The following is a 57,671-nucleotide window of genomic DNA, read 5'->3' as shown; positions in this document are numbered from 1 at the left end:
CGATGGCCTGTTCTTTGTTCGCCCACGCGCCGAGCCAGCTGTTTTCTGCGCCTTGTTCTACGGTTGCGACATCGCCAAGACGAATCGGCGCGCCGTTCTGGTAGGCGATGATCAGCTGGCGATACTCTTCGGCGGATTGCATCTGGTCGTTCGCGGAAAGCGTGACCGCACGGGAAGGGCCGTCGAGGCTACCTTTTGCCGAGTTAACGTTAGCGCCGGTAATAGCGGTGCGCACGGTTTCGCTGGTCAGGCCGAGGGCGGCAATCGCCTGAGCGTTAAGTTTGACACGAACAGCCGGACGCTGGCCGCCGGAAAGCGTCACCAGGCCGACACCGGAAATCTGCGAGATTTTCTGCGCGACGCGGGTTTCCACCATATCTTCCACTTGCGTCATTGGCATGGCGGTTGAGGTGACGGCGAGCGTCATGATTGGTGGATCTGCCGGGTTCACTTTGCTGTAAACCGGCGGGTTAGGCAGATCGCTCGGCAACAAGTTGGTCGCAGCGTTAATCGCGGCCTGCACTTCCTGCTCGGCGACATCCAGCGGTAATGTTAGCTGGAACTGTAAGGTGATAACTGACGCACCGCCGGAACTTTGCGACGACATCTGTTTCAGGCCAGACATCTGCCCAAACTGGCGTTCAAGCGGCGCGGTAACGGCAGAGGTCATGACATCCGGGCTCGCACCTGGGTAGAGCGTGACTACCTGAATGGTCGGATAGTCCACTTCCGGCAGCGCCGAAACGGGCAGGGCTCTATAACCGATAATCCCAGCGAGTAAGATCGCCACCATCAGCAGCGTGGTGGCGACAGGACGCATAATAAACAGGCGCGACGGGCCGCCTGTGCTGCTCGGGGGTAACACCTGCATCAGGAGCGTGCTCCTTTTTTCGCGTATTCGCGGCTGGTGGCTTTCTCTTCCGGAGTGGTGGCGCTCTGGGCTTCCACTACTTCCACTTTCGCCCCTTCGGTCAGGCGATCAATGCCGTCTGTCACTACGCGGTCGCCCGCAGAAATACCTGCGCGGATCACCACTTTCTGACTGTCCTGAATGCCCGGCGTCACCAGATGTTTGCTGACCTTGTTTTCGCTATTCAGCACCCAGACAAAATGGCCTTCGTTGCCCATTTGCAGAGCGGCGGTGGGGATCACCACGGCGTTTTGTTCGGTGTCGACTAACATACGCGCGTTAACAAACTGATTGGGAAACAGCGCATCATCCTGATTATTAAAGCGTGCTTTCACTTTAATCGTACCGGTAGTGGCATCGATTTGGTTATCGAGGCTTAACAGCGTGCCTTCACTTAATTTCTTCGAGTTGGTGCGATCCCAGGCTTCTACCACCAGCGGTTTTCCGGTTTTTTGCGCCTGTACTACGGTAGCGATATCGCTTTCCGGCAGGGTAAAGAGCAAATCGATAGGATGCGTCTGGGTGATCACCACAATCCCGGTGGTATCACCACTGGAGATTTGGTTACCAACATCAACCTGCTTGAGACCAACGCGACCATCAACTGGCGCGGTGATGCGGCTCCAGTCGAGTTGCAGCTGTGCGCTGGCGACGCTTGCTTCATCAGCCTTAATGGTGCCTTCGGTTTCACTGACCAGCGCTTGTTGGGCATCCAGTTCCTGACGAGATACGAGATTGGTTTTTACCAGTTGTTGATAACGCGCCAGGTCACGGCGGGCGTTGGCAAGCGTGGCTTTATCTTTTGCCAGTTGGCCCTGGGCTTGTGCTAATGCAACTTTGAACTGGCTGGGGTCAATTTCTGCCAATAAATCGCCTGCTTTGACCTGCTGGCCTTCCTGGAAATGCAACGCCATCAGTTGACCGTCCACGCGGCTGCGCACCGTAACAGTATTAGCGGCGGTAATGGTGCCAAGCCCGGTGAGGTAACGCGGAACTGCCTGTTCTACGGCGGTCGCCGCCTGAACCGGGGCTAATGGGCCGGAACGCATACCACGGCGACCACCCGCTGGCGATTGCTGCGCTTGTTTCGTCGCCCCTGGGGCTGCACTCTGGGAGTCATTGCGGCCTTGCCAGAACCAGAATGCAGCGATGGCGGCGATAACCACCACGATTACGATTACCCAACGGGATTTATAACTACCTTTCATCGTTAAGAGTTTCTCTTCCTGAAACGTTTCGCGGAATGATACTAGTGTAGCCAGCCAATAAGGGAGAAAAATGGAGGAATTATGAAACACTATCGGGAATCGTCTGAATGGCGGGCACATTTGCGAGCACGCATCCAGTAATAACACATGAAACTATTTTATCTACGCGTTAGCGATAGACTACGTGCATGGCGAAAGGAGGTAAGCCGATGATTTCAGCGGGACGCTGAAACGGGAAAGCCCCTCCCGAGGAAGGGGCCTTAAATAAGGAAAGGGTCATGATGAAGTGGATCATCATCGTGGTGCTCTTAGTGATTAGCTACCCAGCATACTAAGACTACCAGGGCGGGGGAAACCCCGCTCTACCCTCACTCCTGAAAGTATGCCTTCACGATAAGATTGTCAATCTGCAGGCTTTGCAGTCTGCGATCCTGCCAGCAAATATTCTTTGCGAGACGTTACGCAATAATCACACTGGAAACTATTTTATCCGCAAGTCAGCGATAGACTGCATACAGGGCGAAAGGAGGTAAGTCGACGATTTCAGCGGGACGCTGAAACGGGAAAGCCCCTCCCGAGGAAGGGGCCTTAAATAAGGAAAGGGTCATGATGAAGCTACTCATCATCGTGGTGCTCTTAGTCATAAGCTTCCCCGCTTACTAAGACTACCAGGGCGGGGGAAACCCCGCTCTACCCTCACTCCTGAAATTATGCCTTCACGATAAGATTGTCAATCTGCAGGCTTTGCAGTCTGCGATCCTGCCAGCAAATATTCTTTGCGAGTCGTTACGCAATAATCACAGAGGAAACTATTTTGTTCACGCGTTAGCGATAGACTGCATTCAGGGCGAAAGGAGGTAAGCCGACGATTTCAGCGGGACGCTGAAACGGGAAACCCTCTCCCGGAGAAGAGGGCTTTTAATAAGGAAAGGGTTATGATGAAGCACGTCATCATACTGGTGATACTCTTAGTGATTAGCTTCCAGGCTTACTAAGAACACCAGGGGGAGGGGGAAACCTCTCCCTAACCCTCACTCCTGAAATTATGTCACTCCGCCCTTAGTGTCAATCGACGGCTCTCCGTTCTTGCGAGGCGAATAGCAAAATTTTCTGCGCCGCCGGGCCTAATTCTGAAAGTTGCTTTGCCTGCTCATATTTCATTGTTGCAGTCGGTATGATACCGGACCTCAATAATTCTCTAAGAAAGGATTTCTTATGAGCGAACAAATCACGTTTGCCACCAGCGATTTTGCCAGTAACCCGGAACCACGTTGCCCCTGCATTTTGCTGCTGGATGTTTCTGGTTCTATGAACGGTAGACCCATTAATGAACTTAACGCCGGATTGGTTACCTTTCGCGATGAGCTGCTTGCCGATTCGCTGGCCTTAAAAAGAGTGGAACTCGGTATTGTGACGTTCGGCCCGGTGCATGTGGAACAACCCTTTACCAGCGCCGCTAATTTTTTCCCGCCCATCCTGTTTGCCCAGGGCGATACACCAATGGGGGCCGCCATTACCAAAGCCCTGGATATGGTTGAGGAGCGCAAACGTGAGTATCGCGCCAATGGTATTTCCTATTATCGCCCGTGGATTTTCCTGATCACCGATGGCGCTCCAACCGATGAGTGGCAGGCTGCCGCCAACAAAGTGTTTCAGGGGGAAGAAGATAAGAAGTTTGCCTTCTTTTCCATCGGTGTTCAGGGGGCGGATATGAAGACTTTGGCACAAATCAGCGTTCGTCAGCCTTTGCCACTGCAGGGATTACAATTCCGTGAACTGTTTAGCTGGTTATCCAGTTCGCTGCGTTCGGTTTCCCACTCCACGCCGGGAACGGAAGTTGTGCTGGAAGCGCCAAAAGGCTGGACGTCAGTGTGAGCTGGCGTCTGGTCTATGCATCAACCGTTGGAACGTCGCACATCAGCGCGGACTTGCCTTGCCAGGATGCCTGCCAGATGCAGGTTGCCTGGTTAAATGACCAGCAGCCATTATTGTCGGTATTTGTCGCTGATGGCGCAGGCAGTGTCTCGCAGGGTGGCGAAGGCGCGATGCTCGCCGTCAATGAAGCGATGGCTTATATGTCGCAAAAAGTGCAGGGCGGGGAATTGGGGCTTAATGATGTCCTCGCCACGGATATTGTGCTGACCATTCGTCAGCGACTTTTTGCCGAGGCAGAGGCAAAAGAATTAGAGGTTCGCGATTTTGCCTGCACATTTCTGGGACTGATTTCATCGCCTGACGGCACCTTGATTATGCAGATTGGCGATGGCGGCATGGTGGTAGATTTGGGGCACGGTCTGCAACTGCCGCTCACGCCGATGGTGGGTGAATATGCCAACATGACGCACTTCATTACCGATGAAGATGCGGTTTCCAGACTGGAAACTTTCACCAGCACTGAGCGTGCGCACAAAGTTGCAGCATTTACGGATGGTATCCAGCGGCTGGCGTTAAATATGCTGGATAATTCTCCCCATGTGCCTTTCTTTACCCCGTTTTTCAATGGGCTGGCGTCAGCAACGCAGGAACAACTCGATTTATTACCTGAATTGTTAAAGCAGTTTTTGTCCGGCCCGGCGGTAAACGAGCGTACCGATGATGATAAAACGTTGGCACTGGCGCTGTGGACAGAATGAACATCGCATGGCGGTTGAAGACAACAGTTCAACCGCCAGTTTAAGCAATTAATATAATGGCTGGTTAGCGAACTAATTTTGCTCTTAGCTCGTCGGCTTCTTCTTTTGGATAGGTGACCAATAAAGGATCAATGGTATAACCGCCGTAAATTTTATCCCCGCGCGTATACATCCAGTCTGAAATATCTTCTTTCTTGATTTTCCACTCCTGACCATATTCTACGTTTGTAACAATACCAGGGTCATTGCTTATTACGCCAATAAACATGCCGTTAGAATAAGTGACATCCGTAAGCCAGAAATGCTCTGTTCTTCCGTGATCGGTTATCGGGGCTTTGACCGCGAAAGTATCGGCATCTTTTTTATTCATAACCTCGATGAATTTATCAGTTTCTTTCCGCGCATGTTGAATGGCGTCAGACATCGCTTGTTTATCATAACCTCCCGTCACTAACGTATCCGAAACTTCACTAAAGCCCGCGGTAGTAAAAAATAGCAGACTCAACATAAGTAATATCTTTTTCATTTTTTCTCCAGAATCTCTGTGTAGTAAAAGTTAGCAAAACCTGTGGAAGTTAATCATTATCAGGTTGGAATTGAATTGTATCCTGATGAAATTACATTATCATTTTTATTCTTGAGTGGACTCTTCCCATATAGAAATAATTATAATGGGCAGTGTTATTATTCATTGAAATATAATATGACTGCCCTTGAAACATTATGAAGAAAAATATAAAAGTATTTACATCGACAGATGAATTGACCACTCTCGGGCGTGAACTGGGCAAAGGTGGTGAAGGTGCGGTTTATGATATCGAGGAGTTTGTCGATAGCGTCGCCAAGATTTATCACACGCCGCCACCCGCCTTAAAACAGGACAAACTTGCCTTTATGGCTGCGACAGCTGACGCACAGTTGCTGAATTATGTCGCCTGGCCGCAGGCAACGCTTCACGGTGGACGAGGCGGAAAGGTTATCGGTTTTATGATGCCAAAAGTTTCTGGTAAAGAACCGATTCATATGATCTATAGCCCGGCACATCGTCGTCAACGTTACCCTCATTGTGCGTGGGATTTTCTACTCTATGTTGCACGCAATATTGCTTCATCTTTTGCTACGGTTCACGAGCACGGGCACGTCGTGGGTGACGTAAACCAGAACAGCTTTATGGTAGGCCGTGACAGCAAAGTGGTGTTGATTGATAGCGACTCCTTTCAGATTAACGCCAATGGCACACTGCATTTATGCGAAGTCGGCGTGTCGCATTTTACGCCGCCAGAGCTACAAACCTTGCCATCATTTGTCGGCTTTGAACGCACCGCGAATCACGATAATTTTGGCCTTGCGTTGCTGATTTTTCATGTCTTGTTTGGTGGGCGGCATCCTTATTCCGGTGTACCGCTTATCTCTGATGCGGGTAATGCACTGGAGACGGATATTGCCCATTTCCGTTATGCCTACGCGTCAGATAATCAGCGACGTGGTTTAAAACCGCCGCCACGATCTATTCCGCTGTCGATGTTACCGGGTGATGTTGAAGCCATGTTTCAGCAGGCATTCACGGAAAGTGGCGTGGCAACCGGGCGTCCGACGGCAAAAGCGTGGGTAGCGGCACTTGATTTACTACGCCAACAGTTAAAGAAATGTACCGTTTCGGCAATGCATGTTTACCCCGGTCATTTGACTGACTGCCCGTGGTGTGCGCTGGATAATCAAGGCGTTATCTATTTTATTGATCTCGGCGAAGAGGTCATTACCACCAGCGGTGATTTTGTGCTGGCGAAAGTCTGGGCGATGGTGATGGCGTCAGTAGCACCGCCAGCATTGCAATTGCCATTACCCGATCATTTCCAGGCTGCTGGCAGGCCGCTTCCTTTAGGCCTGTTACGGCGCGAATACATCATTCTGATTGAGATCGCACTGTCAGCGTTATCGCTGTTGCTTTGCGGCCTTCAGGCAGAACCGCGTTATATCATTTTGGTTCCTGTGCTGGCGGCTATCTGGATTATTGGCAGTCTGACAAGCAAAGCTTATAAAGCAGAAATCCAGCAACGCCGTGAGGCATTTAATCGCGCGAAAATGGACTATGACCATTTAGTCAGCCAGATCCAACAGTTGGGCGGGCTGGAAGGTTTTATCGCCAAACGGGCGATGCTCGAAAAAATGAAGGACGAAATTCTCGGGTTACCGGAAGAAGAGAAACGCGCTCTGGCAGCACTTCAGGACACCGCAAGGGAACGGCAGAAGCAGAAGTTTCTGGAGGGATTTTTTATTGATGTTGCCTCTATTCCCGGCGTTGGCCCTGCGCGTAAAGCGGCGTTACGGTCCTTTGGTATTGAAACGGCGGCAGACGTTACCCGACGGAGCGTTAAGCAAGTGAAAGGTTTTGGTGATCATCTGACCCAGGCGGTTATCGACTGGAAAGCGAGTTGCGAACGCCGTTTTGTTTTCAGGCCGAACGAAGCGGTAACGCCTGCAGACAGACAAGCGGTAATGGCAAAAATGGCCGCCAAACGACATCGGCTGGAATCGGCGCTGACTGTCGGTGCGACAGAGTTGCAGCGATTCCGCCTTCATGCTCCAGCACGGACCATGCCGTTGATGGAACCGTTACGTCAGGCGGCAGAAAAACTGGCTCAGGCGCAGGCTGATTTAAGCCGTTGCTGAGCCAGTTTTCAATTAACGAAACACCACTTCCGCCCAGCGTGCCAGCCCGGCGGTGACGGAGCCAAAGTCATCGCCACCTGCAATCGGAATGCCCGGCAACTGTTCTGTCAGCGCTTTTTTAATCAGCGGTGAACGGGCGCTACCGCCGGTCAGATAGATAACATCCGGTTTTTCTTGGGCGTTATCCAGCGCCAGTTGCACCTGTTCCAGAATCCGCGCCAGTGGCTGGTTGAGGGCGCTTTCCAGCCCTTGCTGGCTAATCAGCGTAGCCAGTTCATCGCTGATAAACGGCAGTGAGGCGCGGGTTTCCGCTACGCTTGAAAGCGCAATTTTGCTCTCTTCTGCGCTACGTACCAGGCGATAGCTTAAACGCTGACGCCAGACTTTCTGTAACAGGGCCACTTTTTCCGGTTCGCGGGCATCGCGTACCAGATCGTTAAGCAGACGACCGTTGGCACTACTGTAGAAATCACTTTGCGCAGGTACGTCGTTGATGGCAACCGCATTCCACCACGGCAGAATCGGCAGGGCGATGCCTTTTTCGGTTTCGCCACCCATGCCCAGTAACGGCATCAGGTTTTTAAACGCCAGTGCGATATCCAGATCGTTACCGCCAATACGGCAACCACTGTGACCCAGCAGGCTGGCTTCACGATCGAGACGCGAACGCCACTGCGGCCCCATCAGCAGCAATGAACAGTCAGTCGTACCACCGCCGATATCCACCACCAGCACCCGTTTTTCTTCCTGCAAGGTGGCTTCGTAATCCAGCCCAGCCGCGACCGGCTCGTACTGGAATACCACATCCTTAAACCCGGCACGCTTCGCCGCGCGTTCCAGAATCCCCTGCGCCTGGGTGTTTGCTTCATCGCCGCCCAGCCCCTGGAAGTTGATAGGGCGACCAATCACCGCCTGAGTAATCGCTTCTGGCAGCTGTGCCTGCGCCTGCTGGCGAATGTGCAACATCATTGCGCAGACCAGATCCTCAAACAGCGCTACCTGCTGCGGTTTTAAGCCGCTGGCACCGAGGAACGATTTTGGTGATTTCACAAACCACACTTCTTCTGGATCATCAATGTACTGTGCCAGTGAGGAAAGACCGAACTGCACGCTTTTCGCCGTAACATCGATATCTTCTTCGCGGTTATAACGAATCGCCCGACGCAACAGCGCCTGCGTTTCATCGTCGTCTGCCGAAACATCATGATGGCGGTACAGCCATTCGCTTACCGCTTCACGCGTTGGCGCGCAAAGCATTGAAGGCAGCAGCGTGCTGTCGTTTTCCATTTTCAGTAATTGCGGCTTACCGTCGCGCATGACCGCCACTGAACAGTTTGCTGTACCGTAATCAAAACCAATAAACACGAAATAATCCCCATGCCGGTGAAGAAGGGGCGTGACTTTAGCGAAATGTTGCCGTCGCGACAACCGGAATATGAAAGCAAAGCGTAGCGTCTGAATAACGTTTATGCTGAAAGCGGATTAACAAGGAGATGCGATGTATACCTTGAACTGGCAGCCGCCGTATGACTGGTCGTGGATGTTGGGATTTCTCGCCGCCCGTGCGGTGAACGGTGTGGAAACGGTCGCTGACGATTATTATGCCCGTAGTCTGGCGGTGGGCGAATGTCGCGGCGTGGTGACTGCTATTCCGGATATAGCCCGCCATACTCTGCACATAAATTTAAGTGCAGGTTTAGAACCTGTTGCCGCAGAGTGTCTGGCGAAAATGAGCCGCCTGTTTGATCTGCAATGTAACCCGCAGATTGTTAACGGTGCGTTGGGCAAGTTAGGCGCGGCGCGGCCCGGATTGCGTTTACCTGGTTGTGTTGATGCTTTTGAGCAGGGCGTGCGGGCGATTTTAGGCCAACTGGTGAGCGTGGCGATGGCGGCAAAATTGACCGCCAGAGTGGCACAGCTTTATGGCGAACGGCTGGATGATTTTCCGGATTATGTCTGCTTCCCCACGCCTCAGCGGCTGGCAGCAGCCGACCCGCAGGCATTAAAAGCGTTAGGTATGCCGTTGAAACGGGCAGAGGCACTGATTCATCTGGCAAATGCGGCGCTGGAGGGCACCTTATCAATGACAATTCCGGGCGATGTGGAGCAGGCGATGAAAATGCTGCAAACTTTTCCGGGTATCGGGCGCTGGACGGCGAATTATTTCGCCTTACGTGGCTGGCAGGCGAAAGATGTTTTCCTGCCGGATGATTATCTGATTAAACAGCGATTTCCGGGAATGACACCGGCACAAATCCGCCGTTATGCCGAACGCTGGAAGCCCTGGCGTTCTTATGCGCTGTTGCATATCTGGTATACGGAAGGCTGGCAACCAGACGGAACGGACGAATTGTAGGCCTGATACGCCGCATCAGGCGATGGGGAAGCACGCCTTAGTTAATCGCGAAATAACTGCTATTCACCAGCAAATCCAGCGGTTGGGCATCGGCAATCACATCGCCATAAATCAGATCGACGCCGATGCCAGAAAGCGTATCCATCACCAGGGGTAAAACTACTGGCCCGGCGATGGTCTTCATCCCGAGCCGCTGAGCGTGCCCCTGAATGATCGTAATCAGCATCTCATCCATCAAATTTCCCTGCACGTTGGCGCATAACTCACCATCAAGTAGCAGGTAATCTGCCATATTTGCTTTCAGCGAGTTGAAGATTTGCAGATCGCGGCCCACCTGACTGAATACGATCCGACATCCCGCCAGCCGCAGTTTTTGCACGCTTTCTGCGTGATCTAAAATCGCGTCTGCCGGAATAATCAGATGTAATAACCGTGGTGGTAGAGGGCTATTTTCCAGCTGCTCAATTAGTTCATTCACCAGCGTGGCGCTACTCAAACCGGCAACGGAAAGGGGGAGGGCGATACTTAAGCCTTTACTGGCAATAGCTTTTGCGGCCTGCTGGAAAAAATCGTGGAATACCCGTCGGTCAAGAGCATGGCTAAGTGCCGGATCGCTGAAGCTACGACGAAATGTTTGTTCATCAATAATCTCGCCTTCGCAACTCCAGAGCTTAAGTGAAATCAGCCACAAATTACGTGCTTCCGGGATCCGCGGCGAAGCGACACCGTGGGCGATCATCATCAACTGATTTTCTTTAATCATCCGCCACTGTTCATCAAGCGATATCGCCGCCCGTTCGCTATGTGTGGCAGCTTGCTGCGGTTCGTAAATCGTCACCCGGCCCCGTCCACCATTTTTGGAGGCATAACAGGCGATATCAGCCTGCGACATCACTTCAGCTGCCTGATGATTGTTGTCATCAATCAAGGTAATCCCGGCACTGGCACCTACCCGATGTACTCGTCCTTCCCAGATAAAGTGATAGTCATTAACGGCGCTGATAATGCGTGTAGCGATAAAACGCGCACTTTCGACATTACAGTCTGGCAGCAGCAGACCAAATTCATCGCCACCGAGTCGCGCCAGCACGTCGCTGGAGCGCAGCATACTCAGCATCAATGACGCCAGTTCGCGCAACAAAGCGTCGCCAGCGGCGTGCCCGGCGCTGTCATTCACCGCTTTAAAGCGATCAAGATCGATAAACACCAGTGCATGTCGCTGATGTGTATTGTTTACCGTTTGCAGCAGGATACGCAGTTGCTTCTCAAAACTGGCGCGATTGGCGAGATGCGTCAGTGCATCATGGGAGGCGCTGTAGCTCAGCTGGCGCAGCATTTTGCGTGATTCGGTGACGTCCTGAATCACCAGAACCGAGCCTATATTGCTGCCGTCCAGAGTACTTAACGGCGTAATACTATAATGCACGTCGTAGCTGCCGCCGCTCCGACAGTGCAACACCACATCTTGTTCAATCGCGGAACGTGAGGTGTCGGCACTGTAAATGTTCTCCATTAATGGTCCGTTGTCGCCAAAAGTAATATGCAACACCGTCAGGAGCGGAACACCTAATGCTTCTTCCTGCGTCCAGCCGCTCATCTTCTCCGCCACCGGATTCATAAAGGTAATTTTCATCGCCATATCAATACAGACCACGGCTTCACCGATGGAGTCCAGCGTAATGTGCAGGCGCTCTTTTTCCTGAAACAATGCCTCGTTAAGCTGTTTCACTTCGGTCATATCCATATTAATGCCGAGCAGGCGTTCGACTTCGCCTTCTTTATTCAGTACCCGGTTAGCGAGGGCGCGGATATGGCGAATGCCGTCTTTCACGGTAATGCGAAATTCCAGTTTAAAGGGAGAGCGTGATTGCAATGAATCGCGAATCACTTTTTCGGCGTGCTGGCGATCTTCCGGCAGCACGCACTCGTACCACACCTGCCAGTTCGGTTTGATATGCGGAGGAATTTCATACAGCTCGAACATCCGCTTATCCCAGCTAAAAATATTCGGCTTTAGCTCCCACTCCCAGATGCCAATCCCGCCCGCTTCGTTAGCCAGCGTGATGCGCTCCATCAGTTGCTGATTCACCTGTTCGGTGCGTTTTAGCTCGTTAATGTCTTCAATCTGAGCGATAAAATAGAGCGGCGTGCCATCCGTGTGGCGTACCAGTGAGACGGCAAGCAACGCCCAGACAACATCGCCATTGCGGTTGTAGTAGCGTTTTTCCATTGAATAGGTGTTTATTTCACCGCTGATCAGCTTTTCAACCTGTTGCAGATCTTTATTGAGATCCTCCGGCCAGGTCAGTTGCTGAAAGGTGAGTCCGCGCAGTTCTTCCTGACTGTAACCGAGAAACTGGCAGAGTGCTTTGTTGGATTGCAGCCATTGCCCTTCGGTGCCCACTAATGCCATGCCGATGGCGGAATATTCCATCGCGTTACGAAAACGGGTTTCGCTTTCGGAAATGTGTTTGCGTTCCGCACGAAAGGCATACATCACCATGGTCATGATGTTGGCGGGCAGCAGGATCAGCAAAAACGGTAGCCACGGCATATGGCTCATCAGGTATGTACGCGGCGTAGCAAGCAGGGAGGGATCAGCGGCCATCATCAGTGACACCATCATCACCGTGGTAAGGAAGATCAAAAAGGCTTCCATTCGTGGCAGGCGCACGGCGCTCCACATCAACAGCACAATAATGAAAGTAAAAGGCCACGGCAGATACAGCATCGAAAGCCAGCTTAACGTCAGTGTGATGGCTAACGTGAGCAGCGACTCAAAAAGCAACCGTGGGTTGCGATGGCGCAGCAGATAGTGTGGTTTAAATAACAACCCCAGCGGCACCAGTGCCAGTGCGCCGATGGATTCTGAAAGTACCCATATCAAAAATGCCCTGAGAGGATCGTCTCCGGGCGTCAGCAGGACAACCAGAACACCCCCCAACAGAGGCGGAACAATGGCGCTGCCGAGTGCCAGACGCAGCCAGTCAGCCAGATTTTGCAATGGGTTATACCACGGCAGCAATTTACGCAGTAGCACTGCCCCGACCACGGCTTCAACAATATTGATGGTCGTCCAGGTCATGTTCAGCGAGCTGGTGGAAAAAAGCAGGATGGATGCGGCGATATTTCCCAGCGAGCAGCTCAGCGCAATCCCCGGCCACATGCGCCCGGCATGGCGATAAAACGCCACCATCATGATGGACGTCGGGAACCACAATGGGGCGAGTTGGGTGCCAAACTGCGAAAGCTCAAGCGAGAAAAGGGTAAAGATAAACGAGACTAAACCTAAACTGACCAGGTGAAGCAGCGGGTGGGGCAGGGCAATTAATACATGCTGTGATTGTTTGCTCATTACCGCTTTATCCGCAAGACCAGGTCGCCAGTATTCGTTTCTGTGTTTATGCTAGTACAAAAGTTTTACATTTTATATGCGAATTGCTCATAAAGTGACGTAAAGGCGGATAATTTGCGCAACTTCGTATAACAATTTTTACCTTGCATTAAAACTGAACAACGTAATTTGCCACCGGGAATTATTCGTCAACAATTACTCTGAGCGCGCGGCAACGCTATTCGACTGGTATCAGGCGGATGAAATCCCTATAATTGCCGCGTTTGGCGCTTCGTCGCCCCCTTCCTAACATCCAGGTTAATCAGGTCGCTAAATATATGACTGATCAGTCTCATCAGTGCGTCATTATCGGTATCGCTGGCGCATCGGCTTCCGGCAAGAGTCTTATTGCCAGTACCCTTTATCGTGAATTACGTGAGCAAGTCGGTGATGAACACATCGGCGTAATTCCCGAAGACTGCTATTACAAAGATCAAAGCCATCTGTCGATGGAAGAACGCGTTAAGACCAACTACGACCATCCCAGCGCGATGGATCACAGCCTGCTGCTTGAGCATTTACAAGCATTGAAACGCGGCTCGGCCATTGACCTGCCGGTTTACAGCTATGTTGAACATACGCGTATGAAAGAAACGGTGACGGTTGAGCCGAAGAAAGTCATCATTCTCGAAGGCATTTTGCTGCTGACGGATGCGCGTTTGCGTGATGAACTTAACTTCTCAATTTTCGTTGATACCCCGCTGGATATCTGCCTGATGCGCCGCATCAAGCGTGACGTTAACGAGCGTGGGCGTTCAATGGATTCAGTGATGGCGCAATATCAAAAAACCGTGCGCCCGATGTTCCTGCAATTCATTGAGCCTTCTAAACAATATGCGGACATTATCGTGCCGCGCGGCGGGAAAAACCGCATCGCCATCGATATATTGAAAGCGAAAATAAGTCAGTTCTTTGAATAAGCTTGATAAATTGTGTACCGTTCAGTGATAACCTGGTATGCCCTTGACGTAATTGGCGTTAAGGGAGTGATGCACGAAAGGAGAAAATGCCATGCGTCTGTGTGACCGAGATATTGAAGCCTGGCTTGATGAAGGCCGTTTGTCGATCAACCCACGTCCGCCAGTGGAGCGTATTAATGGCGCGACGGTGGATGTGCGCCTGGGCAATAAATTTCGTACCTTCCGTGGTCACACGGCAGCGTTTATCGATCTGAGCGGTCCCAAAGATGAAGTGAGCGCCGCGCTTGACCGCGTGATGAGCGATGAGATCGTACTCGATGAAAGCGAGGCGTTTTATCTTCACCCAGGAGAGCTGGCGCTGGCGGTGACGCTGGAGTCGGTGACGCTGCCAGCCGATCTGGTGGGATGGCTGGACGGTCGTTCCTCACTGGCGCGTCTGGGGCTTATGGTGCACGTCACCGCGCACCGTATCGATCCGGGCTGGTCTGGCTGTATTGTGCTGGAGTTCTACAACTCCGGTAAGCTGCCGCTGGCGCTGCGTCCGGGCATGTTAATTGGTGCGCTGAGCTTTGAGCCGCTTTCCGGCCCGGCGGCGCGACCTTACAACCGCCGTGAAGATGCGAAATATCGCAACCAGCAGGGCGCGGTAGCCAGCCGAATCGATAAAGACTAATTCAGGCCCATTGAGGATACCATGAGACGATTTCTGACGACGCTGATGATACTCCTGGTCGTGCTGGTGGCCGGGTTATCTGCGTTAGTGTTGCTGGTGAATCCGAATGATTTCCGCGACTATATGGTCAAGCAAGTTGCTGCACGTAGCGGTTATCAATTGCAGCTCGACGGGCCACTGCGTTGGCACGTCTGGCCGCAACTTAGTATCCTCTCCGGGCGAATGTCTCTCACCGCCCAGGGCGCGAGCCAGCCACTGGTTCGCGCAGACAACATGCGTCTGGACGTGGCGCTTTTACCACTGCTGAGTCATCAACTGAGCGTTAAGCAGGTGATGCTAAAAGGGGCAGTGATCCAACTGACGCCGCAGACGGAAGCGGTACGCAGTGAAGATGCCCCGGTTGCACCACGCGACAATACCTTGCCGGATCTGTCAGACGATCGCGGATGGTCGTTTGATATATCCAGTCTTAAGGTGGCGGACAGCGTGCTGGTGTTCCAGCATGAAGATGACGAGCAGGTGACAATCCGCAATATCCGCCTGCAAATGGAACAAGATCCCCAACATCGTGGCTCATTTGAGTTCTCCGGGCGGATTAATCGCGATCAGCGCGATCTCACGATATCCCTTAACGGTACGGTAGATGCTTCTGATTATCCGCATGATTTAACGGCGGCTATTGAACAAGTTAACTGGCAGTTGCAGGGTGCAGATTTACCAAAACAAGGTATTCAGGGGCAGGGGAGTTTCCAGGCCCAGTGGCAGGAGTCACATAAACGCCTTTCATTTAACCAAATTAGTTTGACCGCCAATGACAGTACGCTGAGCGGGCAAGCACAGGTCACGCTGACAGAGCAACCGGAATGGCAGCTGAGACTGCAATTTCCGCAACTGAATCTTGACAACCTCATCCCGCTTAATGAAACAGCGAACGGTGAAAACGGTACCGCGCAGCAAGGGCAGAGCCAATCAACGTTGCCGCGCCCGGTCATTTCTTCGCGTATTGATGAACCGGCCTATCAGGGACTGCAAGGCTTTACGGCTGATATTTTGTTGCAGGCCAGTAACGTGCGCTGGCGCGGAATGAATTTTACAGATGTTGCCACGCAAATGACCAACAAGTCGGGTCTGCTGGAAATTACTCAACTGCAGGGCAAACTTAACGGTGGACAGGTTTCACTGCCGGGCACGCTGGACGCGACATCAATAAATCCGCGGATAAACTTCCAGCCACGGCTGGAAAACGTTGAGATTGGTACCATTCTGAAGGCGTTTAACTATCCGATTTCGTTGACCGGAAAAATGTCACTGGCTGGTGATTTCTCCGGTGCTGACATAGATGCCGACGCATTCCGCCACAACTGGCAAGGACAGGCACATGTCGAAATGACCGACACGCGCATGGAAGGGATGAACTTCCAGCAGATGATTCAGCAAGCGGTAGAACGTAATGGTGGTGATGTGAAGGCCGCTGAAAACTTCGATAACGTAACGCGTCTTGACCGCTTTACCACCGATTTGACGTTGAAGGATGGCGTCGTGACGTTAAACGACATGCAAGGTCAATCGCCTGTGCTGGCGCTTACAGGGGAAGGTATGTTGAATCTGGCAGATCAAACCTGCGACACCCAGTTTGATATTCGGGTCGTGGGTGGCTGGAACGGGGAAAGCAAACTGATTGATTTCCTCAAAGAAACGCCAGTACCGCTGCGGGTTTATGGCAACTGGCAGCAACTCAATTACAGTCTGCAAGTGGATCAGTTACTGCGCAAACATCTACAGGACGAAGCGAAACGTCGCCTGAATGACTGGGCCGAGCGGAATAAAGATTCCCGCAATGGCAAAGATGTGAAGAAGTTGCTGGAGAAGATGTAGGTTACCAGGTGACCTGTCCTGTAGGCCTGATAAGACGCGTAAAGCGTCGCATCAGGCGTTCGTGGCGGCACCATTATATTCTGAATATGTAAGATCGAAGGCTGTTCCGTTCACTTGATGTTCCTCGTTACTATGGAACGCTCAAGCCGGTGAACGTGCCAGGGTGGCTCAATCGCCACCACCCTGGCAACCCGGGCTCCCGGCGATAAATCGCCGCTGGCGCGGTTCCCTCATCTTATTCCTTTCGGCTATCGGGTACGGGCGCGAGGTAACATCCCTGTAAAACGCGCCCTCAGCCCACATCCATGTGGGCTGCCCCGGCCTACAGGAAACGATTCGGCGATTTACAGCCGGACCCACACCCCCGCTGTGATGTCCATGTACCACAGACAACGCTTCATTGCTGAAGTTATAAGGCGTTACGCAGCATTGGGTAAAATGGCCGATACCATCACACCTCGTATTCCATCTCGCCATCCTTATGCAGCGGAATAATCTGCACCTTCTGCACGCGATGGCTTTCCACCTGCAACGTTTTAAGCAAATAATCCCCCACCTGAACTTCTTCGCCAGGTTTTGGAATACGCTGCAAATATTCCATCAATAGCCCGGCAATGGTGTGATATTCACGTTTTTCATCCAGCGGCAGCGGCACATATTGCACCAGATCCTCCAGCGGCATATGACCATTCGCCGTCCAGGAACCGTCCGCATTTTTCTGAATATCATGGCGGGCGTCGATCTCTTCCACTTCGTTCGGTAAGTTACCGGCAATGGTTTCAGTGACGTCACTTAATGTCACAATCCCTTCCACCGAGCCAAACTCATCCACTACAAAAGCAAAGTGCGTGCGGGCATTACGGAACTGCTCCAGGGCAGGTAACAACGGCAAGGTTTCCGGGAACACCAGCGGCTGGCGAATCAACACCCGCAGGTTGAGCGGTTCGCCGCGCAGAGACTGTTGTAGCAGGTCGATAACGTGAACAACACCGAGCAAATCTTCTGCGTCATCACCGTCGGTAACCACCACCCGCGTATGCTGATTTCGCTCCAGCAACTGGCGGATTTCTTCTTCCGGCGCGTTGAGATCGATATGCTCAATATCGTGGCGCGACGTCATAATGCTGCTGACGGTACGCTGATTAAGATTAAGTACCCGCTCAATCATCCGCCGTTCCTGCGGATTAAAGATCTGCTGGTTACCATGATCCACCAGCATGGACGCGGTTTCGGCGTCCAGTTCCGCATCTTCTTTTTGCCCGCTAAGCAGGCGCATTACCGCTTCGGTAGTCCGCTGGCGCAGTGTCTGGTTAGCGGAAAGAAAACGTCGACGGTTAAAGATAGCCAACTGATTGAGCGCCTCGATCATCACCGAGAAACCAATGGCAGCGTACAGGTAGCCTTTCGGAATGACGAAGCCGAAACCTTCTGCCACCAGGCTAAAGCCAATCATCAACAGGAAGCTTAAGCAGAGAATAACGATGGTCGGGTGACTGTTAACAAATTGCGTTAACGGCTTGCTGGCCATCAACATCAGGCTGATAGCGATAACCACGGCGGCCATCATGACCAGTAAATGGTCGACCATCCCGACGGCGGTAATCACCGAGTCGAGTGAGAAGATGGCGTCCAGTACCACAATTTGTGTCACCACCCCCCAGAACTTCGCACCTTTGCGTTGCGTGGGGTTATTGCTGTCTTTCCCCTCCAGCCGTTCGTTCAGCTCCATCGTGGCTTTGAACAGCAGGAAGAAACCACCAAACAGCATGATTAAGTCGCGGGCGCTAAAGGTAAACGAGCGAAAGCTGAATAGCGGTTGTGTCAGGGTGACCAGCCAGGAGATTGACGCCAGCAGTAACAGGCGCATTAACATCGCCAGCAGCAGCCCGGTAACCCGTGCGCGGTCGCGCTGCTTCGGCGGTAGTTTTTCGGCGAGGATGGCAATAAAGACCAGGTTATCAATGCCGAGGACCAGTTCGATCACAATCAGCGTGATTAACCCGGCCCAGATAGACGGATCGGCAATCCATTCCATAGTAAGTACAAAACCTATTCGTTGTATGACAAATGTCACAATTCGATCATGGATAAATCAGGGCAAAAATGCAATGTTGCGGCACTATTTATCTCACATTATTTGAGGTTTATAACCTCACATTATCCCTGAATTAAAAGTGGTAATAATAAAACATTATTTAAGAAATATCGCATGTGGAGACACTATATTAAATATTGTCAACCTAAAGAAACTCCTAAAAACCATATTGAATGACACTTAATATAATTCTTAAAAATAGCCAATTACCGAATTGTTACCTTGCCTGCTATTCCGTTAGCTGTAACACTTCCTCCTGCATTATTGGAGAGCCAATATTCAATTACCATAATGTCACCTTATATTCGGAAGTTAATTTCCGTAATAACCCTTTCTCATCAACGACTGCATGTTGAGAGGGTTTTAAAAATTAAACTAAATCAGTGTATTGGTAGCTAAAAAGCCAGGGGCGGTAGCGTGTCTGGATGCCTGAAAGACCAGTCTGAATTATTCTGTCAATAGCCTGCGGATGAAATCAATTTTTTTAGGACTGATGCCAGTTAAATTTTTATTCAATTAACTGCAAGGTAAATGTGCATGGCGACATTGCTATTAATAGTGCACAGGATAATTACTCTGCCAAAGTGATAAATAAACAATGATGAAATCCAAAATGAAATTGATGCCATTATTGGTGTCAGTAACCTTGATAAGCGGTTGCACAGTACTTCCGGGCAGCAATATGTCGACGATGGGTAAAGACGTCATCAAACAGCAGGACGCTGATTTCGATCTCGACAAAATGGTGAATGTTTATCCGTTGACCCCGCGCCTGATTGATCAATTACGCCCACGACCCAACGTAGCGCGCCCCAATATGACGCTGGAAAGTGAGATCGCGAATTACCAGTATCGCGTCGGGCCGGGGGACGTTCTTAATGTCACTGTCTGGGATCACCCGGAACTCACCACGCCAGCCGGTCAGTACCGCAGCTCCAGCGACACCGGCAACTGGGTACAGCCTGACGGCACTATGTTTTATCCGTATATCGGCAAAGTTCACGTGGTGGGGAAAACGCTCGCTGAAATCCGCAGTGATATTACCGGGCGCTTAGCGACGTACATCGCTGACCCGCAGGTGGACGTTAATATCGCCGCCTTCCGCTCGCAAAAAGCCTATATCTCCGGCCAGGTGAATAAATCCGGCCAACAGGCGATCACCAACGTGCCACTGACCATTCTCGACGCCATCAACGCCGCAGGTGGCCTGACCGACACCGCTGACTGGCGCAACGTGGTGTTAACACACAATGGTCGTGAAGAACGCATTTCATTGCAGGCGCTGATGCAAAACGGCGACCTCAATCAGAATCGACTGCTTTATCCTGGCGATATTCTCTACGTGCCGCGTAATGATGATCTGAAAGTGTTTGTGATGGGTGAAGTGAAGAAACAGAGCACCCTGAAAATGGACTTTAGCGGCATGACCCTGACTGAAGCCCTTGGTAATGCTGAAGGCATCGACATGACCACCTCCAACGCCAGCGGCATCTTTGTCATTCGTCCGCTGAAAGGCGAGGGTGGGCGTAACGGCAAGATTGCCAATATCTACCAGCTGGATATGTCCGATGCCACGTCGCTGGTGATGGCGACAGAATTCCGCCTGCAACCTTATGACGTGGTGTATGTCACCACCGCACCGGTTTCCCGCTGGAACCGTCTGATCAATCAGTTGCTGCCAACTATTAGCGGTGTCCGTTACATGACGGATACAGCCAGCGACATTCATAACTGGTAATCGTCATGTTTAACAACATTTTAGTTGTCTGTGTCGGCAATATTTGCCGTTCCCCGACGGCGGAACGCTTACTGCAACGTTATCACCCGGAGCTGAAAGTGGAGTCCGCTGGACTCGGCGCGCTGGTCGGTAAGGGCGCTGATCCTACCGCTATCAGCGTCGCCGCAGAACATCAACTGTCTCTGGAAGGTCACTGTGCACGGCAAATCAGCCGTCGCCTGTGTCGCAACTACGACCTGATTTTGACCATGGAAAAGCGCCATATCGAACGCTTATGCGAGATGGCACCTGAGATGCGCGGCAAAGTGATGCTGTTTGGTCACTGGGATAACGAATGTGAAATCCCCGATCCGTATCGCAAAAGCCGGGAAACGTTTGCAGCGGTGTACACATTACTTGAACGGTCTGCCCGCCAGTGGGCGCAGGCATTGAACGCAGAGCAGGTATAAGAATGACAGAAAAAGTAAAACAACATGCCGCTCCGGTAACGGGCAGTGATGAAATCGATATTGGTCGCCTGGTTGGCACCGTCATTGAGGCGCGCTGGTGGGTAATTGGCATCACTGCCGTATTCGCCCTCTGTGCCGTGGTTTACACCTTCTTCGCTACGCCGATATACAGCGCCGACGCACTGGTACAAATCGAACAAAGCAGCGGCAATTCGTTAGTGCAGGATATCGGATCGGCATTAGCCAACAAACCGCCTGCATCGGACGCCGAGATCCAGTTGATTCGTTCGCGCCTGGTGCTTGGTAAAACGGTGGACGATCTCGACCTCGATATTGCGGTGAGCAAAAACACGTTCCCGATTTTCGGTGCGGGCTGGGATCGCCTGATGGGACGCCAGAACGAGACGGTAAAAGTGACCACCTTTAACCGTCCTAAGGAGATGGCGGATCAGGTGTTTACGCTTAATGTGCTTGATGACAAAAACTACACTTTGAGCAGCGATGGCGGCTTTAGCGCCCGTGGGCAAGCGGGCCAGATGCTGAAAAAAGAAGGCGTCACGCTGATGGTTGAAGCTATTCACGCCAGCCCGGGGAGTGAGTTTACCGTCACCAAATACTCCACGCTGGGGATGATCAACCAACTGCAAAACAGCCTGACGGTAACGGAGAACGGCAAAGACGCAGGCGTACTGAGCCTGACTTATACCGGTGAAGATCGTGAACAGATCCGCGACATTCTTAACAGCATCGCTCGTAACTATCAGGAACAAAATATTGAGCGCAAATCGGCGGAAGCGTCGAAAAGCCTCGCTTTCCTCGCGCAACAGTTACCGGAAGTACGTAGCCGCCTTGATGTTGCCGAAAACAAACTGAATGCCTTCCGTCAGGATAAAGATTCTGTTGATCTGCCGCTGGAAGCGAAAGCGGTGCTCGATTCGATGGTGAACATCGACGCGCAATTGAACGAACTGACCTTTAAAGAGGCGGAAATCTCCAAGCTGTACACCAAAGTTCACCCGGCGTATCGCACGCTGCTGGAGAAACGGCAGGCGCTGGAAGAAGAGAAAGCCAAACTTAACGGTCGCGTAACGGCGATGCCGAAAACCCAGCAGGAAATTGTCCGTCTGACCCGCGATGTCGAGTCTGGGCAGCAGGTCTATATGCAACTGCTGAATAAAGAACAGGAGCTGAAAATCACCGAAGCCAGCACCGTCGGCGATGTGCGCATTGTTGACCCGGCAATCACCCAGCCTGGTGTGCTGAAACCGAAGAAAGGGCTGATTATCCTCGGGGCGATTATCCTCGGCCTGATGCTCTCTATCGTGGGTGTGCTGCTGCGCTCGTTGTTTAATCGTGGCATTGAAAGCCCGCAGGTGCTGGAAGAACACGGCATTAGCGTCTATGCCAGCATCCCGTTGTCGGAATGGCAGAAAGCGCGCGATAGCGTCAAAACCATCAAAGGGATTAAACGCTATAAACAGAGCCAGCTACTGGCGGTGGGGAATCCAACCGATCTGGCGATTGAAGCCATCCGCAGTCTGCGTACCAGTCTGCACTTCGCGATGATGCAGGCGCAGAACAATGTGTTGATGATGACCGGGGTTAGCCCGTCAATCGGTAAAACCTTTGTCTGCGCCAACCTGGCGGCGGTGATCAGTCAGACCAATAAACGGGTGTTGTTGATCGACTGCGATATGCGCAAAGGTTATACCCACGAGCTGTTGGGCACCAATAACGTTAATGGCCTGTCGGAAATTCTGATTGGTCAGGGCGATATTACTACCGCGGCTAAACCGACCTCTATTGCCAAATTTGACCTGATCCCGCGCGGTCAGGTACCGCCAAATCCTTCTGAACTGTTGATGAGCGAACGCTTTGCCGAACTGGTGAACTGGGCGAGTAAAAACTACGACCTGGTGTTGATTGATACGCCGCCGATTCTGGCAGTGACCGATGCCGCAATTGTTGGTCGTCATGTCGGAACCACGTTAATGGTGGCGCGTTATGCGGTCAACACATTGAAAGAAGTGGAAACCAGTCTGAGCCGCTTTGAGCAAAACGGTATTCCGGTGAAAGGGGTGATTCTGAACTCCATCTTCCGCCGCGCCAGCGCGTATCAGGATTATGGCTATTACGAATACGAATATAAGTCGGACGCGAAATAACGAGATCCGCTGTCGGATGCGATGCTGACGCATCTTATCCGACCTCCGTTCGCGCCGCATCCGGCAACAGAACCCGTAAACAAGCTTATAAACCGGCAGAACATCTCGACACTCCGGGAGAACAACCTATGAAAGACAATCCGCTGATCTCAATCTATATGCCGACCTGGAACCGCCAACAACTGGCGATTCGGGCGATAAAATCGGTCCTGCGCCAGGACTACAGTAACTGGGAGATGATCATCGTGGATGATTGCTCCACCTCCTGGGAACAGCTGCAACAGTACGTTACAGCCCTCAACGACCCGCGTATTACCTACATTCACAACGACATTAACAGCGGGGCGTGCGCGGTACGTAACCAGGCGATTATGCTGGCGCAAGGGGAATACATCACCGGGATCGATGATGATGATGAATGGACACCCAACCGCCTGAGCGTCTTCCTCGCCCATAAACAGCAACTGGTCACACACGCCTTTTTGTACGCTAACGACTACGTTTGCCAGGGCGAAGTCTATTCCCAACCGGCAAGTTTGCCGCTGTATCCCAAATCGCCGTATTCACGCCGCCTGTTCTACAAACGCAATATCATTGGCAATCAGGTCTTTACCTGGGCGTGGCGTTTCAAAGAGTGTTTGTTCGATACCGAACTGAAAGCGGCACAGGATTACGACATTTTCCTGCGGATGGTGGTGGAGTACGGCGAACCGTGGAAAGTGGAAGAGGCGACGCAGATCCTGCATATCAATCACGGTGAAATGCAGATCACCTCGTCACCGAAAAAATTCTCCGGATACTTCCACTTTTACCGCAAGCACAAAGACAAATTCGACCGTGCCAGCAAAAAATATCAGCTGTTTACCCTCTACCAGATCCGCAATAAACGCATGACCTGGCGGACGTTGTTGACGCTGCTATCGGTGCGTAACGGCAAACGTCTGGCTGAAGGAATACGGGGGCGTTAAGGATGCTGGAAGATCTGCGCGCCAACAGCTGGAGTTTACGCCCGTGCTGCATGGTGCTTGCCTATCGCGTCGCCCATTTTTGTTCAGTGTGGCGCAAAAAGAACGTTCTCAACAATCTGTGGGCGGCTCCGCTGCTGGTGCTGTATCGCATTATCACCGAAGGCTTTTTCGGTTATGAAATCCAGGCCGCTGCGACCATTGGCCGCCGTTTCACTATCCATCACGGTTACGCCGTAGTGATCAATAAAAACGTGGTAGCGGGGGATGATTTCACCATTCGCCACGGCGTCACTATCGGCAATCGGGGGGCCGATAACATGGCATGTCCACACATTGGTAACGGTGTCGAACTCGGTGCCAACGTCATTATTCTTGGTGATATCACGATTGGTAACAACGTCACCGTGGGCGCGGGCAGCGTGGTGCTCGACTCTGTCCCGGACAACGCGCTGGTGGTGGGAGAAAAAGCGCGAGTGAAGGTAATTAAATGAATATTTTGCAATTTAATGTGCGACTGGCGGAAGGCGGGGCGGCAGGTGTGGCGTTAGATCTCCACCAGCGTGCGCTGCAACAGGGGCTGGCGTCACATTTTGTCTACGGCTACGGCAAAGGCGGCAAAGAGAGCGTCAGCCATCAAAACTATCCGCAGGTCATCAAACATACGCCGCAGATGACCGCGATGGCGAACATTGCCCTGTTTCGTCTGTTTAATCGCGATCTGTTTGGCAATTTCAATGAGTTATATCGCACCATTACTCGCACACCGGGCCCGGTGGTTCTGCATTTTCATGTGCTGCACAGCTACTGGCTAAATCTTAAGAGCGTGGTGCGCTTTTGCGAAAAGGTGAAAAACCACAAACCGGATGTCACTCTGGTCTGGACGCTGCACGATCACTGGAGCGTTACCGGACGCTGCGCCTTTACCGACGGTTGCGAAGGCTGGAAAACGGGCTGCCAGAAATGCCCGACCTTAAATAATTATCCGCCGGTGAAGATTGATCGCGCACACCAGCTGGTGGCGGGCAAACGCCAGTTATTCCGTGAGATGCTGGCGCTGGGCTGTCAGTTTATTTCCCCCAGCCAGCATGTGGCTGATGCTTTCAATAGTCTGTACGGTCCAGGGCGTTGCCGGATTATCAATAATGGCATTGATATGGCAACCGAAGCGATTCTGGCGGACTTGCCTCCGGTGCGCGAAACTCAGGGCAAGCCGAAAATCGCGGTGGTAGCGCATGACCTGCGTTACGACGGCAAAACTAACCAGCAACTGGTACGCGAGATGATGGCGCTGGGCGACAAAATCGAACTGCATACCTTTGGTAAGTTCTCGCCGTTCACCGCTGGCAACGTGGTTAATCACGGCTTTGAAACTGACAAGCGCAAGTTGATGAGCGCGCTCAATCAGATGGATGCGCTGGTATTCAGTTCTCGCGTCGATAACTACCCGCTAATTTTGTGTGAGGCGCTATCGATTGGCGTGCCGGTGATTGCCACCCATAGCGACGCGGCGCGGGAAGTGCTGCAAAAATCCGGCGGTAAAACCGTCAGTGAAGAAGACGTGCTGCAACTGGTCCAGTTAAGCAAACCGGAAATCGCGCAGGCGGTATTTGGTACCACGCTGGCTGAGTTCAGCCAGCGCAGCCGTGCCGCCTACAGTGGACAACAGATGCTGGAGGAGTATGTCAACTTCTATCAGAATCTGTAGCTACCTGCTGCTGCCGCTGATCTACCTGCTGGTTAACGTCAAAATCGCCCAGCTTGGTGAAAGTTTCCCCATCACCATCGTCACTTTTTTACCTGTCTTGTTACTGCTGTTTTTAGAGCGCATCAGCGTTAAAAAATTAATGATTGCCCTGGGGATTGGCGCGGGACTCACGGCGTTTAACTACCTGTTTGGTCAGTCGTTGGATGCCAGTAAATACGTCACTTCAACCATGCTGTTTGTCTATATTGTGATCATTATTGGCATGGTGTGGAGTATTCGCTTTAAAACGATTTCGCCCCACAACCACCGCAAGATATTACGCTTTTTTTATCTGGTGGTCGGGTTGGTGGTGGCGCTGGCGGCGGTGGAGATGGCGCAAATTATCCTCACCGGCGGCAGCAGTATTATGGAATCGATTTCGAAATATCTGATTTACAGCAACAGCTATGTGCTGAATTTCATCAAATTCGGCGGCAAGCGCACGACAGCACTTTATTTCGAACCGGCATTTTTCGCTCTGGCATTAATCTCAATTTGGCTCAGCATCAAACAGTTTGGTATCAAAACGCCTAAAACCGATGCTATGATTCTCGCAGGGATAATATTATCCGGATCGTTTTCAGGGGTTATGACCTTTATCCTGTTTTATTTGCTGGAGTGGGCATTTCAATATCTGAATAAAGAGGCGATTAAGAAAAAGTTACCGTTAGCATTGATTTCTCTGGCTGTATTCCTGGTTGGTGTGGTAATTGCATTTCCTTATATTTCCACCCGTCTGGGTGATTTAGGCACGGAAGGATCGTCATCGTATTATCGTATTGTCGGTCCGCTGGTGATGGTCGGTTATTCTTTGACCCATATTGACGGTGTAGTCAGATTTGGCTCACTTTATGAATATGTCGCATCATTCGGAATATTTAACGGTGCGGATGTCGGAAAAACCATAGACAATGGTTTGTATCTGCTGATTATTTATTTTTCCTGGTTCGCAGTGTTTTTATCGCTGTGGTACATGGGGAAAGTGATAAAAATGATGATCAACGCTTTTGGTGATAACCGCAATTTTCGCGTGCAATTATATCTTTTTACTCCGGTATCGCTGTTTTTTACCGGTTCGATATTTAGCCCGGAATATGCATTTTTAATCGTCTGTCCGTTTATTTTGCGAAAAGCGTTAAATATTACGAGGTAAGAATAAGAACATGTTGCTTAGCATAATCACTGTCGCGTTTCGTAACCTCGCAGGGATAGTCAAAACACACGCCTCGCTGGCGCATCTGGCGCAGGCGGACGATATCAGCTTCGAATGGATTGTTGTCGATGGCGGTTCCAATGACGGCACCTGTGAGTACCTGGAAAATCTCAAGGGTATCTATAACCTACGCTTTGTCAGCGAGCCAGATAACGGTATCTACGACGCCATGAACAAAGGCATTGCGATGGCACAAGGCAAGTTCGCGTTGTTTCTCAACTCAGGTGATATTTTTCATCAGGATGCCGCAAATTTTGTCCGTAAGTTAAAAGTACAAAAAGATAACGTGATGATCACTGGCGATGCGCTGCTGGATTTTGGCGACGGGCATAAAATTAAACGTAGCGCCAAACCGGGCTGGTATATTTATCACAGCCTGCCCGCCAGTCATCAGGCGATATTTTTCCCGGTATCCGGCTTGAAAAAATGGCGTTATGACCTGGAATATAAAGTTTCGTCCGACTACGCGCTGGCGGCCAAAATGTATAAAGCCGGTTATGCATTTAAAAAACTCAATGGTCTGGTGTCTGAATTTTCCATGGGTGGGGTATCTACCACCAATAATATGGAATTGTGTGCTGACGCCAAAAAAGTCCAACGGCAGATATTGCACGTGCCTGGCTTTTGGGCTGAATTATCCTGGCATTTACGCCAACGTACTACCTCAAAGACGAAAGCCTTATATAACAAAAGCTGAATATAAGGGAAAACGATGCAGGATTTAAGTGGATTCTCGGTGCCGAAAGGGTTCCGGGGTGGCAACGCTATTAAAGTGCAATTGTGGTGGGCAGTACAGGCAACAATATTTGCCTGGTCGCCACAAGTATTGTATCGCTGGCGGGCATTTTTATTACGTTTATTCGGCGCAAAAATAGGAAAAAACGTAGTTATTCGTCCGTCAGTAAAAATTACCTATCCGTGGAAATTAACCTTAGGTGATTACGCGTGGGTCGGCGATGACGTCAATTTATATACCCTCGGTGAAATAACCATTGGCGCACATTCGGTGATATCGCAAAAAAGTTATTTATGCACCGGGAGCCACGACCATGCAAGTCAACATTTCACCATTAACGCCACGCCTATTGTGATTGGCGAGAAATGCTGGCTGGCGACAGATGTTTTTGTTGCCCCTGGCGTCACGATCGGCGACGGCACCGTCGTGGGTGCGCGAAGCAGTGTTTTTAAATCGCTTCCGGCAAATGTGGTTTGCCGGGGGAATCCCGCAGTGGTGATACGCGAACGCGTTGAAACTGAATAAATTCAAAAAATACAGAGGAATAAGACATGTCAAAAGTCGCTCTCATCACCGGTGTAACCGGACAAGACGGTTCTTACCTGGCAGAGTTTCTGCTGGAAAAAGGTTACGAGGTGCATGGTATTAAGCGTCGTGCATCGTCATTCAACACCGAGCGCGTGGATCACATTTATCAGGATCCGCACACCTGCAACCCGAAATTCCATCTGCATTATGGCGACCTGAGTGATACCTCCAACCTGACGCGTATTTTGCGTGAAGTGCAGCCGGATGAAGTGTACAACCTGGGCGCAATGAGCCACGTTGCGGTTTCTTTTGAGTCACCGGAATATACCGCAGACGTCGATGCGATGGGTACGCTACGCCTGCTGGAGGCGATCCGCTTCCTCGGTCTGGAAAAGAAAACCCGTTTCTATCAGGCTTCCACCTCTGAACTGTACGGTCTGGTGCAGGAAATTCCGCAGAAAGAGACCACGCCGTTCTACCCGCGATCTCCGTATGCGGTCGCCAAACTGTACGCCTACTGGATCACCGTTAACTACCGCGAATCCTACGGCATGTACGCCTGTAACGGTATTCTCTTCAACCATGAATCCCCGCGCCGCGGCGAAACCTTCGTTACCCGCAAAATCACCCGCGCAATCGCCAACATCGCCCAGGGGCTGGAGTCGTGCCTGTACCTCGGCAATATGGATTCCCTGCGTGACTGGGGCCATGCCAAAGACTACGTAAAAATGCAGTGGATGATGCTGCAACAGGAACAGCCGGAAGATTTCGTAATTGCTACCGGCGTTCAGTACTCCGTGCGTCAGTTCGTAGAAATGGCGGCGGCACAGTTGGGTATCAAACTGCGCTTTGAAGGCACGGGCGTTGAAGAGAAGGGCATTGTGGTTTCCGTCACCGGGCATGATGCGCCGGGCGTTAAACCGGGCGATGTGATTATCGCCGTTGACCCGCGTTACTTCCGCCCGGCAGAAGTTGAAACGCTGCTCGGCGACCCGACCAAAGCGCACGAAAAACTGGGCTGGAAACCGGAAATCACCCTCAGAGAGATGGTGTCTGAAATGGTGGCTAATGACCTCGAAGCGGCGAAAAAACACTCTCTGCTGAAATCTCACGGCTACGACGTGGCGATCGCGCTGGAGTCATAAACATGCGTAAACAACGAATCTTTATCGCTGGCCATCGTGGGATGGTTGGTTCCGCCATCAGGCGTCAGCTCGAACAGCGCGGTGATGTGGAACTGGTATTACGCACCCGCGACGAGCTGAACCTGCTGGACAGCCGCGCCGTGCATGATTTCTTTGCCAGCGAACGTATTGACCAGGTCTATCTGGCGGCGGCGAAAGTGGGCGGCATTGTTGCCAACAACACCTATCCGGCGGATTTCATCTACCAGAACATGATGATTGAGAGCAATATCATTCACGCTGCGCATCAGAACGACGTGAACAAACTGCTGTTTCTCGGATCGTCCTGCATCTACCCGAAACTGGCAAAACAGCCGATGGCAGAAAGCGAGTTGTTGCAGGGCACGCTGGAGCCGACCAACGAACCTTATGCCATTGCCAAAATCGCCGGGATCAAACTGTGCGAATCTTACAACCGCCAGTACGGACGCGATTACCGCTCGGTCATGCCGACCAACCTGTACGGGCCGCACGACAACTTCCATCCGAGTAACTCGCATGTGATCCCAGCATTGCTGCGTCGCTTCCACGAGGCGACGGCACAGAATGCGCCTGACGTGGTGGTGTGGGGGAGCGGTACACCGATGCGTGAATTTCTGCATGTCGATGATATGGCGGCGGCAAGCATTCATGTGATGGAGCTGGCGCACGAAGTCTGGCTGGAGAACACCCAGCCGATGCTGTCGCACATTAACGTCGGCACGGGCGTTGACTGCACTATCCGCGAGCTGGCGCAAACCATCGCCAAAGTGGTGGGTTACAAAGGTCGGGTGGTTTTTGATGCCAGTAAACCGGATGGTACGCCGCGCAAACTGCTGGATGTGACGCGCCTGCATCAGCTTGGCTGGTATCACGAAATCTCACTGGAAGCGGGGCTTGCCAGCACTTACCAGTGGTTCCTTGAGAATCAAGACCGCTTTCGGGGGTAATGATGTTTTTACGTCAGGAAGACTTTGCCACGGTAGTGCGCTCCACACCGCTTGTCTCTCTCGACTTTATTGTCGAGAACAGTCGCGGCGAGTTTCTGCTTGGCAAAAGAACCAACCGCCCGGCACAGGGTTACTGGTTTGTGCCGGGAGGGCGCGTGCAGAAAGACGAAATGCTGGAAGCCGCATTTGAGCGGCTGACGATGGCGGAACTGGGGCTGCGTCTACCGATAACAGTAGGCCAGTTTTACGGTGTCTGGCAGCACTTTTATGACGATAACTTCTCCGGCACGGATTTCACCACTCACTATGTGGTGCTCGGTTTTCGCTTCAGAGTCGCTGAAGAAGATCTGTTACTGCCGGATGAGCAGCATGACGATTACCGCTGGCTGACCCCGGACGCACTGCTCGCCAGTGACAATGTTCACGCTAACAGCCGCGCCTATTTTCTCGCTGAGAAGCGTGCCGGAGTACCCGGATTATGAAAATACTGGTCTACGGCATTAACTACTCGCCGGAGTTAACCGGTATCGGCAAATACACCGGAGAGATGGTGGAATGGCTGGCGGCACAAGGTCATGAGGTGCGGGTTATTACCGCACCGCCTTACTACCCGCAATGGCAGGTGGGCGAGAACTATTCCGCCTGGCGGTACAAACGAGAAGAGGGGGCCGCCACGGTGTGGCGCTGCCCGCTGTACGTGCCAAAACAGCCGAGCACCCTGAAACGCCTGTTGCATCTCGGCAGTTTTGCCGCCAGCAGTTTTTTCCCGTTGATGGCGCAACGTCGCTGGAAGCCGGATCGCATTATCGGCGTAGTGCCAACGCTGTTTTGCACGCCGGGAATGCGCCTGCTGGCGAAACTCTCTGGCGCGCGTACCGTGCTGCATATTCAGGATTACGAAGTGGACGCCATGCTGGGGCTGGGCCTTGCCGGAAAAGGCAAAGGCGGCAAAGTGGCACAGCTGGCAACGGCGTTCGAACGTAGCGGACTGCATAACGTCGATAACGTCTCCACGATTTCGCGTTCGATGATGAATAAAGCCATCGAAAAAGGCGTGGCGGCAGAAAACGTCATCTTCTTCCCCAACTGGTCAGAAATTGCCCGTTTTCAGCATGTCGCAGATGTCGATGTTGATGCCCTTCGTAACCAGCTTGGCCTGCCGGATAACAAAAAAATCATTCTTTACTCCGGCAATATTGGTGAAAAGCAGGGGCTGGAAAACGTTATTGAAGCTGCCGAACGCCTGCGTGATGAACCGCTGATTTTTGCCATTGTCGGGCAGGGCGGCGGCAAAGCGCGACTGGAAAAAATGGCGCAACAGCGTGGACTGCGCAACATGCAATTCTTCCCGCTGCAATCGTATGACGCTTTACCCGCACTGCTGAAGATGGGCGATTGCCATCTGGTGGTGCAAAAACGCGGCGCGGCGGATGCCGTATTGCCGTCGAAACTGACCAATATTCTGGCGGTAGGCGGCAACGCGGTGATTACCGCAGAAGCTCACACCGAACTGGGACAGCTTTGCGAAACCTTTCCGGGCATTGCGGTTTGCGTTGAACCGGAATCGGTCGAGGCGCTGGTGGCGGGGATTCGTCAGGCGCTCCTGCTGCCCAAACACAACACGGTGGCACGTGAATATGCCGAACGCACGCTCGATAAAGAGAACGTGTTACGTCAATTTATAAATGATATTCGGGGATAATTATGGCGCAGTCGAAACTCTATCCAGTTGTGATGGCAGGTGGCTCCGGTAGCCGCTTATGGCCGCTTTCCCGCGTACTTTACCCCAAGCAGTTTTTATGCCTGAAAGGCGATCTCACCATGCTGCAAACCACCATCTGCCGCCTGAACGGCGTGGAGTGCGAAAGCCCGGTGGTGATTTGCAATGAGCAGCACCGCTTTATTGTCGCGGAACAGCTGCGTCAACTGAACAAACTCACCGAGAATATTATTCTCGAACCGGCAGGGCGTAACACTGCACCGGCCATTGCGCTGGCGGCGCTGGCGGCAAAACGTCATAGCCCGGAGAACGACCCATTAATGCTGGTGCTGGCGGCGGATCATGTGATTGCCGATGAAGACGCGTTCCGTGCCGCCGTGCGTAACGCTATGCCGTATGCCGAAGCGGGCAAGCTGGTGACCTTTGGCATTGTGCCGGATCTACCAGAAACCGGTTATGGCTATATTCGTCGCGGTGAAGTGTCTGCGGGTGAGCAGGATATGGTGGCCTTTGAAGTGGCGCAGTTTGTCGAAAAACCGAATCTGGAAACCGCTCAGGCCTATGTGGCAAGCGGCGAATATTACTGGAACAGCGGTATGTTTCTGTTCCGCGCCGGACGCTATCTCGAAGAACTGAAAAAATATCGCCCGGATATTCTCGATGCCTGTGAAAAAGCGATGAGCGCCGTCGATCCGGATCTCGATTTTATTCGTGTGGATGAAGAGGCGTTTCTGGCCTGCCCGGAAGAGTCGGTGGATTACGCAGTCATGGAACGTACGGCAGATGCCGTTGTGGTGCCGATGGATGCGGGCTGGAGCGATGTCGGCTCCTGGTCCTCTTTATGGGAAATCAGCGCCCACACCGCCGAGGGCAACGTTTGCCACGGCGATGTGATTAATCACAAAACTGAAAACAGCTATGTGTATGCCGAATCTGGCCTGGTCACCACCGTCGGGGTGAAAGATTTGGTGGTAGTGCAGACCAAAGATGCTGTGCTGATTGCCGACCGTAACGCGGTGCAGGATGTGAAAAAAGTGGTCGAGCAGATCAAAGCCGATGGTCGCCATGAGCATCGGGTACATCGCGAAGTGTATCGTCCGTGGGGCAAATATGACTCTATCGACGCGGGCGACCGCTACCAGGTGAAACGCATCACCGTGAAACCGGGCGAGGGCTTGTCGGTACAGATGCATCATCACCGCGCGGAACACTGGGTGGTTGTCGCAGGAACGGCAAAAGTCACTATTGACGGTGATATCAAACTGCTTGGTGAAAACGAGTCCATTTATATTCCGCTGGGGGCGACGCACTGCCTGGAAAACCCGGGGAAAATTCCGCTCGATTTAATTGAAGTGCGCTCCGGCTCTTATCTCGAAGAGGATGATGTGGTGCGCTTCGCGGATCGCTACGGACGGGTGTAAACGTCGCATCAGGCGCTGTTTGTCGGATGCGGCGTGAACGCCTTATCCGACCTACGGTTCGGGTTTGTAGGCCTGATAAGACGCGGCAGCGTCGCATCAGGCAATGAATGCGAAACCGCGATGTAAATAACGACAAAAACAAAATTGGCCGTTTCGGTCAGGGCCAACTATTGCCTGAAAAAGGGTAACGACATGAAAAGATTAACCTGCTTTAAAGCCTATGATATTCGCGGGAAATTAGGCGAAGAACTGAATGAAGATATTGCCTGGCGTATTGGGCGTGCCTATGGCGAATTTCTCAAACCGAAAACCATTGTGTTAGGCGGTGATGTCCGCCTCACCAGCGAAACCTTAAAACTGGCGCTGGCGAAAGGTTTACAGGATGCGGGCGTCGATGTGCTGGATATTGGCATGTCCGGCACCGAAGAGATTTATTTCGCCACGTTCCATCTCGGCGTGGATGGCGGCATCGAAGTTACCGCCAGCCATAACCCGATGGATTACAACGGCATGAAGCTGGTGCGCGAAGGGGCTCGCCCGATCAGCGGTGATACCGGACTGCGCGACGTCCAGCGTCTGGCAGAAGCCAATGACTTCCCTCCTGTCGATGAAACCAAACGCGGTCGCTATCAGCAAATCAATCTGCGTGACGCTTACGTTGATCACCTGTTCGGTTATATCAACGTCAAAAACCTCACGCCGCTCAAGCTGGTGATTAACTCCGGGAACGGCGCGGCGGGTCCGGTGGTGGACGCCATTGAAGCCCGCTTTAAAGCCCTCGGCGCACCCGTGGAATTGATCAAAGTGCACAACACGCCGGACGGCAATTTCCCCAACGGAATTCCTAACCCGCTGCTGCCGGAATGCCGCGACGACACCCGCAATGCGGTCATCAAACACGGCGCGGATATGGGTATTGCCTTTGATGGCGATTTTGACCGCTGTTTCCTGTTTGACGAAAAAGGGCAGTTTATCGAGGGCTACTACATTGTCGGTCTGCTGGCAGAAGCGTTCCTCGAAAAAAATCCCGGCGCGAAGATCATCCACGATCCACGTCTCTCCTGGAACACCGTTGATGTGGTGACTGCCGCAGGTGGTACGCCGGTAATGTCGAAAACCGGACACGCCTTTATAAAAGAACGTATGCGCAAGGAAGACGCCATCTACGGTGGCGAAATGAGCGCTCACCATTACTTCCGCGATTTCGCTTACTGTGACAGCGGCATGATCCCGTGGCTGCTGGTGGCCGAACTGGTGTGCCTGAAAGGAAAAACGCTGGGCGAACTGGTGCGCGACCGGATGGCGGCGTTTCCGGCAAGCGGTGAGATCAACAGCAAACTGGCACACCCCGTTGAGGCGATTAACCGCGTGGAACAGCACTTTAGCCGCGAAGCGCTGGCGGTGGATCGTACCGATGGCATCAGCATGACCTTTGCCAACTGGCGCTTTAATCTACGCTCCTCCAACACCGAACCGGTGGTGCGGTTGAATGTGGAATCGCGCGGTGATGTGCCGCTGATGGAAGCGCGAACGCGAACTCTGCTGACGTTGCTGAACGAGTAATGTCATTACTTTCCCCCTCACCCTGACGCTCTACTGCCTGCGGAGAGAAGTGAGCACGGAACTTTCTTCTCCCCCTCGCCCCATTGGGGAGAGGGCCGGGGTGAGGGGCGAGGCGACAATAGAACAGGAACAACGATGACAAATCTAAAAAAGCGCGAGCGAGCGAAAACCAATGCATCGTTAATCTCTATGGTGCAACGCTTTTCAGATATCACCATCATGTTTGCCGGGCTATGGCTGGTTTGCGAAGTGAGCGGACTGTCATTCCTCTACATGCACCTGTTGGTGGCGCTGATTACGCTGGTGGTGTTCCAGATGCTGGGCGGCATCACCGATTTTTATCGCTCATGGCGCGGTGTTCGGGCAGCGACAGAATTTGCCCTGCTGCTACAAAACTGGACCTTAAGCGTGATTTTCAGCGCCGGACTGGTGGCGTTCAACAATGATTTCGACACGCAACTGAAAATCTGGCTGGCGTGGTATGGGCTGACCAGCATCGGACTGGTGGTTTGCCGTTCATGTATTCGCATTGGGGCGGGCTGGCTGCGTAATCATGGCTATAACAAGCGGATGGTCGCGGTGGCGGGGGATTTAGCCGCCGGACAAATGCTGATGGAGAGCTTCCGTAATCAGCCGTGGTTAGGGTTTGAAGTGGTGGGCGTTTACCACGACCCGAAACCGGGCGGCGTTTCTAACGACTGGGCGGGCAATCTGCAACAGCTGGTCGAGGATGCGAAAGCGGGCAAGATTCATAACGTCTATATCGCGATGCAAATGTGCGACGGCGCGCGAGTGAAAAAACTGGTCCATCAATTGGCGGACACCACCTGTTCGGTGCTGCTGATCCCCGACGTCTTTACCTTCAACATTCTCCATTCACGTCTCGAAGAGATGAACGGCGTTCCGGTGGTGCCGCTTTACGACACGCCGCTTTCCGGGGTTAACCGCCTGCTAAAACGTGCGGAAGACATTGTGCTGGCGACGCTTATTCTGCTGCTGATCTCCCCGGTGCTGTGCTGTATTGCGCTGGCGGTAAAACTCAGTTCACCAGGGCCGGTTATTTTTCGCCAGACTCGCTACGGCATGGATGGCAAGCCGATCAAAGTGTGGAAGTTCCGTTCGATGAAAGTGATGGAGAACGACAAAGTGGTGACCCAGGCGACGCAGAACGATCCGCGCGTCACCAAAGTGGGGAACTTTCTGCGCCGCACCTCGCTGGACGAATTGCCGCAGTTTATCAATGTGCTGACCGGGGGGATGTCGATTGTCGGTCCACGTCCGCACGCGGTGGCGCATAACGAACAGTATCGCCAGCTCATTGAAGGCTACATGCTGCGCCATAAGGTGAAACCGGGCATTACCGGCTGGGCGCAGATTAATGGCTGGCGCGGCGAAACCGACACACTGGAGAAAATGGAAAAACGCGTCGAGTTCGACCTTGAGTACATCCGCGAATGGAGCGTCTGGTTCGATATCAAAATCGTTTTCCTGACGGTATTCAAGGGCTTCGTTAACAAAGCGGCATATTGATATGAGCTTACGTGAAAAAACCATCAGCGGCGCGAAGTGGTCGGCGATTGCCACGGTGATCATCATCGGCCTCGGGCTGGTGCAGATGACCGTGCTGGCGCGGATTATCGACAACCACCAGTTCGGTTTGCTTACCGTGTCGCTGGTGATCATCGCGCTGGCAGATACGCTTTCTGACTTCGGTATCGCTAACTCGATTATTCAGCGAAAAGAAATCAGCCACCTTGAACTCACCACGTTGTACTGGCTGAACGTCGGGCTGGGGCTTGTGGTGTGTGTGGTGGTGTTTTTGTTGAGTGATCTCATCGGCGACGTGTTGAATAACCCGGACCTGGCACCGTTGATTAAAACATTGTCACTGGCGTTTGTGGTGATCCCCCACGGGCAACAGTTCCGCGCGTTGATGCAGAAGGAGCTGGAGTTCAACAAAATCGGCATGATCGAAACCAGCGCGGTGCTGGCGGGCTTCACTTTTACGGTGGTTAGCGCCCATTTCTGGCCGCTGGCGATGACTGCGATCCTCGGTTATCTGGTCAATAGTGCGGTGAGAACGCTGCTGTTTGGCTACTTTGGCCGCAAAATTTATCGCCCCGGTCTGCATTTCTCTCTGGCGTCGGTGGCACCGAACTTACGCTTTGGTGCCTGGCTGACGGCGGACAGCATCATCAACTATCTCAACACCAACCTTTCAACGCTGGTGCTGGCGCGTATTCTCGGCGCGGGCGTGGCAGGGGGATACAACCTGGCGTACAACGTGGCCGTTGTGCCGCCGATGAAGCTGAATCCGATCATCACCCGCGTGTTGTTTCCGGCATTTGCCAAAATTCAGGACGACACCGAAAAGCTGCGCGTTAACTTCTACAAGCTGCTGTCGGTGGTGGGGATTATCAACTTTCCGGCGCTGCTGGGGCTGATGGTGGTGTCGAATAACTTTGTACCGCTGGTCTTTGGTGAGAAGTGGAACAGCATTATTCCGGTGCTGCAATTGCTGTGTGTGGTGGGGCTGCTGCGCTCAGTGGGTAACCCGATTGGTTCGCTGCTGATGGCGAAAGCGCGGGTCGATATCAGCTTTAAATTCAACGTATTCAAAACATTTCTGTTTATTCCGGCGATTGTTATTGGTGGGCAGATGGCGGGCGCAATCGGCGTCACGCTCGGTTTCCTGCTGGTGCAGATTATCAACACCATTCTGAGTTACTTCGTGATGATTAAACCGGTTCTTGGTTCCAGTTATCGCCAGTACATCCTGAGTTTGTGGCTGCCGTTTTATCTCTCGTTGCCGACACTGGGGGTCAGTTATGCGCTGGGCATTGTGCTGAAAGGGCAACTGGCGCTGGGGATGCTGCTGGCGGTGCAAATAGCCGCGGGCGTGCTGGCGTTTGTGGTGATGATTGTGCTGTCGCGCCATCCGCTGGTGGTGGAAGTGAAGCGTCAGTTTTGTCGCAGCGAAAAAATGAAAATGCTTTTACGGGCGGGGTGAATGGTTGTTTTAGGCTCCGGCAATAAAAACAACAACATAACCTCACCTGGCACCAAATTTATGAGGAAAAAATGAAATTACTGATTCTGGGCAACCACACTTGCGGCAACCGCGGCGACAGCGCCATCTTGCGCGGCTTACTTGATGCCATCAACATCCTCAATCCACATGCCGAAGTGGACGTAATGAGCCGCTATCCGGTCAGTTCTTCCTGGCTGCTCAACCGCCCGGTAATGGGCGATCCGCTGTTCCTGCAAATGAAACAACACAACAGCGCGGCGGGCGTTGTCGGGCGCGTTAAAAAAGTCCTCCGTCGCCGCTACCAGCATCAGGTATTGCTCTCACGCGTCACCGACACTGGCAAGCTGCGTAATATCGCCATCGCCCAGGGATTCACCGACTTCGTGCGCCTGCTGTCAGGTTACGACGCCATTATTCAGGTCGGCGGATCGTTTTTTGTCGATCTCTATGGCGTGCCGCAGTTTGAACACGCGCTTTGCACATTTATGGCGAAAAAGCCGCTGTTTATGATTGGTCACAGCGTCGGCCCCTTCCAGGATGAGCAATTTAACCAACTGGCGAACTACGTTTTCGGTCACTGTGACGCGCTGATCCTGCGCGAGTCGGTTAGCCTCGATCTAATGAAACGCAGCAATATCACCACTGCAAAAGTGGAACATGGCGTCGATACCGCGTGGCTGGTCGATCACCACACAGAAGATTTCACCGCCAGCTATGCTGTTCAACACTGGCTGGACGTTGCCGCACAACAGAAAACGGTGGCAATTACCCTGCGCGAACTGGCACCGTTCGACAAACGTCTCGGCACCACTCAACAAGCGTATGAAAAAGCCTTTGCTGGGGTGGTCAATCGCATTCTCGATGAAGGGTATCAGGTGATTGCGCTCTCCACCTGTACGGGCATCGACAGCTATAACAAAGACGACCGCATGGTGGCGCTCAATCTGCGCCAGCACATCAGCGATCCTGCCCGTTACCACGTAGTGATGGATGAACTTAACGATCTGGAAATGGGCAAAATTCTCGGTGCCTGTGAACTCACCGTTGGTACGCGTCTGCACTCCGCCATTATCTCGATGAACTTTGCCACTCCGGCGATTGCCATCAACTATGAACATAAATCCGCCGGGATTATGCAGCAGCTGGGGCTGCCAGAGATGGCAATTGATATCCGTCATTTACTGGACGGCAGCTTGCAAGCGATGGTTGCGGATACCTTAGGCCAGCTTCCGGCGCTGAACGCGCGACTTAACGAAGCCGTCAATCGCGAACGCCAGGCAGGAATGCAGATGGTGCAATCTGTGCTTGAGCGTATCGGGGAGGCTAAATGAAGGTCGGCTTCTTTTTACTGAAATTTCCGCTGTCGTCGGAAACCTTCGTCCTCAACCAAATTACCGCGTTTATTGATATGGGCTTTGAGGTGGAGATTGTCGCGCTGCAAAAAGGCGACACCCAGAATACCCACGCGGCATGGACGAAATACAACCTTGCCGCCAGAACCCGCTGGTTACAGGACGAACCACAAGGCAAAGTTGCGAAACTGCGCCACCGAGCCAGTCAGACCTTACGCGGCATTCATCGTAAAAATACCTGGCAGGCGCTCAACCTCAAACGCTATGGCGCAGAGTCGCGGAACCTGATTTTGTCTGCCATTTGTGGTCAGGTCGTAACACCGCTTCATGCCGATGTCTTTATCGCTCATTTTGGCCCGGCGGGGGTAACCGCAGCAAAACTACGCGAACTGGGTGTCATTCGCGGCAAAATTGCCACTATCTTCCACGGTATTGATATCTCCAGTCGGGACGTTCTCAACCACTACACTCCCGAATATCAGCAACTGTTCCGCCGTGGCGACCTGATGCTACCGATAAGCGATCTGTGGGCCGGAAGGCTGCAAAAAATGGGCTGTCCGAGGGAAAAAATCGCCGTATCGCGCATGGGCGTGGACATGACGCGCTTTAGCCCGCGTCCGGTGAAAGCGCCCGCAACGCCGCTGGAAATCATTTCCGTCGCACGCTTAACCGAGAAAAAAGGCCTGCATGTGGCGATCGAAGCCTGCCGTCAGTTGAAAGAGCAGGGCGTGGCATTTCGCTATCGCATCCTCGGCATTGGCCCGTGGGAACGACGCCTGCGCACCCTCATCGAACAATATCAACTGGAAGATGTGGTAGAGATGCCGGGCTTTAAACCGAGCCACGAAGTGAAAGCGATCCTCGACGACGCGGATGTCTTCCTCCTGCCATCGGTAACGGGCGCGGATGGCGATATGGAAGGTATTCCGGTGGCACTAATGGAAGCAATGGCGGTCGGCATTCCGGTTGTTTCAACTCTGCATAGCGGAATACCGGAACTGGTGGAGGCCGACAAATCCGGCTGGCTGGTGCCTGAGAACGATGCTCGTGCACTGGCGCAACGACTAGCGGCGTTTAGCCAACTGGACACCGACGAACTGGCTCCGGTTATCAAACGTGCGCGCGAAAAAGTCGAACATGATTTTAACCAGCAGGTGATCAATCGAGAACTCGCAAGCTTGCTGCAAGCTTTATAGAGGAGAACGCATGCCATTTAAAAAACTCTCCCGACGCACCTTCCTGACGGCAAGCTCGGCGCTTGCCTTCCTCCATACCCCTTTCGCTCGTGCACTTCCAGCCCGAACAAGCGTTAACATTAACGACTACAATCCACACGACTGGATCGCCTCATTTAAACAAGCCTTCAGCGAAGGGCAAACAGTCGTCGTGCCTGCCGGATTGGTTTGTGACAATATCAACACCGGCATCTTCATTCCTGCAGGTAAAACGTTACACATCCTTGGAAGTCTGCGCGGCAACGGCAGAGGGCGATTTGTCTTACAGGACGGCAGTCAGGTGACAGGGGAGGTGGGCGGCAGTATGCATAACATCACCCTGGATGTGCGCGGCTCTGACTGCACCATCAAAGGGCTGGCGATGAGCGGCTTTGGTCCGGTAACGCAGATTTATATCGGCGGCAAAAACAAACGGGTCATGCGCAACCTGACCATCGATAACCTGACCATTAGCCACGCTAATTACGCCATCTTACGCCAGGGATTTCATAACCAGATTATCGGTGCCAACGTCACCAACTGTAAGTTCAGCGACTTACAGGGCGACGCCATTGAATGGAACGTGGCAATTAACGACAGTGATATTTTGATATCTGACCATGTCATCGAGCGCATCAACTGTACCAACGGCAAAATCAACTGGGGCATTGGCATAGGCCTTGCGGGAAGCACTTACGATAATAATTACCCAGAAGATCAGGCAGTGAAAAACTTTGTCGTGGCGAATATCACGGGATCGGATTGTCGGCAGTTGATTCATGTTGAGAACGGCAAACACTTCGTCATCCGTAATATCAAGGCTCATAATATTACGCCCGCTTTCAGCAAGAAAGCGGGTATTGATAACGCCACGGTAGCGATATATGGATGTGATAACTTTGTTATTGACAATATAGAAATGACCAATAGTGCCGGAATGTTAATCGGTTACGGAGTCATTAAAGATAAGTATCTCTCAATACCACAAAACTTCAGATTGAATAATATTCATCTTGATAACTCTAACATTGCCTGGAAATTGCGCGGAATCCAAATTTCAGCAGGGAATGCCGTCTCATTCGTGGCGTTGACCAACATTGAAATGACGCGTGCTTCGCTGGAGCTTCACAACAAGCCGCAACACATTTTTATGCGTAATATCAAAGTAATGCAAGAATCCACTGCGGGTCCGGCATTGACCATGAATTTCGACCTGCGAAAGGACGTTCGCGGTGTCTTTATGGCAAAGAACGAGACGCTACTGTCGCTGGTAAATGTTCATGCGGTGAATGAAAAAGGACAAAGTTCAGTCGATATCGACAGGATTAATCACCATGTCGTTAATGTGGAAAATATTAACTTTAAGCTGCCGGAACGGGGCAGGTAGATTTGCGACCATTCCTGGAAAAATAGAGCCATACTTAGGAATAACGCTACTGCAATCCTGAACAAAGCGGCGTAACATCGGAAGTAAATCAGTAATCAATTCAGGGGAATTGATGCTGGCGAAAAAAATCGAACAAGCTATAATTCAGCAACCATTTTACAGGTGGATGAAATAATGACGAATTTAAAAGCAGTTATTCCTGTAGCGGGTCTTGGGATGCATATGTTGCCTGCAACTAAGGCGATTCCTAAAGAGATGCTACCGATCGTCGACAAGCCAATGATTCAGTACATTGTTGACGAGATTGTGGCTGCAGGGATCAAAGAAATCCTCCTGGTAACTCATGCGTCCAAGAACGCAGTCGAAAATCACTTCGATACATCTTATGAATTAGAATCTCTCCTTGAACTGCGCGTGAAGCGCCAGCTTCTGGCGGAAGTACAATCTATCTGCCCGCCAGGTGTGACCATTATGAACGTGCGTCAGGGGGAACCTTTAGGTCTGGGCCACTCGATTTTGTGTGCCAGACCAGCCATTGGCGATAACCCGTTTGTCGTGGTGCTGCCGGATGTTGTTATCGACGACGCCAGTGCCGATCCGCTGCGTTACAATCTGGCCGCAATGATTGCGCGCTTCAATGAAACTGGCCGCAGCCAGGTTCTGGCAAAACGCATGCCGGGCGATCTCTCTGAATACTCCGTCATCCAGACCAAAGATCCGCTTGATCGCGAAGGCAAAGTCAGCCGCATTGTTGAATTTATCGAAAAACCGGATCAGCCGCAGACCCTGGACTCAGACATCATGGCTGTAGGGCGTTATGTGCTTTCTGCCGATATTTGGCCTGAACTGGAGCGTACTCAACCTGGAGCATGGGGACGTATTCAGTTGACTGATGCCATTGCTGAGTTGGCAAAAAAACAAGCAGTTGACGCAATGCTGATGACTGGGGACAGTTACGACTGTGGTAAGAAAATGGGTTATATGCAAGCGTTTGTGAAGTATGGACTACGCAACCTGAAAGAAGGCGCTAAGTTCCGCAAAGGCATTGAGAAGTTGTTAAGCGAGTAACAAATTCCTGACAGGAAGTGTCAGTCAGTAAGTAATTAAAAACGGCAGTGAAGATTCGTAGCATAAGTTTTGCTCATTGAATCTCACTGCCGTTGTTGTTTTTATAAATGCAATGAAAACAGGATGTTAGCTTGTAATCATAGTTCAAATTTTTCCAGGATTTTCCTTGTTTCTACAGCTGTTTGGTAAGACAATTAGCGTTTGAATTTTTCGGATTTGGCACGAGCGGGATACGCTCGTCACATCGTAGAAATGTACGCAGTGCTCTGGTAGCTGTTAAGCCAGGGGCGGTAGCGTGCATTAATACTTCTATTAATCAAATCTCGAGCAGTCTATTTCACAGTATGCTCTCTGGCTATATGGAATAAAAAAGTGAAGATACTTGTTACTGGTGGCGCAGGCTTTATTGGTTCTGCTGTTGTTCGTCACATAATAAATAATACGCAAGATAGTGTTGTTAATGTCGATAAATTAACATACGCCGGAAACCTAGAATCGCTCGCTGAAGTTTCTGATTCTGAGCGTTATTCATTTGAGCATGCAGATATCTGCGATGCCGAAGCGATGGCGCGTATTTTTTCACAACACCAGCCAGATGCGGTGATGCACCTTGCGGCTGAGAGCCACGTTGACCGCTCAATAACTGGCCCGGCGGCATTCATTGAAACTAATATTGTAGGTACTTACGTACTTTTAGAAGCTGCGCGCAATTATTGGTCTGGTCTGGATGATGAAAAGAAAAAAAACTTCCGCTTTCATCATATTTCTACTGATGAAGTATATGGTGACTTACCCCATCCGGATGAAGTAAATAATAACGAAGCGTTACCGCTATTTACGGAAACGACAGCCTACGCGCCAAGTAGCCCGTATTCTGCTTCTAAAGCTTCCAGCGATCATTTGGTTCGCGCATGGAAACGTACGTATGGTTTACCGACCATTGTGACTAATTGCTCGAACAACTATGGTCCGTATCACTTCCCGGAAAAGCTTATTCCATTGGTTATTCTTAATGCACTGGAAGGTAAGGCATTACCTATTTATGGCAAAGGGGATCAAATTCGCGACTGGTTGTATGTAGAGGATCATGCTCGTGCGTTATATACCGTCGTAACCGAAGGTAAAGCGGGTGAAACTTATAACATTGGCGGACACAACGAAAAGAAAAACATCGATGTTGTGCTGACTATTTGTGATTTGTTGGATGAGATTGTACCGAAAGAGAAATCTTATCGTGAGCAAATTACTTATGTTGCTGATCGCCCAGGGCATGATCGCCGTTATGCAATTGATGCCGATAAAATTAGCCGCGAATTGGGCTGGAAACCACAGGAAACGTTTGAGAGCGGGATTCGCAAAACGGTGGAATGGTATCTGGCTAATACAAATTGGGTTGAGAATGTGAAAAGCGGTGCTTATCAGTCATGGATCGAACAAAACTATGAGGGCCGTCAGTAATGAATATCCTGCTTTTCGGCAAAACAGGGCAGGTGGGTTGGGAACTGCAGCGTGCTCTGGCGCCGCTGGGTAATCTGATCGCTCTTGATGTTCACTCCACTAATTATTGTGGAGATTTCAGCAACCCCGAAGGTGTGGCAGAAACCGTCAAAAAAATTCGTCCTGACGTTATTGTTAATGCTGCTGCTCACACTGCAGTAGATAAAGCAGAATCAGAACCGGATTTCGCACAATTACTTAACGCGACAAGCGTCGAAGCGATTGCAAAAGCTGCTAATGAAGTCGGGGCCTGGGTTATACACTACTCTACTGATTATGTTTTCCCAGGCAGTGGTGACGCGCCATGGCTGGAAACGGATGCAACAGCACCGCTAAATGTTTACGGTGAAACAAAATTAGCTGGGGAAAAGGCATTACAAGAACATTGCGCAAAGCATCTTATTTTCCGTACCAGCTGGGTATACGCTGGTAAAGGAAATAACTTTGCTAAAACGATGTTGCGTTTGGCAAAAGAACGCGAAGAACTGGCTGTGATAAACGATCAGTTTGGCGCACCAACAGGTGCTGAATTGCTGGCTGATTGCACCGCTCATGCCATTCGCGTGGCATTAAAAAAACCAGAAGTCGCTGGCTTGTACCATCTGGTAGCAAGTGGCACAACAACCTGGCACGATTATGCTGCGCTGGTTTTTGAAGAGGCGCGCAAAGCAGGGATTAATCTTGCACTTAACAAACTTAACGCCGTGCCAACAACGGCCTATCCCACACCAGCCCGTCGACCCCATAACTCTCGCCTCAATACAGAAAAGTTTCAGCAGAACTTTGCGCTTGTCTTGCCTGACTGGCAGGTGGGCGTGAAACGTATGCTCAACGAATTATTTACGACTACGGCAATTTAACAAATTTTTGCATCTCGCTCATGATGCCAGAGCGGGATGAATTAAAAGGAATGGTGAAATGAAAACGCGTAAAGGTATTATTCTGGCTGGTGGTTCCGGCACTCGTCTTTATCCTGTGACGATGGCAGTGAGTAAACAATTGCTGCCGATTTATGATAAGCCGATGATTTATTATCCGCTTTCAACGCTTATGTTAGCGGGTATTCGCGATATTCTTATTATTAGTACGCCACAGGATACACCGCGTTTCCAACAATTATTGGGGGACGGGAGCCAGTGGGGTCTTAATCTACAGTATAAAGTACAACCGAGTCCGGATGGCCTGGCGCAAGCGTTTATTATTGGCGAAGACTTTATTGGTGGTGATGATTGTGCACTCGTACTTGGCGATAATATCTTCTATGGACACGACTTGCCGAAATTGATGGAAGCTGCTGTTAACAAAGAAAGCGGTGCAACGGTATTTGCTTATCACGTTAATGATCCTGAACGCTATGGTGTCGTGGAGTTTGATAATAACGGTACGGCAATTAGCCTGGAAGAAAAACCGCTGGAGCCAAAAAGCAACTATGCGGTTACTGGGCTTTATTTCTATGACAATGACGTTGTGGAAATGGCTAAAAACCTTAAGCCTTCTGCCCGTGGCGAACTGGAAATTACCGATATTAACCGTATTTATATGGAACAAGGACGTTTGTCTGTAGCCATGATGGGGCGTGGCTATGCATGGTTGGATACAGGGACGCATCAAAGCCTTATTGAAGCAAGTAACTTCATTGCAACAATTGAAGAGCGTCAGGGATTAAAGGTATCTTGCCCGGAAGAGATTGCTTACCGTAAAGGGTTTATTGATGCCGAGCAGGTGAAAGTATTAGCCGAACCGCTTATCAAGAATCAATATGGTCAATATTTGCTGAAAATGATCAGCGAATAGTATATGGGAACTCAATGATGGATATTAAATTAATCTCTTTGCAAAAACATGGGGATGAGCGCGGTGCATTAATTGCTCTTGAAGAGCAACGAAATATACCTTTCGAAGTCAAAAGAATATATTACATACTTGAGACTCTTAATGGAGTAAGACGCGGATTTCATGCGCACAAGGTTACTCGTCAGTTAGCTATTGTAGTCAAGGGAGCTTGTAAATTTCATCTGGATAATGGTAAAGAAACAAAGCAGGTGGAACTTAATGATCCAACAATTGCGTTGCTGATAGAACCCTATATATGGCATGAAATGTATGATTTTAGTGATGATTGTGTGCTGCTTGTAATTGCGGATGATTTCTATAAAGAGTCTGATTATATCCGCAATTATGATGATTTTATTAGAAGAGTAAATTCAATTGAGAATTCATAAGCTAAGTGACGTCCAGACAACATCAATTGGTGATGGAACAACTATCTGGCAGTTTGTTGTGATACTAAAAGGTGCTGTAATTGGTAATAATTGCAACATCTGTGCAAATACCTTAATTGAAAATAACGTTGTAATTGGTAACAATGTCACAGTCAAAAGCGGTGTGTATATTTGGGATGGCGTTAAAATAGAGGATAATGTTTTTATTGGTCCTTGTGTAGCATTTACAAATGATAAGTATCCTCGCTCTAAAGTCTATCCTGATGAATTTTTGCAAACAATAATACGCAAAGGAGCATCAATAGGTGCTAACGCAACCATCCTGCCAGGAATTGAAATTGGTGAAAAAGCAATCGTTGGTGCGGGGAGTGTTGTAACCAAAAATGTACCGCCATGCGCAATAGTAGTAGGTAATCCAGCTCGATTTATTAAATGGGTAGAGGATAATGAATAAAATTGATTTTTTAGATCTTTTTGCAATTAACCAGCGACAGCACAAAGAATTAGTCTCTGCGTTTAGTAGGGTGCTAGATTCTGGTTGGTATATCATGGGCGAAGAACTTGAGCAGTTCGAGAAAGAGTTCGCAGAATACTGTGGAGTTAAGTATTGCATTGGTGTAGCAAATGGCCTTGATGCGTTGATACTAGTATTGAGGGCATGGAAAGAACTTGGCTATCTTGAAGACGGTGACGAGGTATTAGTACCGGCAAATACATATATTGCTTCTATTCTTGCTATAACAGAGAACAAACTTGTTCCTGTTCTTGTTGAACCAGATATAGAAACTTATAATATTAATCCTGCTTTAATTGAAAATTACATTACGGAAAAAACTAAAGCAATATTACCGGTTCACTTATATGGTCTATTGTGCAATATGCCAGAAATTAGTGCAATCGCCAGAAAATATAATCTGTTGATTCTTGAAGATTGTGCACAAGCACATGGTGCAATACGTGATGGTCGCAAAGCTGGAGCTTGGGGGGATGCTGCAGGATTTAGTTTTTATCCAGGAAAAAACCTTGGAGCTTTGGGGGATGCGGGAGCTGTTACTACAAATAATGCAGAATTATCCTCAACTATAAAAGCTTTGCGAAATTATGGGTCACATAAGAAATATGAAAATATTTATCAGGGATTGAATAGTCGATTGGATGAACTGCAAGCAGCCTTATTGCGTGTAAAAATCCATACATTACCGGAAGATACTGCGATTCGGCAAAGGATTGCTGAAAAATATATTCGTGAAATAAAAAACCCTGCGATTACGTTACCAGTGTACGAAGGCCAAGGTGCGCACGTTTGGCATTTATTTGTAGTAAGAATCGCTAATCGTGAAAAATTCCAGTCATACTTATTAGAGAAGGGTATCAAAACCTTAATTCACTATCCATTACCACCCCATAAGCAGCAAGCATATCAAAATATGTCTAGCCTTAGCCTTCCAATTACTGAGCAAATTCATGATGAAGTCATTTCTTTACCTATAAGTCCGGTAATGAGTGAAGATGATGTCAATTATGTAATCAAAATGGTCAATGATTACAAGTAATGAAAAAATTTCTTCAGGTAACTATATTATCCGCTATCTATACATTCATTAAAATGATTGCGGGTTTTATCATCGGTAAGGTAGTAGCAATTTATACAGGGCCATCAGGGGTAGCAATGCTTGGCCAAGTGCAAAGTTTAATCACAATAGTTGCAGGTACTACCTCTGCACCTGTAAGCACTGGCCTTGTTCGATATACTGCGGAAAATTGGCAAGAAGGACAAGAAGCATGCGCGCCATGGTGGCGCGCATGCTTAAGGGTTACTCTGTTTTTATTCTTGCTTATTATTCCCGTTGTTATTATATTGTCGAAAAATATTAGTGAGTTACTTTTTAGCGATGGACAATACACATGGTTAATCATTTTCGCATGTTGTATATTGCCATTCTCCATTATAAATACATTGATCGCTTCAGTTTTAAATGGTCAACAATTTTATAAGCAATATATATTGGTTGGGATGTTTTCTGTATTCATTTCTACTATGTTTATGATTTTGTTGATTGTAGCTTATAATCTTAAAGGTGCATTGATTGCCACAGCTATAAATAGTGCTATTGCTGGTCTTGTATTGGTTTTATTTTGTCTCAATAAATCTTGGTTTAGATTTAAATATTGGTGGGGTAAAACGGATAAAGACAAAATTATAAAAATTATTCATTATACTCTGATGGCTCTGGTTTCTGTTATCTCCATGCCTACAGCATTGATGTGTATTAGAAAAATATTGATTGCTAAAACTGGTTGGGAGGATGCAGGGCAATGGCAGGCCGTATGGAAGATATCTGAGGTTTATCTTGGTGTTGTGACAATTGCTTTGTCAACATATTTCTTACCAAGATTGACAATTATAAAAACAAGTTTCCTTATAAAAAAAGAAGTAAATAGTACTATATTATACATAATATCTATTACTTCATTCATGGCGTTGAGTATCTATTTATTCCGCGATTTGGTAATAACAGTTTTATTTACTGAACAGTTTCGCTCAGCTCGTGAATTATTTTTATTACAACTTATAGGGGATGTAATAAAAATTGCTGGGTTTCTTTATGCATACCCTCTTCAAAGTCAGGGGCATACTAAACTATTCATCAGTTCAGAAGTGATTTTTTCTATGCTCTTTATCATTACCACCTATATTTTTGTTGTAAATTATGGAGTACATGGTGCTAACATAAGTTATGTCATTACATATAGTTTATATTTTGTGTTTGCATTTGTGTTTACTAATTTTATTAATGTTAGAAGAAATAATTAAAAACAGAGGTTGAATTTTGAAAATAATTATACCTGTCTTAGGATTTGGCAGGGCTGGTGGTGAAAGAGTTCTTTCTAAGCTGGCAACTGAATTGATGAATTATGGACATGATGTAAGTTTTGTTGTTCCAGATAATAGAACTAATCCATATTATGCTACCACAGCAAAAATTGTCACGAGTAAATCTAGTCAAAACCGTGTAAAAATATTGAGAATCATTAAAAATTACTATAATCTGTGGCGTAAATGCATAGAGTTAAATCCTGATGCTGTAGTTGCTAGTTTTCATTTGACTGCCTATCTTGTCGCATTATTACCAATCACCCGTCGTAAGAAATATTATTATATTCAGGCGTATGAAGTTAATTTTTTTGATAATATAATATGGAAATTAATAGCGGGTTTAACATATTATTTACCGCTTAAAAAAATACTAAATAGTCCTAATTTGCTTCCTCATAAACATGATGATTTTATAGGAGTAGTTCCTGCAGGAGTAGATTTAAACGTTTTCTATCCGAAACCATCAAATAGGTTATTAAATGGTCACACATCAATAGGGATTATTGGTAGAAAAGAGAAGCACAAAGGAACTAGCGAAATTATTTCAGTATTGTGTTCACTGGAAAATAAAGCTGGAATTATAATCAATATTGCGATCTATCTTGAAGAAGTTGATAAGCAGCGTTTAATCGCTGCCGGGTTTCAGGTTAATTTTTTTCCGATTACTTCTGATTTAGAATTGGCATCCTTTTATCGAAGCAATGACATCATGATTGCTGTTGGGTTAATTGAAGATGGCGCTTTCCATTATCCTTGTGCTGAATCAATGGCTTGTGGTTGTCTTGTTATTTCAAATTATGCGCCACTTACTGAAACTAACAGTGTACTTAAATTAGTCAAGTTTGATGCTTGCAAACTTGGTGAAGCAATTAATCTTTGTCTCAATCTTGACCTAGAAGAAAAAAGCAAAGAAATCCAATCTAATATTTCTGTGTTGAATAAATATGACTGGAAAATTGTTGGTGAAACTTTCAATAGTTTATTGTTAGATGCAAATAAATAGTATACGTTGATGGGGAAAATATGAATATTGTTAAAACTGATATTCCAGATCTGATCGTTCTTGAACCAAAAGTGTTTAGTGATGAACGCGGCTTTTTTATGGAGAGTTATAATCAGATTGAATTTGAGAAGGCAATAGGAAGGCACGTAAATTTTGTTCAGGATAATCATTCAAAATCTAGTAAAGGCGTACTACGTGGGTTGCATTATCAATTAGCACCGTATGCACAGGCTAAATTAGTTCGATGTGTTGTAGGTCAGGTATTTGATGTTGCTGTTGATCTTAGAAAAAATTCACCAACGTTCAAAAAATGGTTTGGAATAACCCTTTCCGCAGAAAATAAACGACAATTATGGATACCCGAAGGATTTGCTCATGGTTTCTTGGTGACCAGTGATGAAGCTGAGTTCATTTATAAGACAACTAACTACTATGCTCCTGGTCATCAGCAAGCAATTATTTACAATGATCCTATTTTAAACATCGATTGGCCTTTCTGCAGTAGTGCTCTGTCATTATCACAAAAAGATCAAGAAGCAAAATTATTTTCAGAATTATTGGACAGTGAACTGTTCTAATAAAGTGTGCCACCTTATCCGTCTGAAGGATAGGTGGTTGCTTATATTTTTTTGAGTATGTTTGTATAATGACAGAAAATAGTCCGAAATATAAACACGATAAAAGCTTAATAAGTTTTATCTACTTATTTTTTATATTTACACTTATTGTAGGCTTTATTATCGCAAATACCCAGTTTTTGGGGCGAAGTAGAGACTATGATAATTATATACAGATCTTTTCTGGTAAAGAAGGGGAGGGGGTTCTTGAATTATTTTATCGCGGATTGATGTTAATAACGACCAGCTATGAAACTATCATTTTTATAATTTTAACATGTTCTTTTTTTATAAAGGCAAGGTTTCTCGCTAACTATTCGCGTAATTTTTCAGGCTTGACCTTATTCTTTATTTATTATGCAAGCGTTGCACTTTGGGTTTTAGATTATACTCAATTCAGAAATGGTCTATGTATTTCCATTTTAATGTTTTCCGTATACTATTTATTTATAAATAAACCGACTTATTTTTATTTCTCGGTATTATGTGCAATTGCAACTCATTGGTCTGCTTTGCCTTTTTTGCTTTTATATCCTTTTGTCTATTCAACAAAAATAAGACGCCTTGGTTATTTTTGTTTCAGTATTCTTGTTTTGATTGCGATCTCAGGAGAAGGAAAAGAGATCATATCTTTTATAAGAAATTTTGGAGTGGGACAAAAAATAGGAAATGAAGCTGGTGTAAATTTAATAAATTCATTATCCCTTACCGCTATTTCCTGGTTTATTATTAGTTACATATCAAGCATTGGAAATGAAAGGAGAAATTTAAGGCTTTTCTTTTGTTATGGTGTCATGCAATACGTGACTTTTAGCCTTTTCTCTCTACCTGTTATGGCTTTCCGTATTTTGGAAATGTATTTTTTCCTTATGCTAACCATTGGGGTGTTTATTAAGCAAAAAAAGAATTATTATTTTGTTTTTTGCAAAGTGTTAATTTTATTGTATCTAACATACTATTACCATATGGTCTTTGGAGTGATTAATGTGTAAGGCTAAGGTGTTGGCTATAATTGTTACTTACAACCCGGAAATTATTCGATTGACGGAATGTATTAACTCTTTAGCCCCACAAGTTGAGAGAATAATTCTTGTAGATAATGGCTCAAATAATAGTGATTTGATAAAAAATATCAGTATTAATAACCTTGAAATTATTTTACTTTCGGAAAACAAAGGCATTGCATTTGCTCAGAACCATGGTGTTAAGAAGGGCCTGGAAGCAAAAGAGTTTGACTATTTATTTTTCTCAGATCAGGATACTTGCTTTCCTAGCGATGTTATTGAAAAACTTAAGAGTACATTTACGAAAAATAATAAAAAAGGTAAAAATGTTGCTTGTGCTTCTCCTTTTTTTAAAGACCATCGTTCAAATTATATGCATCCGTCAGTCAGCCTAAATATTTTTACGAGTACAAAAGTTATATGTAGTGAAGTAGACGATGATCTTTATCCCTCGCATGTTATTGCTTCTGGGATGTTAATGTCTCGTGAAGCATGGCGCGTCGTCGGACCATTTTGTGAAAAACTCTTTATAGACTGGGTTGATACAGAATGGTGTTGGCGTGCATTAGCTAATAATATGATTATTGTTCAGACACCATCAGTCATCATTTCTCATGAACTTGGGTATGGGCAGAAAATTTTTGCTGGTCGATCTGTTACAATACATAATTCTTTCAGAAATTTTTATAAAATACGCAATGCAATATACTTAATGCTGCATTCAAATTATAGCTTCAAGTATCGTTATCATGCTTTTTTTCATGCGACAAAGAATGTTGTATTTGAAATTTTATATTCGAAAGAAAAATTAAATTCACTGAAGGTTTGTTTTAAAGCTGTACGTGATGGTATGTTCAATAATTTTTAATACGAAAATAGTTAGGCTCAAGGTGTTTAAATGGAAGAAAATAATATGAAGACGGTCGCTGTAGTTGGCACAGTGGGTGTTCCTGCTTGTTATGGTGGGTTCGAATCACTTGTTCAGAATCTAATTGATTATCAATCTGATGGTATACAATATCAGATATTTTGCTCTTCAAAAAAATATGATAAAAAATTTAAAAATTATAAAAATGCAGAATTAATCTATTTGCCGATAAATGCCAATGGCGTCTCTAGCATAATTTATGATATTATGTGTTTAATTATTTGTTTATTCAAAAGGCCAGATGTTGTTTTAATATTGGGGGTGTCTGGTTGTTTATTTCTACCAATTTATAAACTATTTTCAAAATCAAAGATTATTGTCAATATTGATGGGCTTGAATGGCGTAGAAATAAATGGGGAACGTTTGCTAAGAAATTTCTTAAAATATCTGAGGCGATATCTATTAGAATAGCTGATATTATCATTTCAGATAATCAAGCAATAGCTGATTATGTGGAAAATAAGTACAAGAAAAAAAGTGTAGTTATAGCTTATGGCGGAGATCATGCCACTAATCTTAGTACACCGATAGACAATGATCAAAAAAAAGAAGGTTATTATTTGGGGCTTTGTAGGATAGAGCCTGAGAATAATATAGAAATGATTCTGAATGCCTTCATTAATACAGATAAAAAAATTAAATTTATGGGTAATTGGGATAACAGCGAGTATGGACGCCAGCTAAAAAAATATTATTCAAACTATCCAAATATCACCCTACTAGAACCTAACTATAATATTGAAGAGCTTTATAAACTAAGAAAAAATTGTCTTGCATACATTCATGGACACTCGGCTGGTGGAACAAACCCTTCTTTAGTTGAAGCGATGCATTTTAATATTCCTATTTTTGCTTTCGATTGTGACTTTAATCGTTACACAACTAACAATTTAGCTCATTACTTTAATGATTCTGAACAACTTAGCTTATTAGCAGAAAGTTTGTCTTTTGGAAATCTTAAATGTCGAGTATTAGATTTAAAAAATTATGCTGAAGATATGTATAACTGGAGGCATATAGCTGCTATGTATGAATCTATTTATTAAACGCATTAACAATAATATAATTGACCTTATATAGCAGGGAAAGATCACGTAACGCTGCTTTTTTGTACTAAATAATTCGCATTTTATGTTTAAAAATTGAGATATCCCTTATTACCTAAAGCTGTTTTTTATTGCTTATACATGATCAAATACTCCTTACATAATTAAGGAGAACAAAATGGAACTTAAAAAATTGATGGAACATATTTCTATTATCCCCGATTACAGACAAGCCTGGAAAGTGGAACATAAATTATCGGATATTCTACTGTTGACTATTTGTGCCGTTATTTCGGGTGCAGAAGGCTGGGAAGATATAGAGGATTTTGGGGAAACACATCTCGATTTTTTGAAGCAATATGGTGATTTTGATAATGGTATTCCTGTTCACGATACTATTGCCAGAGTTGTATCCTGTATCAGTCCTGCAAAGTTTCACGAGTGCTTTATTAACTGGATGCGTGACTGCCATTCTTCAGATGATAAAGACGTCATCGCAATTGATGGAAAAACACTCCGGCATTCTTATGACAAGAGTCGCCGCAAGGGAGCGATTCATGTCATTAGTGCGTTCTCAACAATGCACAGTCTGGTCATCGGACAGATCAGGACGGATGAGAAATCCAATGAAATTACAGCTATCCCTGAACTTCTTAACATGCTGGATATTAAAGGAAAAATCATCACAACTGATGCGATGGGGTGCCAGAAAGATATTGCAGAGAAGATATAAAAACAGGGCGGTGATTATTTATTCGCTGTAAAAGGAAATCAGGGGCGGCTTAATAAAGCCTTTGAGGAAAAATTTCCACTGAAAGAATTAAATAATCCAGAACATGACAGTTACGCCATTAGTGAAAAGAGTCACGGCAGAGAAGAAATCCGTCTTCATATTGTTTGCGATGTCCCTGATGAACTTATTGATTTCACATTTGAATGGAAAGGACTGAAGAAATTATACGTTGCAGTCTCCTTTCGGTCCATAATAGCAGAACAAAAGAAAGAGCCAGAAATGACGGTCAGATATTATATCAGTTCTGCTGATTTAACCGCAGAGAAGTTCGCCACAGCAATCCGAAACCACTGGCACGTGGAGAATAAGCTGCACTGGCGTCTGGACGTGGTAATGAATGAAGACGACTGCAAAATAAGAAGAGGAAACGCCGCAGAATTATTTTCAGGGATACGGCACATCGCTATTAATATTTTAACGAATGATAAGGTATTCAAGGCAGGGTTAAGACGTAAGATGCGAAAAGCAGCCATGGACAGAAACTATCTCGCGTCAGTCCTTGCGGGGAGCGGGCTTTCGTAATCTTGCCCTGCCTTATATAGCTATCAGAGTAAAAAATGTAACGCTTATTATTTTGTTAAATAATACGCATTATATATTCAATAATTAAAATGCTCTTAATTAAATAAAACTATTTAATTAATAATATAAAATTTCATTATGTTACTTAAGAGATGAAAATTATAACTTAAAAAAGTGATGGAACATATTTCTATTATCCCTGATTACAGACAAGCCTGGAAAGTGGAACATAAATTGTCGGATATTCTACTGTTGACTATTTGTGCCGTTATTTTTGGTGCAGAAGGTTGGGAAATATAGAGGATTTTGGGGAAACACATCTCGTTTTTTTGAAGCAATATGGTGATTTTGAACATGGTATTCCTGCTCACGATACCATTGCCAGAGTTGTATCCTGTATCAGTCCTGCAAAATTTCACGAGTGCTTTATTAACTGGATGCGTGATTGTTATTCTTCATATGATAAAGACGTCATCGCAATTGATGGAAAAACACTCCGGCATTCTTATGACAAGAGTCGCCGCAAGGGAGCGATTCATGTCATTAGTGCGTTCTCAACAATGCACAGTCTGGTCATCGGACAGATCAAGACGGATGAGAAATTCAATGAGGTCACAGCTATCCCAGAACTTCTTAACATATGGATATTAAAGGAAAAATTATCACAACTGATGCGATGGGTTGCCAGAAAGATATTGCAGAGAAGATACAAAAACGGGGGAGGTGATTATTTATTCGCTGTAAAAGTAAATTAGGGGCGGCTTAATAAAGCCATTGAGGGATAATCCCCGCTGAAAGAATTAAATAATCCAAAGCATGGCAGTTACGAAATAAGTGAACAGAGTCACGGCAGAGAAGACATCCGTCTTCATATTGTTTGCGATGTTCCTGATAAACTTATTGATTTCACGTTTTAATGGAAAGGACTGATAAAATTATGCGTGGCAGTCTCCTTTCGGTCAATAATAGCAGAACAAAAGAAGGAGCCTGAAATGACGGTCAGATATTATATCAGTTCTGCGGGTTTAACAGCAGAGAAGTTTGCGACAGTGATTCGAAATCACTGGCACGTGAAAAATAAGCTGCACTGGCGTCAGGGCGTGGTAATGAATGAAGACCACTGCAAAATAAGAAGAGGAATTGCAGCAGAATTATTTTCAGGGATCAGGTATATCGGCATTAATATTTTGACGAAACATAAAGTATTCAAGGCTGGGTTAAGATGTAAGATGAGAAGAGCAGATATGGACAGAGACTACCTCGCATCAGTTTTTGCGGGGAGCTGGCTTTCGTAATCTTGCCCTGGTGATGCAATGCTGAATTAATAGCATTAAAGATTTTAAATAAAATGGTTTAACTCAACATGAACTTTATAATTATTATTAGAATGATTTTGCCTTTCTGTATTTTTTTGAGTATTTTACTTTACTCTGGAAGGGTGGATAGTGTTTTTTTATTTTCTATTGAATACACATTTATAAGTGTGGCAATCTTTCTGATAAAGAGAAAGTTTGTAAGTAATATTTTATGGGTAATTTATCTTTCCATTTTAGGTGTGCAGGCAGCGTCGCTATTTAGTTCAGGACAATATTTGATGCCTCTTGCCTTGTCGAATGCTGCAGAAATTGAATCCTTGGGTATTGGTGAGGTAATTAAAGTTTTTTTTGTTTTTATTTTGTTTATTATAATTTCATTCATTACCTTGCCTTCAGGGGCTCTAACCGAGCGTATTAAATATTATAAATTCAACCTTCTCTGTATAGTATTATTGCTCGTGTGTTCTTTCATAAGTGCGGGACCAGTATATGCTTTTTATGAAACAGCAAAATTGTTCTATTTACAGCAAACCTTTAAGCCTAGTAAGAAGATCGGAGATGCAGGGAAATTCTTTTTAAAAACAAGTGTTTTTATTAACCCTATAGAAAACAACTACAGTTTCAAAGGCCGTAATGTTATTGTAATATTTGCTGAGGGATTTTCATCTGAAATTATGGGTAATGCCAAACCAAGAGCATT

General features: G+C 48.3%; 50 protein-coding genes and 4 pseudogenes (2 of these 54 cut by a window edge). 48 read left to right on the top strand and 6 right to left on the bottom strand.

Annotated elements, in window-relative coordinates; translation table 11 throughout:
• Both mdtB and mdtA read right to left on the bottom strand, forming a co-directional pair.
• Window positions 1-871, bottom strand: partial view of a multidrug efflux RND transporter permease subunit MdtB gene (gene mdtB, locus ACJHWK_RS12355; protein ID WP_001197884.1) — the 5' end (the start) only. The gene continues 2,252 nt to the left of window position 1, outside the view; the window shows 871 of its 3,123 coding nt (coding positions 1-871); its start codon is at window positions 869-871; its stop codon lies off the left edge, out of view.
• A complete protein-coding gene (mdtA, locus tag ACJHWK_RS12350; protein WP_001520819.1) occupies window positions 871-2,118 on the bottom strand; it encodes a multidrug efflux RND transporter subunit MdtA in 1,248 nt (415 codons plus the stop codon). Before mdtA ends, mdtB begins: the two co-directional genes overlap by 1 nt.
• 278 nt (window positions 2,119-2,396) lie before the next feature.
• Here mdtA and ACJHWK_RS12345 point away from each other — a divergent pair, with 278 nt between their 5' ends.
• The 5 genes from ACJHWK_RS12345 to pphC all read left to right on the top strand — a co-directional run bounded on the left by ACJHWK_RS12345 (window position 2,397) and on the right by pphC (window position 4,751).
• Window positions 2,397-2,453, top strand: a complete 57-nt coding sequence (locus ACJHWK_RS12345; protein WP_100249716.1) for a type I toxin-antitoxin system Ibs family toxin — start codon at window positions 2,397-2,399, stop codon at window positions 2,451-2,453.
• A 271-nt stretch (window positions 2,454-2,724) separates the two neighbouring features.
• Complete coding sequence (locus ACJHWK_RS12340) at window positions 2,725-2,781, top strand: type I toxin-antitoxin system Ibs family toxin (protein WP_001386899.1); 57 nt, start codon at window positions 2,725-2,727, stop codon at window positions 2,779-2,781.
• Between the two features lie 272 nt (window positions 2,782-3,053).
• Window positions 3,054-3,113, top strand: coding sequence for a type I toxin-antitoxin system toxin IbsA (gene ibsA, locus ACJHWK_RS12335; RefSeq protein WP_010723109.1), 60 nt, complete (start codon window positions 3,054-3,056; stop codon window positions 3,111-3,113).
• Between the two features lie 220 nt (window positions 3,114-3,333).
• Window positions 3,334-3,993 carry a vWA domain-containing protein gene (locus ACJHWK_RS12330; protein WP_001520817.1) on the top strand — a complete coding sequence of 220 codons (660 nt, stop codon included), beginning with the start codon at window positions 3,334-3,336 and terminating at the stop codon, window positions 3,991-3,993.
• Complete coding sequence (pphC, locus tag ACJHWK_RS12325; RefSeq protein WP_020233022.1) at window positions 3,990-4,751, top strand: protein-serine/threonine phosphatase PphC; 762 nt, start codon at window positions 3,990-3,992, stop codon at window positions 4,749-4,751. The genes ACJHWK_RS12330 and pphC overlap by 4 nt, the downstream gene beginning before the upstream one ends.
• 64 nt (window positions 4,752-4,815) lie before the next feature.
• Here pphC and ACJHWK_RS12320 read toward each other — a convergent pair whose 3' ends face one another.
• Entirely contained in the window at window positions 4,816-5,277 is a 462-nt protein-coding gene (locus ACJHWK_RS12320) for a YegJ family protein (protein ID WP_000722355.1), read from the bottom strand.
• A gap of 197 nt (window positions 5,278-5,474) precedes the next feature.
• Here ACJHWK_RS12320 and yegI point away from each other — a divergent pair, with 197 nt between their 5' ends.
• Window positions 5,475-7,421 (top strand): protein kinase YegI, encoded by a 1,947-nt coding sequence (gene yegI / locus ACJHWK_RS12315; protein ID WP_001520815.1) that lies wholly within the window; start codon window positions 5,475-5,477, stop codon window positions 7,419-7,421.
• A 12-nt stretch (window positions 7,422-7,433) separates the two neighbouring features.
• Here yegI and yegD read toward each other — a convergent pair whose 3' ends face one another.
• On the bottom strand, window positions 7,434-8,786 hold the full coding sequence (yegD, locus tag ACJHWK_RS12310) for a molecular chaperone (protein ID WP_170886192.1): 1,353 nt from the start codon (window positions 8,784-8,786) through the stop codon (window positions 7,434-7,436).
• Window positions 8,787-8,919: 133 nt separating this feature from the next.
• Between yegD and alkA the strand changes: the two genes are divergently transcribed.
• Window positions 8,920-9,777 carry a DNA-3-methyladenine glycosylase 2 gene (gene alkA, locus ACJHWK_RS12305; RefSeq protein WP_001520813.1) on the top strand — a complete coding sequence of 286 codons (858 nt, stop codon included), beginning with the start codon at window positions 8,920-8,922 and terminating at the stop codon, window positions 9,775-9,777.
• 37 nt (window positions 9,778-9,814) lie between these two features.
• Here the strand turns inward: alkA and ACJHWK_RS12300 are convergent, their stop codons facing one another.
• Window positions 9,815-13,132: a diguanylate cyclase gene (locus ACJHWK_RS12300; RefSeq protein WP_001520812.1), complete on the bottom strand. Its 3,318-nt coding sequence runs from the start codon at window positions 13,130-13,132 to the stop codon at window positions 9,815-9,817.
• A gap of 317 nt (window positions 13,133-13,449) precedes the next feature.
• On the opposite strand from ACJHWK_RS12300, the gene udk reads away from it, so the two are divergent.
• The 3 genes from udk to asmA all read left to right on the top strand — a co-directional run bounded on the left by udk (window position 13,450) and on the right by asmA (window position 16,639).
• Window positions 13,450-14,091, top strand: coding sequence for a uridine kinase (udk, locus tag ACJHWK_RS12295; RefSeq protein WP_001295424.1), 642 nt, complete (start codon window positions 13,450-13,452; stop codon window positions 14,089-14,091).
• A gap of 91 nt (window positions 14,092-14,182) precedes the next feature.
• On the top strand, window positions 14,183-14,764 hold the full coding sequence (gene dcd, locus ACJHWK_RS12290; RefSeq protein WP_001234777.1) for a dCTP deaminase: 582 nt from the start codon (window positions 14,183-14,185) through the stop codon (window positions 14,762-14,764).
• A gap of 21 nt (window positions 14,765-14,785) precedes the next feature.
• Window positions 14,786-16,639 (top strand): outer membrane assembly protein AsmA, encoded by a 1,854-nt coding sequence (gene asmA, locus ACJHWK_RS12285; RefSeq protein ID WP_001252301.1) that lies wholly within the window; start codon window positions 14,786-14,788, stop codon window positions 16,637-16,639.
• A gap of 451 nt (window positions 16,640-17,090) precedes the next feature.
• On the opposite strand, the gene ACJHWK_RS12280 is transcribed toward asmA, so the two are convergent.
• Entirely contained in the window at window positions 17,091-18,674 is a 1,584-nt protein-coding gene (locus ACJHWK_RS12280) for a TerC family protein (protein WP_001513855.1), read from the bottom strand.
• Between the two features lie 658 nt (window positions 18,675-19,332).
• On the opposite strand from ACJHWK_RS12280, the gene wza reads away from it, so the two are divergent.
• From wza to ACJHWK_RS12090, 38 genes and pseudogenes are all read left to right on the top strand, one after another.
• Window positions 19,333-20,472 carry a polysaccharide export protein Wza gene (gene wza / locus ACJHWK_RS12275; RefSeq protein ID WP_000978094.1) on the top strand — a complete coding sequence of 380 codons (1,140 nt, stop codon included), beginning with the start codon at window positions 19,333-19,335 and terminating at the stop codon, window positions 20,470-20,472.
• A gap of 5 nt (window positions 20,473-20,477) precedes the next feature.
• A complete protein-coding gene (gene wzb, locus ACJHWK_RS12270; RefSeq protein ID WP_000482901.1) occupies window positions 20,478-20,921 on the top strand; it encodes a low molecular weight protein-tyrosine-phosphatase Wzb in 444 nt (147 codons plus the stop codon).
• A 2-nt stretch (window positions 20,922-20,923) separates the two neighbouring features.
• Window positions 20,924-23,086: a tyrosine-protein kinase Wzc gene (gene wzc, locus ACJHWK_RS12265; RefSeq protein ID WP_001513854.1), complete on the top strand. Its 2,163-nt coding sequence runs from the start codon at window positions 20,924-20,926 to the stop codon at window positions 23,084-23,086.
• A 128-nt stretch (window positions 23,087-23,214) separates the two neighbouring features.
• A complete protein-coding gene (gene wcaA / locus ACJHWK_RS12260; protein ID WP_000654504.1) occupies window positions 23,215-24,054 on the top strand; it encodes a colanic acid biosynthesis glycosyltransferase WcaA in 840 nt (279 codons plus the stop codon).
• Window positions 24,055-24,056: 2 nt separating this feature from the next.
• Window positions 24,057-24,545: a colanic acid biosynthesis acetyltransferase WcaB gene (wcaB, locus tag ACJHWK_RS12255; RefSeq protein ID WP_000888748.1), complete on the top strand. Its 489-nt coding sequence runs from the start codon at window positions 24,057-24,059 to the stop codon at window positions 24,543-24,545.
• Window positions 24,542-25,759, top strand: a complete 1,218-nt coding sequence (gene wcaC, locus ACJHWK_RS12250) for a colanic acid biosynthesis glycosyltransferase WcaC (protein WP_001023862.1) — start codon at window positions 24,542-24,544, stop codon at window positions 25,757-25,759. Before wcaB ends, wcaC begins: the two co-directional genes overlap by 4 nt.
• The gene (wcaD, locus tag ACJHWK_RS12245; RefSeq protein ID WP_000107816.1) at window positions 25,734-26,951 is read left to right on the top strand and encodes a colanic acid polymerase WcaD; all 1,218 of its coding nucleotides are present in this window, start codon (window positions 25,734-25,736) and stop codon (window positions 26,949-26,951) included. Before wcaC ends, wcaD begins: the two co-directional genes overlap by 26 nt.
• A 10-nt stretch (window positions 26,952-26,961) precedes the next feature.
• A complete protein-coding gene (wcaE, locus tag ACJHWK_RS12240; protein WP_000927005.1) occupies window positions 26,962-27,708 on the top strand; it encodes a colanic acid biosynthesis glycosyltransferase WcaE in 747 nt (248 codons plus the stop codon).
• A 15-nt stretch (window positions 27,709-27,723) separates the two neighbouring features.
• The gene (gene wcaF / locus ACJHWK_RS12235) at window positions 27,724-28,272 is read left to right on the top strand and encodes a colanic acid biosynthesis acetyltransferase WcaF (protein ID WP_001153547.1); all 549 of its coding nucleotides are present in this window, start codon (window positions 27,724-27,726) and stop codon (window positions 28,270-28,272) included.
• 26 nt (window positions 28,273-28,298) lie between these two features.
• On the top strand, window positions 28,299-29,420 hold the full coding sequence (gmd, locus tag ACJHWK_RS12230) for a GDP-mannose 4,6-dehydratase (protein WP_000048190.1): 1,122 nt from the start codon (window positions 28,299-28,301) through the stop codon (window positions 29,418-29,420).
• A gap of 2 nt (window positions 29,421-29,422) precedes the next feature.
• Window positions 29,423-30,388: a GDP-L-fucose synthase gene (gene fcl / locus ACJHWK_RS12225; protein WP_001231336.1), complete on the top strand. Its 966-nt coding sequence runs from the start codon at window positions 29,423-29,425 to the stop codon at window positions 30,386-30,388.
• 2 nt (window positions 30,389-30,390) lie between these two features.
• On the top strand, window positions 30,391-30,870 hold the full coding sequence (gene gmm / locus ACJHWK_RS12220) for a GDP-mannose mannosyl hydrolase (RefSeq protein ID WP_001351161.1): 480 nt from the start codon (window positions 30,391-30,393) through the stop codon (window positions 30,868-30,870).
• Window positions 30,867-32,090 (top strand): colanic acid biosynthesis fucosyltransferase WcaI, encoded by a 1,224-nt coding sequence (gene wcaI / locus ACJHWK_RS12215; protein ID WP_000699680.1) that lies wholly within the window; start codon window positions 30,867-30,869, stop codon window positions 32,088-32,090. Before gmm ends, wcaI begins: the two co-directional genes overlap by 4 nt.
• Before the next feature lie 2 nt (window positions 32,091-32,092).
• The gene (gene cpsB / locus ACJHWK_RS12210) at window positions 32,093-33,529 is read left to right on the top strand and encodes a mannose-1-phosphate guanyltransferase (RefSeq protein ID WP_000079257.1); all 1,437 of its coding nucleotides are present in this window, start codon (window positions 32,093-32,095) and stop codon (window positions 33,527-33,529) included.
• A 192-nt stretch (window positions 33,530-33,721) separates the two neighbouring features.
• Complete coding sequence (gene cpsG / locus ACJHWK_RS12205) at window positions 33,722-35,092, top strand: colanic acid biosynthesis phosphomannomutase CpsG (protein ID WP_001332227.1); 1,371 nt, start codon at window positions 33,722-33,724, stop codon at window positions 35,090-35,092.
• A 135-nt stretch (window positions 35,093-35,227) separates the two neighbouring features.
• Complete coding sequence (gene wcaJ / locus ACJHWK_RS12200; protein ID WP_000183130.1) at window positions 35,228-36,622, top strand: undecaprenyl-phosphate glucose phosphotransferase; 1,395 nt, start codon at window positions 35,228-35,230, stop codon at window positions 36,620-36,622.
• Between the two features lies 1 nt (window position 36,623).
• Window positions 36,624-38,102: a colanic acid undecaprenyl disphosphate flippase WzxC gene (gene wzxC, locus ACJHWK_RS12195; protein WP_000058512.1), complete on the top strand. Its 1,479-nt coding sequence runs from the start codon at window positions 36,624-36,626 to the stop codon at window positions 38,100-38,102.
• Window positions 38,103-38,173: 71 nt separating this feature from the next.
• Entirely contained in the window at window positions 38,174-39,454 is a 1,281-nt protein-coding gene (gene wcaK, locus ACJHWK_RS12190; protein ID WP_000770800.1) for a colanic acid biosynthesis pyruvyl transferase WcaK, read from the top strand.
• Entirely contained in the window at window positions 39,451-40,671 is a 1,221-nt protein-coding gene (gene wcaL / locus ACJHWK_RS12185; RefSeq protein ID WP_000862642.1) for a colanic acid biosynthesis glycosyltransferase WcaL, read from the top strand. Before wcaK ends, wcaL begins: the two co-directional genes overlap by 4 nt.
• 10 nt (window positions 40,672-40,681) lie before the next feature.
• Complete coding sequence (gene wcaM, locus ACJHWK_RS12180) at window positions 40,682-42,076, top strand: colanic acid biosynthesis protein WcaM (RefSeq protein WP_001116045.1); 1,395 nt, start codon at window positions 40,682-40,684, stop codon at window positions 42,074-42,076.
• 174 nt (window positions 42,077-42,250) lie between these two features.
• The gene (gene galF / locus ACJHWK_RS12175) at window positions 42,251-43,144 is read left to right on the top strand and encodes a UTP--glucose-1-phosphate uridylyltransferase GalF (RefSeq protein WP_000183029.1); all 894 of its coding nucleotides are present in this window, start codon (window positions 42,251-42,253) and stop codon (window positions 43,142-43,144) included.
• Between the two features lie 372 nt (window positions 43,145-43,516).
• Window positions 43,517-44,602, top strand: a complete 1,086-nt coding sequence (gene rfbB, locus ACJHWK_RS12170; RefSeq protein ID WP_000699453.1) for a dTDP-glucose 4,6-dehydratase — start codon at window positions 43,517-43,519, stop codon at window positions 44,600-44,602.
• Window positions 44,602-45,501 carry a dTDP-4-dehydrorhamnose reductase gene (rfbD, locus tag ACJHWK_RS12165; protein WP_001023648.1) on the top strand — a complete coding sequence of 300 codons (900 nt, stop codon included), beginning with the start codon at window positions 44,602-44,604 and terminating at the stop codon, window positions 45,499-45,501. Before rfbB ends, rfbD begins: the two co-directional genes overlap by 1 nt.
• 58 nt (window positions 45,502-45,559) lie before the next feature.
• Entirely contained in the window at window positions 45,560-46,435 is an 876-nt protein-coding gene (gene rfbA / locus ACJHWK_RS12160; protein WP_000857507.1) for a glucose-1-phosphate thymidylyltransferase RfbA, read from the top strand.
• A gap of 17 nt (window positions 46,436-46,452) precedes the next feature.
• On the top strand, window positions 46,453-46,863 hold the full coding sequence (locus tag ACJHWK_RS12155; protein WP_032139969.1) for a sugar 3,4-ketoisomerase: 411 nt from the start codon (window positions 46,453-46,455) through the stop codon (window positions 46,861-46,863).
• Window positions 46,850-47,074 (top strand): annotated as a pseudogene (locus ACJHWK_RS12150) (N-acetyltransferase); the annotation flags it as partial. The gene ACJHWK_RS12155 and the pseudogene ACJHWK_RS12150, both read left to right, overlap by 14 nt.
• Before the next feature lie 60 nt (window positions 47,075-47,134).
• Window positions 47,135-47,296, top strand: a pseudogene (locus ACJHWK_RS12145) (DapH/DapD/GlmU-related protein); the annotation flags it as partial.
• A 13-nt stretch (window positions 47,297-47,309) separates the two neighbouring features.
• Entirely contained in the window at window positions 47,310-48,416 is a 1,107-nt protein-coding gene (locus tag ACJHWK_RS12140) for a DegT/DnrJ/EryC1/StrS family aminotransferase (RefSeq protein WP_001033086.1), read from the top strand.
• Complete coding sequence (gene wzx / locus ACJHWK_RS12135) at window positions 48,416-49,678, top strand: O2/O50 family O-antigen flippase (protein WP_001513851.1); 1,263 nt, start codon at window positions 48,416-48,418, stop codon at window positions 49,676-49,678. Before ACJHWK_RS12140 ends, wzx begins: the two co-directional genes overlap by 1 nt.
• Before the next feature lie 16 nt (window positions 49,679-49,694).
• A complete protein-coding gene (locus ACJHWK_RS12130; protein ID WP_000691392.1) occupies window positions 49,695-50,744 on the top strand; it encodes a glycosyltransferase family 4 protein in 1,050 nt (349 codons plus the stop codon).
• A gap of 20 nt (window positions 50,745-50,764) precedes the next feature.
• A complete protein-coding gene (gene rfbC, locus ACJHWK_RS12125; RefSeq protein WP_001028393.1) occupies window positions 50,765-51,322 on the top strand; it encodes a dTDP-4-dehydrorhamnose 3,5-epimerase in 558 nt (185 codons plus the stop codon).
• A gap of 68 nt (window positions 51,323-51,390) precedes the next feature.
• A complete protein-coding gene (wzy, locus tag ACJHWK_RS12120) occupies window positions 51,391-52,353 on the top strand; it encodes an O2/O50 family O-antigen polymerase (RefSeq protein WP_001513850.1) in 963 nt (320 codons plus the stop codon).
• Entirely contained in the window at window positions 52,346-53,233 is an 888-nt protein-coding gene (locus ACJHWK_RS12115; RefSeq protein ID WP_000335047.1) for a glycosyltransferase family 2 protein, read from the top strand. The genes wzy and ACJHWK_RS12115 overlap by 8 nt, the downstream gene beginning before the upstream one ends.
• A 30-nt stretch (window positions 53,234-53,263) precedes the next feature.
• Window positions 53,264-54,340: a DUF1972 domain-containing protein gene (locus ACJHWK_RS12110; protein WP_000392207.1), complete on the top strand. Its 1,077-nt coding sequence runs from the start codon at window positions 53,264-53,266 to the stop codon at window positions 54,338-54,340.
• A 178-nt stretch (window positions 54,341-54,518) separates the two neighbouring features.
• A pseudogene (locus tag ACJHWK_RS12105) lies at window positions 54,519-55,655 on the top strand (ISAs1-like element ISEc1 family transposase).
• Window positions 55,656-55,832: 177 nt separating this feature from the next.
• A pseudogene (locus tag ACJHWK_RS12100) lies at window positions 55,833-56,410 on the top strand (ISAs1 family transposase).
• Window positions 56,411-56,596: 186 nt separating this feature from the next.
• Window positions 56,597-56,950, top strand: a complete 354-nt coding sequence (locus tag ACJHWK_RS12095; RefSeq protein WP_001332233.1) for an ISAs1 family transposase — start codon at window positions 56,597-56,599, stop codon at window positions 56,948-56,950.
• 68 nt (window positions 56,951-57,018) lie between these two features.
• Window positions 57,019-57,671, top strand: partial view of an LTA synthase family protein gene (locus ACJHWK_RS12090; RefSeq protein WP_001009254.1) — the beginning only. The gene runs 976 nt beyond the window's last position; the window shows 653 of its 1,629 coding nt (coding positions 1-653); the start codon lies at window positions 57,019-57,021; the stop codon falls past the right edge of the window.

It is taken from the genome of Escherichia sp. WS547 (genome assembly GCF_046486065.1).
GTDB classification, from domain to species: Bacteria; Pseudomonadota; Gammaproteobacteria; order Enterobacterales; family Enterobacteriaceae; genus Escherichia; species Escherichia coli.
Note: the sequence above shows the minus strand (reverse complement) of the source record. Positions and strands in the feature narration are given on the sequence as shown.

What these genes read in the sequence shown, in the direction of transcription:
- mdtA (WP_001520819.1), bottom strand. Translation starts at nt 2,118, where the DNA reads ATGAAAGGTAGTTATAAATCCCGTTGGGTAATCGTAATCGTGGTGGTT.
- ACJHWK_RS12330 (WP_001520817.1), top strand. Translation starts at nt 3,334, where the DNA reads ATGAGCGAACAAATCACGTTTGCCACCAGCGATTTTGCCAGTAACCCG.
- ACJHWK_RS12320 (WP_000722355.1), bottom strand. Translation starts at nt 5,277, where the DNA reads ATGAAAAAGATATTACTTATGTTGAGTCTGCTATTTTTTACTACCGCG.
- yegI (WP_001520815.1), top strand. Translation starts at nt 5,475, where the DNA reads ATGAAGAAAAATATAAAAGTATTTACATCGACAGATGAATTGACCACT.
- alkA (WP_001520813.1), top strand. Translation starts at nt 8,920, where the DNA reads ATGTATACCTTGAACTGGCAGCCGCCGTATGACTGGTCGTGGATGTTG.
- ACJHWK_RS12300 (WP_001520812.1), bottom strand. Translation starts at nt 13,132, where the DNA reads ATGAGCAAACAATCACAGCATGTATTAATTGCCCTGCCCCACCCGCTG.
- udk (WP_001295424.1), top strand. Translation starts at nt 13,450, where the DNA reads ATGACTGATCAGTCTCATCAGTGCGTCATTATCGGTATCGCTGGCGCA.
- dcd (WP_001234777.1), top strand. Translation starts at nt 14,183, where the DNA reads ATGCGTCTGTGTGACCGAGATATTGAAGCCTGGCTTGATGAAGGCCGT.
- asmA (WP_001252301.1), top strand. Translation starts at nt 14,786, where the DNA reads ATGAGACGATTTCTGACGACGCTGATGATACTCCTGGTCGTGCTGGTG.
- ACJHWK_RS12280 (WP_001513855.1), bottom strand. Translation starts at nt 18,674, where the DNA reads ATGGAATGGATTGCCGATCCGTCTATCTGGGCCGGGTTAATCACGCTG.
- wza (WP_000978094.1), top strand. Translation starts at nt 19,333, where the DNA reads ATGATGAAATCCAAAATGAAATTGATGCCATTATTGGTGTCAGTAACC.
- wzb (WP_000482901.1), top strand. Translation starts at nt 20,478, where the DNA reads ATGTTTAACAACATTTTAGTTGTCTGTGTCGGCAATATTTGCCGTTCC.
- wzc (WP_001513854.1), top strand. Translation starts at nt 20,924, where the DNA reads ATGACAGAAAAAGTAAAACAACATGCCGCTCCGGTAACGGGCAGTGAT.
- wcaA (WP_000654504.1), top strand. Translation starts at nt 23,215, where the DNA reads ATGAAAGACAATCCGCTGATCTCAATCTATATGCCGACCTGGAACCGC.
- wcaB (WP_000888748.1), top strand. Translation starts at nt 24,057, where the DNA reads ATGCTGGAAGATCTGCGCGCCAACAGCTGGAGTTTACGCCCGTGCTGC.
- wcaC (WP_001023862.1), top strand. Translation starts at nt 24,542, where the DNA reads ATGAATATTTTGCAATTTAATGTGCGACTGGCGGAAGGCGGGGCGGCA.
- wcaD (WP_000107816.1), top strand. Translation starts at nt 25,734, where the DNA reads ATGTCAACTTCTATCAGAATCTGTAGCTACCTGCTGCTGCCGCTGATC.
- wcaE (WP_000927005.1), top strand. Translation starts at nt 26,962, where the DNA reads ATGTTGCTTAGCATAATCACTGTCGCGTTTCGTAACCTCGCAGGGATA.
- wcaF (WP_001153547.1), top strand. Translation starts at nt 27,724, where the DNA reads ATGCAGGATTTAAGTGGATTCTCGGTGCCGAAAGGGTTCCGGGGTGGC.
- gmd (WP_000048190.1), top strand. Translation starts at nt 28,299, where the DNA reads ATGTCAAAAGTCGCTCTCATCACCGGTGTAACCGGACAAGACGGTTCT.
- fcl (WP_001231336.1), top strand. Translation starts at nt 29,423, where the DNA reads ATGCGTAAACAACGAATCTTTATCGCTGGCCATCGTGGGATGGTTGGT.
- gmm (WP_001351161.1), top strand. Translation starts at nt 30,391, where the DNA reads ATGTTTTTACGTCAGGAAGACTTTGCCACGGTAGTGCGCTCCACACCG.
- wcaI (WP_000699680.1), top strand. Translation starts at nt 30,867, where the DNA reads ATGAAAATACTGGTCTACGGCATTAACTACTCGCCGGAGTTAACCGGT.
- cpsB (WP_000079257.1), top strand. Translation starts at nt 32,093, where the DNA reads ATGGCGCAGTCGAAACTCTATCCAGTTGTGATGGCAGGTGGCTCCGGT.
- cpsG (WP_001332227.1), top strand. Translation starts at nt 33,722, where the DNA reads ATGAAAAGATTAACCTGCTTTAAAGCCTATGATATTCGCGGGAAATTA.
- wcaJ (WP_000183130.1), top strand. Translation starts at nt 35,228, where the DNA reads ATGACAAATCTAAAAAAGCGCGAGCGAGCGAAAACCAATGCATCGTTA.
- wzxC (WP_000058512.1), top strand. Translation starts at nt 36,624, where the DNA reads ATGAGCTTACGTGAAAAAACCATCAGCGGCGCGAAGTGGTCGGCGATT.
- wcaK (WP_000770800.1), top strand. Translation starts at nt 38,174, where the DNA reads ATGAAATTACTGATTCTGGGCAACCACACTTGCGGCAACCGCGGCGAC.
- wcaL (WP_000862642.1), top strand. Translation starts at nt 39,451, where the DNA reads ATGAAGGTCGGCTTCTTTTTACTGAAATTTCCGCTGTCGTCGGAAACC.
- wcaM (WP_001116045.1), top strand. Translation starts at nt 40,682, where the DNA reads ATGCCATTTAAAAAACTCTCCCGACGCACCTTCCTGACGGCAAGCTCG.
- galF (WP_000183029.1), top strand. Translation starts at nt 42,251, where the DNA reads ATGACGAATTTAAAAGCAGTTATTCCTGTAGCGGGTCTTGGGATGCAT.
- rfbD (WP_001023648.1), top strand. Translation starts at nt 44,602, where the DNA reads ATGAATATCCTGCTTTTCGGCAAAACAGGGCAGGTGGGTTGGGAACTG.
- rfbA (WP_000857507.1), top strand. Translation starts at nt 45,560, where the DNA reads ATGAAAACGCGTAAAGGTATTATTCTGGCTGGTGGTTCCGGCACTCGT.
- ACJHWK_RS12155 (WP_032139969.1), top strand. Translation starts at nt 46,453, where the DNA reads ATGGATATTAAATTAATCTCTTTGCAAAAACATGGGGATGAGCGCGGT.
- ACJHWK_RS12140 (WP_001033086.1), top strand. Translation starts at nt 47,310, where the DNA reads ATGAATAAAATTGATTTTTTAGATCTTTTTGCAATTAACCAGCGACAG.
- wzx (WP_001513851.1), top strand. Translation starts at nt 48,416, where the DNA reads ATGAAAAAATTTCTTCAGGTAACTATATTATCCGCTATCTATACATTC.
- rfbC (WP_001028393.1), top strand. Translation starts at nt 50,765, where the DNA reads ATGAATATTGTTAAAACTGATATTCCAGATCTGATCGTTCTTGAACCA.
- wzy (WP_001513850.1), top strand. Translation starts at nt 51,391, where the DNA reads ATGACAGAAAATAGTCCGAAATATAAACACGATAAAAGCTTAATAAGT.
- ACJHWK_RS12115 (WP_000335047.1), top strand. Translation starts at nt 52,346, where the DNA reads ATGTGTAAGGCTAAGGTGTTGGCTATAATTGTTACTTACAACCCGGAA.
- ACJHWK_RS12110 (WP_000392207.1), top strand. Translation starts at nt 53,264, where the DNA reads ATGGAAGAAAATAATATGAAGACGGTCGCTGTAGTTGGCACAGTGGGT.